This is a genomic window from Streptomyces sp. NPDC001515 (assembly GCF_053597115.1).
Window position 1 is genome coordinate 1 of the sequence record NZ_JBSFHN010000039.1, and the last position, 49283, is coordinate 49283.

At 68.5% G+C, this 49283-nt stretch carries 76 protein-coding genes and 2 pseudogenes (1 of these 78 running past the window's edge); 17 read left to right on the forward strand and 61 right to left on the reverse strand.

Features of this window, described 5'->3' with window-relative positions:
• Nucleotides 1-177 precede the first annotated feature (177 nt).
• The 5 genes from ACWCXC_RS31345 to ACWCXC_RS31365 are packed head-to-tail and all read right to left on the reverse strand — an operon-like array spanning nucleotide 178 to nucleotide 2341.
• Entirely contained in the window at nucleotides 178-498 is a 321-nt protein-coding gene (locus tag ACWCXC_RS31345; RefSeq protein WP_450891195.1) for a putative phage holin, read from the reverse strand.
• On the reverse strand, nucleotides 495-716 hold the full coding sequence (locus ACWCXC_RS31350) for a DUF7620 family protein (protein ID WP_450891196.1): 222 nt from the start codon (nucleotides 714-716) through the stop codon (nucleotides 495-497). Before ACWCXC_RS31350 ends, ACWCXC_RS31345 begins: the two co-directional genes overlap by 4 nt.
• Complete coding sequence (locus tag ACWCXC_RS31355; protein WP_450891197.1) at nucleotides 679-999, reverse strand: hypothetical protein; 321 nt, start codon at nucleotides 997-999, stop codon at nucleotides 679-681. The genes ACWCXC_RS31350 and ACWCXC_RS31355 overlap by 38 nt, the downstream gene beginning before the upstream one ends.
• Nucleotides 1000-1027: 28 nt before the next feature.
• The gene (locus tag ACWCXC_RS31360) at nucleotides 1028-1396 is read right to left on the reverse strand and encodes a hypothetical protein (protein ID WP_450891198.1); all 369 of its coding nucleotides are present in this window, start codon (nucleotides 1394-1396) and stop codon (nucleotides 1028-1030) included.
• Nucleotides 1397-1417: 21 nt separating this feature from the next.
• On the reverse strand, nucleotides 1418-2341 hold the full coding sequence (locus ACWCXC_RS31365) for an N-acetylmuramoyl-L-alanine amidase (RefSeq protein ID WP_450891199.1): 924 nt from the start codon (nucleotides 2339-2341) through the stop codon (nucleotides 1418-1420).
• Nucleotides 2342-2554: 213 nt separating this feature from the next.
• Here ACWCXC_RS31365 and ACWCXC_RS31370 point away from each other — a divergent pair, with 213 nt between their 5' ends.
• Nucleotides 2555-3166: a hypothetical protein gene (locus ACWCXC_RS31370; protein ID WP_450891200.1), complete on the forward strand. Its 612-nt coding sequence runs from the start codon at nucleotides 2555-2557 to the stop codon at nucleotides 3164-3166.
• Nucleotides 3167-3419: 253 nt separating this feature from the next.
• Here ACWCXC_RS31370 and ACWCXC_RS31375 read toward each other — a convergent pair whose 3' ends face one another.
• From ACWCXC_RS31375 to ACWCXC_RS31460, 18 genes are all read right to left on the reverse strand, one after another.
• The gene (locus ACWCXC_RS31375) at nucleotides 3420-3542 is read right to left on the reverse strand and encodes a hypothetical protein (protein ID WP_450891201.1); all 123 of its coding nucleotides are present in this window, start codon (nucleotides 3540-3542) and stop codon (nucleotides 3420-3422) included.
• 158 nt (nucleotides 3543-3700) lie between these two features.
• On the reverse strand, nucleotides 3701-5473 hold the full coding sequence (locus ACWCXC_RS31380; RefSeq protein ID WP_450891202.1) for a glycerophosphodiester phosphodiesterase: 1773 nt from the start codon (nucleotides 5471-5473) through the stop codon (nucleotides 3701-3703).
• A gap of 19 nt (nucleotides 5474-5492) precedes the next feature.
• Entirely contained in the window at nucleotides 5493-6506 is a 1014-nt protein-coding gene (locus ACWCXC_RS31385; RefSeq protein ID WP_450891203.1) for a hypothetical protein, read from the reverse strand.
• Nucleotides 6506-7678 (reverse strand): siphovirus ReqiPepy6 Gp37-like family protein, encoded by a 1173-nt coding sequence (locus ACWCXC_RS31390; protein WP_450891204.1) that lies wholly within the window; start codon nucleotides 7676-7678, stop codon nucleotides 6506-6508. The genes ACWCXC_RS31385 and ACWCXC_RS31390 overlap by 1 nt, the downstream gene beginning before the upstream one ends.
• A 12-nt stretch (nucleotides 7679-7690) precedes the next feature.
• Complete coding sequence (locus ACWCXC_RS31395) at nucleotides 7691-8632, reverse strand: phage distal tail protein (protein ID WP_450891205.1); 942 nt, start codon at nucleotides 8630-8632, stop codon at nucleotides 7691-7693.
• A 1-nt stretch (nucleotide 8633) separates the two neighbouring features.
• Entirely contained in the window at nucleotides 8634-14681 is a 6048-nt protein-coding gene (locus ACWCXC_RS31400; protein WP_450891206.1) for a peptidoglycan DD-metalloendopeptidase family protein, read from the reverse strand.
• 11 nt (nucleotides 14682-14692) lie between these two features.
• Nucleotides 14693-15079, reverse strand: a complete 387-nt coding sequence (locus ACWCXC_RS31405; RefSeq protein ID WP_450891207.1) for a hypothetical protein — start codon at nucleotides 15077-15079, stop codon at nucleotides 14693-14695.
• Between the two features lie 14 nt (nucleotides 15080-15093).
• Nucleotides 15094-15507 carry a hypothetical protein gene (locus tag ACWCXC_RS31410; protein WP_450891208.1) on the reverse strand — a complete coding sequence of 138 codons (414 nt, stop codon included), beginning with the start codon at nucleotides 15505-15507 and terminating at the stop codon, nucleotides 15094-15096.
• A gap of 102 nt (nucleotides 15508-15609) precedes the next feature.
• Nucleotides 15610-16200, reverse strand: a complete 591-nt coding sequence (locus ACWCXC_RS31415; protein ID WP_450891209.1) for a phage tail tube protein — start codon at nucleotides 16198-16200, stop codon at nucleotides 15610-15612.
• Nucleotides 16201-16210: 10 nt separating this feature from the next.
• Nucleotides 16211-16642, reverse strand: coding sequence for a hypothetical protein (locus ACWCXC_RS31420; RefSeq protein WP_450891210.1), 432 nt, complete (start codon nucleotides 16640-16642; stop codon nucleotides 16211-16213).
• On the reverse strand, nucleotides 16643-16840 hold the full coding sequence (locus tag ACWCXC_RS31425; RefSeq protein ID WP_450891211.1) for a hypothetical protein: 198 nt from the start codon (nucleotides 16838-16840) through the stop codon (nucleotides 16643-16645).
• Nucleotides 16840-17160: an HK97 gp10 family phage protein gene (locus ACWCXC_RS31430; RefSeq protein WP_450891212.1), complete on the reverse strand. Its 321-nt coding sequence runs from the start codon at nucleotides 17158-17160 to the stop codon at nucleotides 16840-16842. Before ACWCXC_RS31430 ends, ACWCXC_RS31425 begins: the two co-directional genes overlap by 1 nt.
• On the reverse strand, nucleotides 17157-17495 hold the full coding sequence (locus ACWCXC_RS31435) for a hypothetical protein (protein WP_450891213.1): 339 nt from the start codon (nucleotides 17493-17495) through the stop codon (nucleotides 17157-17159). The genes ACWCXC_RS31430 and ACWCXC_RS31435 overlap by 4 nt, the downstream gene beginning before the upstream one ends.
• Nucleotides 17495-17869 (reverse strand): hypothetical protein, encoded by a 375-nt coding sequence (locus ACWCXC_RS31440; protein WP_450891214.1) that lies wholly within the window; start codon nucleotides 17867-17869, stop codon nucleotides 17495-17497. The genes ACWCXC_RS31435 and ACWCXC_RS31440 overlap by 1 nt, the downstream gene beginning before the upstream one ends.
• Before the next feature lie 2 nt (nucleotides 17870-17871).
• Nucleotides 17872-18210, reverse strand: coding sequence for a hypothetical protein (locus ACWCXC_RS31445; protein ID WP_450891215.1), 339 nt, complete (start codon nucleotides 18208-18210; stop codon nucleotides 17872-17874).
• Nucleotides 18210-18587 (reverse strand): hypothetical protein, encoded by a 378-nt coding sequence (locus ACWCXC_RS31450; protein ID WP_450891216.1) that lies wholly within the window; start codon nucleotides 18585-18587, stop codon nucleotides 18210-18212. The genes ACWCXC_RS31445 and ACWCXC_RS31450 overlap by 1 nt, the downstream gene beginning before the upstream one ends.
• Nucleotides 18588-18642: 55 nt before the next feature.
• On the reverse strand, nucleotides 18643-19497 hold the full coding sequence (locus ACWCXC_RS31455; RefSeq protein ID WP_450891217.1) for a phage major capsid protein: 855 nt from the start codon (nucleotides 19495-19497) through the stop codon (nucleotides 18643-18645).
• Between the two features lie 18 nt (nucleotides 19498-19515).
• A complete protein-coding gene (locus ACWCXC_RS31460; protein WP_450891218.1) occupies nucleotides 19516-20295 on the reverse strand; it encodes a hypothetical protein in 780 nt (259 codons plus the stop codon).
• 152 nt (nucleotides 20296-20447) lie between these two features.
• Here ACWCXC_RS31460 and ACWCXC_RS31465 point away from each other — a divergent pair, with 152 nt between their 5' ends.
• The 5 genes and pseudogenes from ACWCXC_RS31465 to ACWCXC_RS31485 all read left to right on the forward strand — a co-directional run bounded on the left by ACWCXC_RS31465 (nucleotide 20448) and on the right by ACWCXC_RS31485 (nucleotide 25666).
• Nucleotides 20448-21320: a hypothetical protein gene (locus ACWCXC_RS31465; RefSeq protein ID WP_450891219.1), complete on the forward strand. Its 873-nt coding sequence runs from the start codon at nucleotides 20448-20450 to the stop codon at nucleotides 21318-21320.
• Entirely contained in the window at nucleotides 21313-21831 is a 519-nt protein-coding gene (locus ACWCXC_RS31470; RefSeq protein ID WP_450891220.1) for a hypothetical protein, read from the forward strand. The genes ACWCXC_RS31465 and ACWCXC_RS31470 overlap by 8 nt, the downstream gene beginning before the upstream one ends.
• 8 nt (nucleotides 21832-21839) lie before the next feature.
• Nucleotides 21840-23090, forward strand: a complete 1251-nt coding sequence (locus tag ACWCXC_RS31475; protein ID WP_450891300.1) for a PBSX family phage terminase large subunit — start codon at nucleotides 21840-21842, stop codon at nucleotides 23088-23090.
• A gap of 16 nt (nucleotides 23091-23106) precedes the next feature.
• Nucleotides 23107-24792: a hypothetical protein gene (locus ACWCXC_RS31480; RefSeq protein WP_450891221.1), complete on the forward strand. Its 1686-nt coding sequence runs from the start codon at nucleotides 23107-23109 to the stop codon at nucleotides 24790-24792.
• 44 nt (nucleotides 24793-24836) lie between these two features.
• Nucleotides 24837-25666 (forward strand): annotated as a pseudogene (locus ACWCXC_RS31485) (IS5 family transposase).
• Between the two features lie 41 nt (nucleotides 25667-25707).
• On the opposite strand, the gene ACWCXC_RS31490 reads toward ACWCXC_RS31485, so the two are convergent.
• The 14 genes from ACWCXC_RS31490 to ACWCXC_RS31555 all read right to left on the reverse strand — a co-directional run bounded on the left by ACWCXC_RS31490 (nucleotide 25708) and on the right by ACWCXC_RS31555 (nucleotide 31954).
• On the reverse strand, nucleotides 25708-26214 hold the full coding sequence (locus tag ACWCXC_RS31490; protein ID WP_450891222.1) for a hypothetical protein: 507 nt from the start codon (nucleotides 26212-26214) through the stop codon (nucleotides 25708-25710).
• 76 nt (nucleotides 26215-26290) lie between these two features.
• Nucleotides 26291-26458, reverse strand: coding sequence for a hypothetical protein (locus ACWCXC_RS31495; protein ID WP_450891223.1), 168 nt, complete (start codon nucleotides 26456-26458; stop codon nucleotides 26291-26293).
• 446 nt (nucleotides 26459-26904) lie between these two features.
• Nucleotides 26905-27603, reverse strand: coding sequence for a VWA domain-containing protein (locus ACWCXC_RS31500; RefSeq protein WP_450891224.1), 699 nt, complete (start codon nucleotides 27601-27603; stop codon nucleotides 26905-26907).
• A 72-nt stretch (nucleotides 27604-27675) separates the two neighbouring features.
• Nucleotides 27676-27870: a hypothetical protein gene (locus tag ACWCXC_RS31505; protein ID WP_450891225.1), complete on the reverse strand. Its 195-nt coding sequence runs from the start codon at nucleotides 27868-27870 to the stop codon at nucleotides 27676-27678.
• Between the two features lies 1 nt (nucleotide 27871).
• Nucleotides 27872-28348 (reverse strand): hypothetical protein, encoded by a 477-nt coding sequence (locus ACWCXC_RS31510; protein ID WP_450891226.1) that lies wholly within the window; start codon nucleotides 28346-28348, stop codon nucleotides 27872-27874.
• A 2-nt stretch (nucleotides 28349-28350) separates the two neighbouring features.
• On the reverse strand, nucleotides 28351-28716 hold the full coding sequence (locus tag ACWCXC_RS31515) for a DUF4326 domain-containing protein (protein WP_450891227.1): 366 nt from the start codon (nucleotides 28714-28716) through the stop codon (nucleotides 28351-28353).
• Nucleotides 28717-28890: 174 nt separating this feature from the next.
• Entirely contained in the window at nucleotides 28891-29169 is a 279-nt protein-coding gene (locus ACWCXC_RS31520) for a hypothetical protein (protein WP_450891228.1), read from the reverse strand.
• Nucleotides 29170-29373: 204 nt separating this feature from the next.
• Nucleotides 29374-30147, reverse strand: coding sequence for a hypothetical protein (locus tag ACWCXC_RS31525; RefSeq protein ID WP_450891229.1), 774 nt, complete (start codon nucleotides 30145-30147; stop codon nucleotides 29374-29376).
• 2 nt (nucleotides 30148-30149) lie between these two features.
• A complete protein-coding gene (locus ACWCXC_RS31530; RefSeq protein WP_450891230.1) occupies nucleotides 30150-30407 on the reverse strand; it encodes a hypothetical protein in 258 nt (85 codons plus the stop codon).
• Nucleotides 30408-30415: 8 nt separating this feature from the next.
• The gene (locus ACWCXC_RS31535; protein ID WP_450891231.1) at nucleotides 30416-30625 is read right to left on the reverse strand and encodes a hypothetical protein; all 210 of its coding nucleotides are present in this window, start codon (nucleotides 30623-30625) and stop codon (nucleotides 30416-30418) included.
• A gap of 34 nt (nucleotides 30626-30659) precedes the next feature.
• Nucleotides 30660-30941: a hypothetical protein gene (locus ACWCXC_RS31540; protein ID WP_450891232.1), complete on the reverse strand. Its 282-nt coding sequence runs from the start codon at nucleotides 30939-30941 to the stop codon at nucleotides 30660-30662.
• Between the two features lie 113 nt (nucleotides 30942-31054).
• The gene (locus ACWCXC_RS31545; protein WP_450891233.1) at nucleotides 31055-31396 is read right to left on the reverse strand and encodes a hypothetical protein; all 342 of its coding nucleotides are present in this window, start codon (nucleotides 31394-31396) and stop codon (nucleotides 31055-31057) included.
• A gap of 9 nt (nucleotides 31397-31405) precedes the next feature.
• Nucleotides 31406-31552 carry a hypothetical protein gene (locus ACWCXC_RS31550; protein WP_450891234.1) on the reverse strand — a complete coding sequence of 49 codons (147 nt, stop codon included), beginning with the start codon at nucleotides 31550-31552 and terminating at the stop codon, nucleotides 31406-31408.
• An 18-nt stretch (nucleotides 31553-31570) separates the two neighbouring features.
• Nucleotides 31571-31954: a hypothetical protein gene (locus ACWCXC_RS31555; RefSeq protein WP_450891235.1), complete on the reverse strand. Its 384-nt coding sequence runs from the start codon at nucleotides 31952-31954 to the stop codon at nucleotides 31571-31573.
• A 179-nt stretch (nucleotides 31955-32133) separates the two neighbouring features.
• Here ACWCXC_RS31555 and ACWCXC_RS31560 point away from each other — a divergent pair, with 179 nt between their 5' ends.
• From ACWCXC_RS31560 to ACWCXC_RS31580, 5 genes are all read left to right on the forward strand, one after another.
• Nucleotides 32134-32358, forward strand: a complete 225-nt coding sequence (locus tag ACWCXC_RS31560; RefSeq protein WP_450891236.1) for a hypothetical protein — start codon at nucleotides 32134-32136, stop codon at nucleotides 32356-32358.
• Nucleotides 32355-32906 (forward strand): HD domain-containing protein, encoded by a 552-nt coding sequence (locus ACWCXC_RS31565; RefSeq protein WP_450891237.1) that lies wholly within the window; start codon nucleotides 32355-32357, stop codon nucleotides 32904-32906. The genes ACWCXC_RS31560 and ACWCXC_RS31565 overlap by 4 nt, the downstream gene beginning before the upstream one ends.
• Entirely contained in the window at nucleotides 32903-33220 is a 318-nt protein-coding gene (locus ACWCXC_RS31570) for a DUF6221 family protein (protein WP_450891238.1), read from the forward strand. Before ACWCXC_RS31565 ends, ACWCXC_RS31570 begins: the two co-directional genes overlap by 4 nt.
• Complete coding sequence (locus ACWCXC_RS31575; protein WP_450891239.1) at nucleotides 33217-33606, forward strand: DUF6221 family protein; 390 nt, start codon at nucleotides 33217-33219, stop codon at nucleotides 33604-33606. Before ACWCXC_RS31570 ends, ACWCXC_RS31575 begins: the two co-directional genes overlap by 4 nt.
• 439 nt (nucleotides 33607-34045) lie before the next feature.
• Nucleotides 34046-34309 (forward strand): hypothetical protein, encoded by a 264-nt coding sequence (locus tag ACWCXC_RS31580; protein WP_450891240.1) that lies wholly within the window; start codon nucleotides 34046-34048, stop codon nucleotides 34307-34309.
• Nucleotides 34310-34658: 349 nt separating this feature from the next.
• Here ACWCXC_RS31580 and ACWCXC_RS31585 read toward each other — a convergent pair whose 3' ends face one another.
• The 17 genes from ACWCXC_RS31585 to ACWCXC_RS31665 all read right to left on the reverse strand — a co-directional run bounded on the left by ACWCXC_RS31585 (nucleotide 34659) and on the right by ACWCXC_RS31665 (nucleotide 43750).
• A complete protein-coding gene (locus ACWCXC_RS31585) occupies nucleotides 34659-35147 on the reverse strand; it encodes a hypothetical protein (RefSeq protein ID WP_450891241.1) in 489 nt (162 codons plus the stop codon).
• Nucleotides 35148-35157: 10 nt separating this feature from the next.
• Complete coding sequence (locus tag ACWCXC_RS31590) at nucleotides 35158-35349, reverse strand: hypothetical protein (protein WP_450891242.1); 192 nt, start codon at nucleotides 35347-35349, stop codon at nucleotides 35158-35160.
• 8 nt (nucleotides 35350-35357) lie between these two features.
• Nucleotides 35358-35789, reverse strand: coding sequence for a hypothetical protein (locus ACWCXC_RS31595; RefSeq protein WP_450891243.1), 432 nt, complete (start codon nucleotides 35787-35789; stop codon nucleotides 35358-35360).
• 190 nt (nucleotides 35790-35979) lie between these two features.
• Nucleotides 35980-37986 carry a plasmid transfer protein TraB gene (gene traB / locus ACWCXC_RS31600; RefSeq protein ID WP_450891244.1) on the reverse strand — a complete coding sequence of 669 codons (2007 nt, stop codon included), beginning with the start codon at nucleotides 37984-37986 and terminating at the stop codon, nucleotides 35980-35982.
• 21 nt (nucleotides 37987-38007) lie between these two features.
• Nucleotides 38008-38247 (reverse strand): hypothetical protein, encoded by a 240-nt coding sequence (locus tag ACWCXC_RS31605; protein WP_450891245.1) that lies wholly within the window; start codon nucleotides 38245-38247, stop codon nucleotides 38008-38010.
• A gap of 29 nt (nucleotides 38248-38276) precedes the next feature.
• The gene (gene traA, locus ACWCXC_RS31610) at nucleotides 38277-38795 is read right to left on the reverse strand and encodes a plasmid transfer protein TraA (protein WP_450891246.1); all 519 of its coding nucleotides are present in this window, start codon (nucleotides 38793-38795) and stop codon (nucleotides 38277-38279) included.
• 40 nt (nucleotides 38796-38835) lie between these two features.
• Nucleotides 38836-40182 (reverse strand): hypothetical protein, encoded by a 1347-nt coding sequence (locus ACWCXC_RS31615; RefSeq protein WP_450891247.1) that lies wholly within the window; start codon nucleotides 40180-40182, stop codon nucleotides 38836-38838.
• Nucleotides 40183-40315: 133 nt separating this feature from the next.
• Nucleotides 40316-40696: a RapZ C-terminal domain-containing protein gene (locus tag ACWCXC_RS31620; protein WP_450891248.1), complete on the reverse strand. Its 381-nt coding sequence runs from the start codon at nucleotides 40694-40696 to the stop codon at nucleotides 40316-40318.
• 49 nt (nucleotides 40697-40745) lie between these two features.
• Nucleotides 40746-40967, reverse strand: coding sequence for a hypothetical protein (locus tag ACWCXC_RS31625; protein ID WP_450891249.1), 222 nt, complete (start codon nucleotides 40965-40967; stop codon nucleotides 40746-40748).
• Nucleotides 40968-41033: 66 nt separating this feature from the next.
• Nucleotides 41034-41198, reverse strand: a complete 165-nt coding sequence (locus tag ACWCXC_RS31630) for a hypothetical protein (RefSeq protein ID WP_450891250.1) — start codon at nucleotides 41196-41198, stop codon at nucleotides 41034-41036.
• 17 nt (nucleotides 41199-41215) lie between these two features.
• Nucleotides 41216-41626 (reverse strand): NUDIX domain-containing protein, encoded by a 411-nt coding sequence (locus tag ACWCXC_RS31635; RefSeq protein ID WP_450891251.1) that lies wholly within the window; start codon nucleotides 41624-41626, stop codon nucleotides 41216-41218.
• A 92-nt stretch (nucleotides 41627-41718) separates the two neighbouring features.
• Nucleotides 41719-42018: a hypothetical protein gene (locus ACWCXC_RS31640; protein WP_450891252.1), complete on the reverse strand. Its 300-nt coding sequence runs from the start codon at nucleotides 42016-42018 to the stop codon at nucleotides 41719-41721.
• Nucleotides 42019-42114: 96 nt separating this feature from the next.
• On the reverse strand, nucleotides 42115-42255 hold the full coding sequence (locus ACWCXC_RS31645) for a hypothetical protein (protein WP_450891253.1): 141 nt from the start codon (nucleotides 42253-42255) through the stop codon (nucleotides 42115-42117).
• Nucleotides 42252-42437, reverse strand: a complete 186-nt coding sequence (locus ACWCXC_RS31650) for a hypothetical protein (protein WP_450891254.1) — start codon at nucleotides 42435-42437, stop codon at nucleotides 42252-42254. The genes ACWCXC_RS31645 and ACWCXC_RS31650 overlap by 4 nt, the downstream gene beginning before the upstream one ends.
• The gene (locus ACWCXC_RS31655) at nucleotides 42434-42595 is read right to left on the reverse strand and encodes a hypothetical protein (protein ID WP_450891255.1); all 162 of its coding nucleotides are present in this window, start codon (nucleotides 42593-42595) and stop codon (nucleotides 42434-42436) included. Before ACWCXC_RS31655 ends, ACWCXC_RS31650 begins: the two co-directional genes overlap by 4 nt.
• Nucleotides 42592-42828: a helix-turn-helix domain-containing protein gene (locus ACWCXC_RS31660; RefSeq protein WP_450891256.1), complete on the reverse strand. Its 237-nt coding sequence runs from the start codon at nucleotides 42826-42828 to the stop codon at nucleotides 42592-42594. Before ACWCXC_RS31660 ends, ACWCXC_RS31655 begins: the two co-directional genes overlap by 4 nt.
• A gap of 166 nt (nucleotides 42829-42994) precedes the next feature.
• Entirely contained in the window at nucleotides 42995-43750 is a 756-nt protein-coding gene (locus tag ACWCXC_RS31665) for a GntR family transcriptional regulator (protein ID WP_450891257.1), read from the reverse strand.
• Between the two features lie 121 nt (nucleotides 43751-43871).
• Here ACWCXC_RS31665 and ACWCXC_RS31670 point away from each other — a divergent pair.
• From ACWCXC_RS31670 to ACWCXC_RS31680, 3 genes and pseudogenes are all read left to right on the forward strand, one after another.
• Nucleotides 43872-44171 (forward strand): annotated as a pseudogene (locus tag ACWCXC_RS31670) (GIY-YIG nuclease family protein); the annotation flags it as partial.
• Complete coding sequence (locus ACWCXC_RS31675; RefSeq protein ID WP_450891303.1) at nucleotides 44172-44654, forward strand: hypothetical protein; 483 nt, start codon at nucleotides 44172-44174, stop codon at nucleotides 44652-44654.
• Between the two features lie 32 nt (nucleotides 44655-44686).
• The gene (locus ACWCXC_RS31680; RefSeq protein WP_450891258.1) at nucleotides 44687-45052 is read left to right on the forward strand and encodes a DUF6907 domain-containing protein; all 366 of its coding nucleotides are present in this window, start codon (nucleotides 44687-44689) and stop codon (nucleotides 45050-45052) included.
• Nucleotides 45053-45176: 124 nt separating this feature from the next.
• Here ACWCXC_RS31680 and ACWCXC_RS31685 read toward each other — a convergent pair whose 3' ends face one another.
• Nucleotides 45177-45479, reverse strand: coding sequence for a hypothetical protein (locus tag ACWCXC_RS31685; protein ID WP_450891259.1), 303 nt, complete (start codon nucleotides 45477-45479; stop codon nucleotides 45177-45179).
• A 143-nt stretch (nucleotides 45480-45622) separates the two neighbouring features.
• On the opposite strand from ACWCXC_RS31685, the gene ACWCXC_RS31690 reads away from it, so the two are divergent.
• From ACWCXC_RS31690 to ACWCXC_RS31700, 3 genes are all read left to right on the forward strand, one after another.
• Nucleotides 45623-45802, forward strand: a complete 180-nt coding sequence (locus ACWCXC_RS31690; protein ID WP_450891260.1) for a hypothetical protein — start codon at nucleotides 45623-45625, stop codon at nucleotides 45800-45802.
• A 145-nt stretch (nucleotides 45803-45947) separates the two neighbouring features.
• Nucleotides 45948-46133 carry a hypothetical protein gene (locus ACWCXC_RS31695; RefSeq protein ID WP_450891261.1) on the forward strand — a complete coding sequence of 62 codons (186 nt, stop codon included), beginning with the start codon at nucleotides 45948-45950 and terminating at the stop codon, nucleotides 46131-46133.
• Nucleotides 46123-46863 (forward strand): hypothetical protein, encoded by a 741-nt coding sequence (locus ACWCXC_RS31700; protein ID WP_450891262.1) that lies wholly within the window; start codon nucleotides 46123-46125, stop codon nucleotides 46861-46863. The genes ACWCXC_RS31695 and ACWCXC_RS31700 overlap by 11 nt, the downstream gene beginning before the upstream one ends.
• A 406-nt stretch (nucleotides 46864-47269) precedes the next feature.
• On the opposite strand, the gene ACWCXC_RS31705 is transcribed toward ACWCXC_RS31700, so the two are convergent.
• From ACWCXC_RS31705 to ACWCXC_RS31730, 6 genes are all read right to left on the reverse strand, one after another.
• Nucleotides 47270-47431, reverse strand: a complete 162-nt coding sequence (locus ACWCXC_RS31705; RefSeq protein ID WP_450891263.1) for a hypothetical protein — start codon at nucleotides 47429-47431, stop codon at nucleotides 47270-47272.
• Nucleotides 47432-47453: 22 nt separating this feature from the next.
• A complete protein-coding gene (locus ACWCXC_RS31710) occupies nucleotides 47454-47768 on the reverse strand; it encodes a hypothetical protein (RefSeq protein WP_450891264.1) in 315 nt (104 codons plus the stop codon).
• Nucleotides 47769-47855: 87 nt separating this feature from the next.
• Nucleotides 47856-48284, reverse strand: coding sequence for a hypothetical protein (locus ACWCXC_RS31715; RefSeq protein ID WP_450891265.1), 429 nt, complete (start codon nucleotides 48282-48284; stop codon nucleotides 47856-47858).
• Nucleotides 48281-48490: a hypothetical protein gene (locus tag ACWCXC_RS31720; RefSeq protein WP_450891266.1), complete on the reverse strand. Its 210-nt coding sequence runs from the start codon at nucleotides 48488-48490 to the stop codon at nucleotides 48281-48283. The genes ACWCXC_RS31715 and ACWCXC_RS31720 overlap by 4 nt, the downstream gene beginning before the upstream one ends.
• Complete coding sequence (locus ACWCXC_RS31725) at nucleotides 48487-48711, reverse strand: hypothetical protein (RefSeq protein ID WP_450891267.1); 225 nt, start codon at nucleotides 48709-48711, stop codon at nucleotides 48487-48489. Before ACWCXC_RS31725 ends, ACWCXC_RS31720 begins: the two co-directional genes overlap by 4 nt.
• 6 nt (nucleotides 48712-48717) lie before the next feature.
• Nucleotides 48718-49283: the 3' portion of a hypothetical protein gene (locus ACWCXC_RS31730; RefSeq protein ID WP_450891268.1), read on the reverse strand. It continues 85 nt past the right edge of the window; only the last 566 of its 651 coding nucleotides appear in the window; its start codon lies beyond the right edge, outside the window; the stop codon is at nucleotides 48718-48720.

Sequence of the window (49283 nt, forward strand, 5' to 3'; positions counted from 1 at the left end):
ATGTCCATGTCCATTGGCTCATGATCGTCTACCCGGTGCTGCCGACACAATCCGGCCGAGAAGTAAGGAAGCACACGGGTTCATCCTCCGCACTCCCGTCTCGTCTCAGCCAATCAAGACGACGTCTTAAGGCCCATGGGTGGTGGCGGCCGCTCCGTGGGGGTTGTGGTCCGTTGGTCACCGGCCTGCCGCCGTGTGTCGCTGGGCCCGGATCACCATACGGGTACGTTGGGCCATGAGGACCGTGATGGCGACGAGCACGGCTGTACGGATGCCTCGCAGGGCTGCGGCAGCACAGCCGTCGGGCCAGATGGTGATCAGCACGGTGTAGAGGCAGAGAAGGCCGACCGCGCCGGCGAAGCCCATCAGGTTCCAGCCGGTGGCAGATTTCCACCACGGGGCCTTGGCGTGGTAGACGGTTGCGAAGATGGCGCAGGCCAGGCACGCGAGCGCCGACATAGTCACGTTGATCAACTGGTCCGTGCCCAACTCGTTCATGGTCGCACTCCTCGGCGTTCCGCGAACGCCGCCTCAATGCGCTCGCGAAGATGGTTCTCTATCCGTGCCCGCCGAATGGGGGCAACTGCAGCGTCCACACTGGACTGCCTGGCCTCAGTCGCTTCGCGGTCCGTGCGGGTGCGTTCAAGGGCTGCCTCGGAGGCGCGCAGGTCGGGCCGCTCAGGGCCTGCCAGATGGCGTTTGATCCATGCGATCACCCGGGCTCACCTCCTCCCTTGCCGTGCGTGGGGGCGCGGGAAGGGCGGCAAGGATGTGCCCTCCGAGGCGGGCCATCTCAAGCAGCTCGCCTGTCTGGTCGTGCTCGACTTTGCGGAGCGCCTCGGACTCAAGGAACGCGGCCCGCCAGTTGTCGCGGTCGGTCAGAGCGTCCTCGTGGGTTTTCCGGGGGATGAGGCGCCCGGTCAGGATGAACAGGATGACGAGGGTGAGGAGCGCGACGGCCCCGGCGTCGGTTGGGGCGACGCCGAATATTTCGTTCACCGGAGCCTCCGCTACGTGGTTGGCCGGCTCAGACGGTCCTGATGGGGCTGGACTGCTCGATGGGCGTGGACGGTAGGGGCGCTTGGACGGCGGGGCGTTCGATGACGACGAGGGCCGCGGAGACGAGTGCCATCCACCCGGCCTGCTGTGTGGCCGTCATGTCGAGGCCGAAGCCGACGAACAGGGCGAGGCCGGCAGACGCCAGCTGGAGCAGGGCGGCATACACGGCGCCGGTCTTCAGGACGACCGCGGACGCGACGGCGACGGCGCAAGCGAGGAACGTGTTGATGAGGGTCTGCTGCGTCTCGCTGACCTCGACGCCGTAGCCGGCGAGGAGCTTCAGGAGTACGGCGATGGCGCCGAGGATGGTGACGGGCTCTCTGCCGAAGATCTTCATGGTGGTCCGTTTCTCGTGTGGTCAGTTGGTGACGGTGAAGCCGTGGGCTTTGCCCAGTGCGGTGAGGCTGGCCTTGCCGGGGATTCCGTCGGCATCGGTGCCGCGGTAGGCGCCGCCCGCCTTGGAGCGCTGCCATGCGGCGTAGGCGGTGACGGTGGTCGTGCCGTAGTGCCCGTCGCTGAACTTCTTGGAGAGCAGGCCGGCGTTGACGAGCGCGGCCTCGACGACCTTGACCCCGGCGTAGGTGACCGGTGTGCCGGCCGCCTTTGGGTTGGCCCTGGCTGCGGCGACGAGCTGGGACAGGTCGACGACGGGCTGCTTCGGCGGCGTCGTGGCGGGCTTCTCCGGGGTCTTCACGCCGAGGCGCTTCTCGATGCGTGCCTGCATGGCGGGCCAGTCGATGCCGCGGGGGTCGACTTTGCCGGGCTGCCAGTCGAGGTGGCGGATGACGGACTTCGCGGACCAGCCGTGGGCACGGCAGAGGGCGGCGGCCACCTTCTCGATGGCGAGCAGCTGGGCCTCCGTCCAGGGGTCGCTGCCGTTGCCGAGGTTCTCGCACTCGAACCCGTAGAAGTGCCGGTTGCCGTCGACCGTGGCCTCGTTGTCCGTGGGCACGGACCGTTCAGCGATGACTGCGGCCAGGACGTCAGGGTCGCCGAGTCCGGCGTGGTTCGCGCGCCCGTAGCCGACGAGGTGTACCCGACCGTCCTTGGCGATCATGCCGTGACAGAGCGGTCCGGGGAGTCCGGAGTAGCCGTCGCGCACGATCTTGACGGTGTTAGCGGTGCCCTTGGTGACGGTGTGGTGGATCATCACGCCGTTGACGGGCCCCCAGGGGCCCTTGTGGTCGCGGTTGTGGGTGCGCCAGGAGTCGACCTCGACGATGTCGACTCCTTCGCTGCGGAGTGCGTCGAGGAAGGTTCCTGCGGTTAGCGGTGTGGCCATTGTGTCTCCTGCGGGATGGCGGGAGGAGCCCGCATCGACCGTTGACCTTTGAATCATAGGCTCCAAGTTCGATTATGCCTACGATTCCAAGGTTGAGGGTTACTCTGTCCTCGGGTCGTTGCTTCACCGCGTCACGGCCCCCGGTGGCGGGCTCCTTCTGGCAAGGGGCGAGCCCGCCGCCACCCTTGCCAACACCCTTGCCAAGGAGCGCGCATGCATGACCCGCTCACCGTCGCCTTCGAGATCCGCCGACCATGGCCCAAGGGCGAACCTTGGAGAACCGAACAAGCAGCCCGCAACGGAACACGCTGGCAGATCAACGGCGCCTTCTGGGGGCTCGCCGGGCACGGTCTCTACTTCCCGCCGCTGGTCACCGTGTGGCATCGAGACCCATCCGGCTACGACTCCACGACCTGGTCGATCTACCCGGGCCGCTCGTGGCGCTTCCACGTCTACCACTGGCGGCTGCAGGTCCATCCGCTCCAGAGGTGGCGACGCCGTCTCCTTACTCGCTGCACCTGGTGCGGTGGCCGTTCCGTCAAGGGCGACTGGGTCAACGTCTCCCATTCGTGGGACGGGCCGCGTCCCGCTGATGGCAGGGCGAAAAGGGGCTCTTCCACCGGGACTGTTCGTCGGTCGAGCGCGCATTCCACCTGTGTCTGTGAATCGCCCGTGCTGGACGGCAACAGCTACGGGCAGTGCGCAGCGTGCGACCGGTTCCGACCGTTTGGAGTCACGGAAGCCAACCTCGCGCGCGCTCGCGACCTTCAGCAGGTACCACTGGGTGGGCGCAAGGCCAGTTCTGAGGAGGCCCCCGATGCCTGAGCCGGCCGACCCCATGGCGCAGCTTGCGGTGACAGCAGCCCCGGTGCACGAGCTGTGCGAGACCTCGGGGACGGTGTGAGGGTTCGCTGGTCGCGGGTCGAGGCAGCCCGTCGGCCCGTGGCCGCCGCACGGCTGGCCGGGCTCTCCTGGTGCAAGGCCGCGGTCACCCTGACACGGGCCAGCGCGTCGGCGGCAAGTGCCGCAGTGTCAGCGGTGAAGGCCCGCGCCACCGAACAGCTGGCGCGGGCCTCCGCTATCCGCGCCCGACGTCGACGCTGAGCGCCTGCCCGTAGGCGGCCCGGTACTGGTCCGGGGTCCACGCCCGCCCGGCCGCCAGGAACACGGGCTCTACCCGGGCCCCGCCTGTCGCTGCCATGTCCGCGACGAGCACCCACCCGATCACCGCACCGCCCGGTGGTGCACCGGCCGTGTCGGTGCCGGGCGGGGCAGACACCTCAACCACCCAGCCCGGCGCTGCGGTTGCAAGCGCCGACACGGCGCCGGGCGCACCTGCGCCCGATACCAGCGCCGGCATCAGAGCTGGGTGACGGCGAGGTTCCGCCAGTAGGGGCGGGTCGCCACATCGGTCACGGAGCCGTTCGACAGGCCGAAGTAGCCCCCGCGGTAGGACGTATCGGCAATCGGTCCCGTCGTCCACCCGGTGCTGTCCGTGCGCCTCACCTCCACCGTGGTCGCGGTGACATCGATTTGGAAACTCATGGCCGTGTCGGCGACGGGCGCCGTGGTCGCAATCGTCGACCCGATCTGGGTACCAGTGGTCGAGCCGGCGGTGTGCTTGTTCAGCTGCAACTGCCCGTTGGCGCGCATCACCAGGTGGTAGCCGCCGGTGGCGTTGGCGGTCCCGAACCGGTAGGCGTCATCCGACTGCTTCCCGAAGTACACCCCGCCGTGCAGCGTGCTCGCGGGCAGCGTCTTGAACTTCATGTCGAACGAGATCCGGTAGCCGCCGGCCCCGCCCTGGATCGGCGAGTACGTACCGAGACCGTAGGACTGGTTGGGAACGGCGGCAACACTGACCCAGCCGACATCGGGCGAGGGTGCGAACACCAGGGCGTAGGTGTTGTCGTAGTCGATCGTGGGCGTCCCTCCCGATTCCTTGACCTGGAGGTCCCAGCGGGATGCAGTGCGCTGGGGTGTGGCAGTGGACACGTAGCGAGGGTCGGACGCCATGATGCCGACGACGCCGAGGCCGGTGAGGCGGGCGACCTGGGAGCGGCGGTAGACGGGCCAGGCGAAAGTGGGCTTGCCCCGGGCGACGACCTGCTGCACTCGGAGGTCGGTGAACGTGGTCTGGACGCCCCAGTAGTCGACGAGGCTGTCCTTGCCGTCCATGGTGGCGTCAGTGGTGCCGGAGTCGAGGTACACCCAGGTGCGGTAGTTGCGGCTCTTCGCCCACGGCAGGCTGGCCGTGCCGATGTGCGCCTTCCAGACGACGGACCGGGGGGCGTGCGGGTAGTGGGTGTCGAGCAGTTGCTGCAGAGGGACGACGGCGTCGTTGCCCTTGGCCTCCAAGAAGATGACGATCTTGCCCAGGAATTCATCCAAAACCTGGCGGAGCGGGACCATCGGCTGCGGTGCCCAGCCCGGTCCGAGCATGTCCCGGTTGGTGATGGCCTGCTGCCCGATCTCCTCGGTCGTGAACGTGTTGACGTTCCCGGTACGGTTTGTGGTGCGGTCCATGGTGGTGTCGTGGATGCACCACAGCTCGCCGCTGGCGTCGACGTTGACGCTGACCTCCAAGGGGAATCCCATGGCTGCCGACGCCCGGTAGCCGACCATGGTGTGCTCGGGCCGGACCATGCCCCCGCCGCGGTGCGCAAAGAACCTGGGGGCCAGGGATGTCGCTGTGGCGAAGTACGCGTCGACGGTGGTGATCGCGCTCGGCAGGTACAGGGCAGCAGCGCTCGTTGCGGCAGCGGCAGTGGCAGCGGCCTGGGCAGTAGCCGCCTTCGTCGTCGCGTCGTCGGCCGCCGCAGCAGCCACACCAGCCACTCGGGACGCCACCGTCTGCGCAATGTCTGCGGCAATCAGGGAGTAGCGGCGCCCGTACCCGAGGTCGATGAAGCAGGAGGTGACATCCTCCGGCCCGTAGAAAGACACGGCGCCGTCCGCCGCTGCCACAACACTGGTGGTGGGTGCGCCGCTGGTGTCGGTGAGGTCTTCGAGCTGGGTGCCGCCGGTGAGGGCATCCCAGACGGTGGCAACAATGCCGGGGCGGAGCAGGAGCTGGTTTCCGACCCGTTCCATGGCGTAGTCGCTGGTGGAGCCCCCGAAGAGGTGTCTCATGGTTGTTCCTTCCGGGTGGCTACGCGAGCCAGTAGGAGCCGTTGATGGTGAGGACGTCGTCGGTTCGGATGTTGATCGGGGAGTTCGTCAGGACGTCCTTGCTGTCCGGGAGGGCGGTGGAGGCGTTTCCGGAGGACGTGGGGTAGCGGAAGCGGGCGATGCGGAGGGTGGAGTCGCTGGGGTGTGTCGTCGCGACGCCCTGCATGCCGCCGTCGCCGTTAGAGCTGTTGAAGTTCCAGGTGAAGATCGACCGGTGTACGGAGGTGCAGGGCAGGCCAGGGGGGAGACTGACCGAGATCGGGTCGCTGTAAGCGGGCGGGTTTCCGGTAGGGATGAGCTGGATCGTCAGGTCGACCCGTCGGCCGACGGCCTGGTAGCGGCCGATGTTCTGCGAGTTGGATCCCCAGTTGATGGTGGTGGCCCCGGCCGACCACACTGGGGTGTACGTGGCGTCCTGGACGCCGGCCGTTGCCAGCCACTGCCATCCGGCCCCGTCGCCCACATATAGGCTGCCGCCCTCGACGAGGAGTTGGCCGCGCACGCTGGGGCGCCGTGCCCCGGGGATGCTGGCGACGGAGCCGCGGTCGGTGAACCAGCGCCGGTCTGCGACGTTGGCGGCGGTGACGACGGAGGACCCGGCGGCGACAGTGCACTGGGCGAGCGGGATTTCGTACACGCCGGCCTCGTCGGCGGCCAGGGTGGGGGCGCTGGTTCCGCCCGTCACGTACTGCACGGTGACCGTTTTGGCGCTCATGCTGGCCCGGAGGACGACCATGTCGATGCGGGCCGCCGAGCCTGCGTTTGCCACGACAGGGACGTTTCTGGCGGCGTCGTTCTTGTAGTAGAAGCCGTTCACGAACGCCTCCCCCACGGAGAGGGACACGTTGCCGGACCCGTCCCCGGTGACTTTCAGGGAGGCGGACGCGGGGTCGTCGGCGTGGACACCGTCGATGCCCCAGCGCCGCGCCATGCGGGACCACTGGGACTGGGTGGCGATGGGGCTGCCGTCGAACGGCGCCGAGAACTCAGCCATCAGGCGGCCTTCCTTGTCTTGAGGCGCCCGACGTCCTTCTTGACCTGGGCGATGTACTGGTAGATGCGTGCGACGGCACCGTCCCCGTTGTCCGACCCGACCGCCGCTTTGACGGTGGTGCCCTCGGAGGCGGTGCAGGTGAGGGTCACCTCGCGGACCACATCGGTGGTCCAGGTGGACCGGACCTGTGCGGCCACGGTGTCGCCAACCGCGTAGTCGCGCCCATAGCGGAGCAGCGGAATATCGATCGGGGAGATCGACAAGGAGCCCTTCCCTGCCCCCGACGTGAGGGCCTCCTCGGCGGCCTGGTCCATCTGTGCGGCCAGGTCGACGGACGCGGTGTCGACTGATGTTTGGTCGACGAACTGCTCGATGACCAGGTTCGGGTACAGGGGGTCGGTGCGGTCGTAGGTTTTGCAGACCCGGGGGGTTGACTGGCCGCCGGCGACGACGATGGCGCGGGTGCAGGTCGGGGGTGTGGTGGTGTAGTTCGCGTCGGTGAGGTTGCCCAGGCCAAAGCTGAAGCGGGCGGTGCCGGAGCGGTCGGTGGGCTGGAACACCTGGAACTGCAGCCCGGCCCCGACCTGGACCACGCGAACCCCGAGCCCGGCTGCGTCGGCGATGTCGGTGAGAACGGTGAGGAGGCTGTCGAACTGGTTGATCTGCCGGGTGATGACGGGGCCGCGGGCACCGTCCGTTGCCAGGGTCAGGAGTGGGTTCTTCCGGGAGGTGAGGGCGCCGGGCCCGGCGTTCAGGGTGACGAGGGCGCGCATGGCGGTCTCCGCCTTCGTCGCGCTGATCTTGTACACGGTGTCGGCTTGCGACCCGATCGCGGCGGCAGGGTTCGGCCAGCACGTGTACTGGGCGAGGAGCGCGGTGTCGCTGACCCCGGACACGGTGAGGCGGCCGGCTCCGGCGTCGCTTTCGCTGCGAGCCCAGTCGACGGTGCGGATCGGCCCGGAGTCGACGAGGTCACCGGCTGCGGTCCGGATGATGAGCCCGTTGCCCTCGACGAGCAATGCCGCCTTGGCCGAGTCGGCGGAGATCTCCATGGTGTAGGCGCCGATGGCGTTGTAGCGGGGCACGCACATCAGGCTGGTGTAGTCGTCGACCTGTCCGATGCGTTGCAGTGCGGCGTCGCGGACGTAGACGCGGAGGGTGGTGTCGTTCATGGGGTCCTCCTCTCAGGCGGCGAGGTAGCGGGGCTGGTAGGTCATGCGGACCCGGGTGGCGGATGTGGATCCGGCGACGGTCAGTGTCAGCTCGTTGGTGTCGGGTTCTAGCGGCCACAGGGTTGAGGCGTCGGACAGGTTGGGCCACAGGTTGGTGACGCCGTTCAGGAGCGCGGTCTGGCGTCGTTCCCGGGTGTCGATGACGATCTCGTCCGTGCCGGTGATGGTGCGGGTCAGGGCGAGGGTGTGGCCGGTCGTGACGTTCGTCAGGGTGATGGAGGTGGCGGGGCCGGTGATTGTCCAGACGGGGTGGGCGTCGTCGTCTCCGTCGTTGTCGACGGTGACGGACCCGAGGACCTGGGAGTCGCCGACGGCGAGGGGCAGGAAGGGGTAGAAGTCGCCGCCGAGTGCGGCAGCCCAGCTGGTGGTGACTTCCGCCCCGAGCCAGTACGGGGACGGTGCGGCAAACACGAGGGCGGCGATGCACCAGCGGGCCCCGGCCGCGTCGAGGGACTCGTCGCCTTCCAGGCCGTCGCTGTACAGGACGCCGATGCTGCGCGCTGCCCCGTCGGGCTGGGTGAGGGTGAGCGTCCCAGTGCCGCGTTTCGGGTTGAGGGAGCGGATGAGTGCGCGGCGGCGGGCCAGGTAGGCGGCGCGTGAGTCCTGTGCCCAGAAAGCAATCGGAATGGTGATCATTTTCCCTTGGGCTCGGACCTGCCGCACTTCGTAGCCGTCGATGCCGGGTGACTCGTCCTGTGCCATGGCGTACCCGGGCATGTCCAACCCCTTGGCGCCAGGCTGGACCACCCAGCCCCGTTCCCAGTCCGTGAGTGTCGTGACCCGGCCGCTGGGATCGGTGAACGACACCGTAGGCATCTGGATGAGGCGCTGGGGCCACTCCCATGGCGGCTGCGGCTCGCCGGGGATGGTGGCGGGTGCGACAAGGATGGGCATGTCAGGCTCCGCTCATCACGGGTCGGTGGAGCATTTCCTCGGCGTCCAGGGCGTCGAGGATGCTGCGGCGGGACGCGGTTTCGCGGACGAGGGCGTTGTAGTTGAGGACCCGGTCGCCGCTGGTGTTGTTGACGGTTCGCGTTTCGGTGCGGGCCATGGTGGCGGCCGTGGTGGAACGGACGACACGGGCCATGGACGCCGCGGCTTCGGCTGCCTGCGGGATGGTGTTGCGGATGCCTTGGGCGTAGCCCATGCCGGTGAACCGGCCGAGGGCGTCGAGGACCTGGGACGGCGACTTGATTTTCAGTTCGACCTTGATGGCCTTCTGGACCTTCTTGGCCAGGTCCGTCATCGCCTTCACGATCGACGTCTCCTGCGCCTTTAGTCCGGCCAGGTACCCCTTCCCCGACATGGCGCCGGCGTCATACATGGCGTCCGCGGCGGCCTGCCCGTAGGAGGTGGACGCCTTCCCGATCGCCGCCTGTGTGGCGTTGATGTCCTTGAGCTGGGCATCGGTTGCGGCCACCAGCGCTGCCGCATACGGTGCGCCCTGGTCGGGGCCGGCGGCGATGATCTGGCCGATGAGGTCCTTGGACAGGCCGCGCTTGGACAGGGCGGCGATGTTCTTGGAGAACGCCTGGAGTTGCCCGAGGCGGACCTTGAGCCCGTCGGTGATGCCGGTTGCGCCGAACGGCTGTCCGCTGTTGGGGAGGCTGGTGAGGGCGGCGAAGGTGTTCCCGCTCTTTGTGGTGTCGGCGGCGAACGCGGTCGCTTCGGCGATCTTGGCCCGGATTTTGTCGCGGTCGGTGGCCAGCTTCTGGAGTGCCTTGTTCTGTGCGGTGACTGCTTTGATGAGCTTGTCGTCGAGGGTGGTCTTGACGTTCTTGAACGCGTTCTTCAACGCGGCGGCGACCTTCGTCATCGCGGCGTCGATCGATGAGGCTGTGCCGGTGAGTTGCTTGAGGAAGTCCCCGCCGACGGCGGCCCGGAGCGGCCCGGTGTCGATGGTCTTCCCGCCGACACGGACCACGCCTCCGGTTGCGTACCCGGCGCTGCGGGGCAGCCCGGTGTAGATCTGGGCGCCTCCGCCGACGATGCCGCCCTGGGCGTACCCGCCGATGCGGCTGTACGCGGCGGACAGGGATCCGTACCTGGCAAGGGCGTACCGCATGGAGGCGTAGATGTTCGCCATCGGGTCGATGCTGACGCCGTACAGCTTGGGGCCGGTCTTCTTGTACTTCCCGGCGTAGGCGTTGAACGTGGGCTCGATGACCTGCATCAACCCCACCGACGGCGTGCCGTTGATCCAGTTGATGTCGGTGCGGTTTACCGCGCGCGGGTTGCCACCGGACTCCTGATTCATCCGCCGCAGCGTGGTGTTGACGAGGGCCAGGGACTGCCCGACCTGACCGAGTGCCTGCGTGACCACGCCTCGGTATCGCTCAACACCCGTACCGGAGTCGCCCCCGGTGCCGCCTTCGAGGTAGCGCATCGGGTCGACGGCCTTGCCGTCGATGCGGGCTTCGAGGTGGAGGTGGGGGCCAGTGACGTTGCCGGTCGCACCGACGGAGCCGATGCGGGCGCCGCGCTTGATGCTGTGCCCGGCCTTGGCGACCATCGCGGACATGTGGGCGTAGAGGGAGGACAGACCGCCGCCGTGCGCGATGGTGACGTGCTTGCCGTAGGGGCCGCCGGAGGTGACGGAGGCAACCTCGCCGTTGTCGACGGCGTGCACCGGTGTGCCGGTCTTGGCGGGGAAGTCGAGGCCGGTGTGCCGGCCGGACGACCACATCAGCCCGGCCTTGCCGAACGGGGTGCCGTAGGCGACGTTGACGGGCTTCATCCACTGCCCGGTGCCCTCCGGGGGGATGTCCTTGCCTCGGATGTAGTCGATGGCTTTGTCGATGAACCCGATGGGGGCTTGGCCGATCATGCCGCCGTAGGTGTTCTTGTCGCTGCCGAGCACCTTCGTGATGCCGGTCTTGATCGGCTTGAACGCGGACTCGGCAAGGTCAGCTAGGCCGCCGCGGACGACGTCGGCCCCCTTGGAGAGTGCGGAGCCGACGGCGTCGGAGATTCCACCGAGGATGCCGCCCTCGGCAAAGCCACGGAACTGGCGCAGGGAGCGTCCCTGCATGGCGGCCCGGTTGACGGCGTGGAGGCGGGCCCGCTCATACGGGTCCTTCATCGCTTCCGACACGTAGACGCCTTCGCCGCGGCGCATCGGGACGAGTTGGTCGTCGCCTTGGCGCCAGGTGCTGTACCCGGGCAGCACACCGCCTCGGGCAAAGCCCTTGGGCAGGGACATGGTCTTGAGGTCGGGGACGCCGGGGATCTTCCCTGCGGTCTTGTTCCACACCTTGACGATGCCGTTGTTGTAGACCGTCTCGATCCAGAACTTGATGGGTGCCTTCACCAGGGCTTTCAGCCCGTCCCAGACCTTGCCGATGCCCTTCTTCAGTCCCTCGAAGGCGCCCTTGAGGCCGTCCGCGAAGACGTCGAAGCCCTTCTTGACGATGCCCCAGGCTGCGCTGGCGGTCTTCTTGACGTTGCTCCACAGGGCGTCCCACTTGTCGCGGACTCCGTCGGTGATCCACTGGAAGATGCGGAGGGCTTTGTCCTTCAGGTCGGTGAACCACCGGATGGCCCCGCGCACAATGTCCGGGATGATCGAGTGGCCGAGGAGGACGTCGAACAGCCACTTGAACCCGTTGACGATCTTCGTGATGACCTTGGCGATGATCGCGGCAAGCTGGCCGATCCAGCCCAGCACCTTCACCACGATCGGGATGATGAACGCCAGTGCGGCCCCGAGCCCCTTCACCAACAGCCCGGCCACAAGCCCGATCACAGCCAGCAGAGGGCGCAGTGCCAAAGTCAGCAGCCCCAACAGCGGCGTCAGCAACTGGGCGAGCGCCCCAACCAACTGGCCGACGATCGGGAAGAGAGGCTGCAGGGCGGGCAGCAACTCCATGAAGATGTCCGCGACAAGCTTCAGGATCGGTGCGAGCGCCTGGATCGCGATGACGAGCACCTGCCCGAAAACCTGCGCCAACAGTGTGATGATCGGCGTCAGCGGGGTCAGGATCGCCACGACGAGCTGGCTGAAGATTTCGGCGATCAGCACGATCACCGGGATGAGCGGCTGCAGTGCCGGGATCAGGGCCTGGAGCACTGACACGACGACCGTGCCGAGCGACTGCGCCAGCAGGGCGACGATCCCGATGATCGGGGTCAGGGCAGGCATGAGGGCAGTGAGTGTCTCCCCGATCAGGTCGGCGAGGAGTGTGACCACCGGCATCAGCCCGGTGATGATTGCGGCCAGCGGTCCGGCGAGCGCACCGACGACCTGGACGATGACGTCGACGACGGTGCTGATGACGGGACCGAGGGCGTCGACGATGGCCCCGATGACCTGCCCGATGGGTGCGAGTACGGGCAGGAGGGCGGTGACGATGTCGAGGATGCCCTGCCCGAGCACGTTGATGATGGGCAGCAGGGCTGTGACGACCGGCATCAGTGCCTGGCCCAGGCTCACGGCCAGCTGAGCCAGGACCGGGCCGAGGGCGTTCGCCAGGACGGTGATCGTGGGGGCGAGCGCTGCGAGGAGCGGCAGGACTGCCTGAATGACAGCGCCGAGCGTGCCCGCGATGAGGGAGGCGATGGACTGCAGCGCCGTGAAGATCGTTGTGAGTGCCGTCTGCACCTCGGGCATGGCCGTGATGCGTTGAAGTTCGGCGAGGGCGGCGCCGAACACGGAGAAGAAGTTCCCTCCCGCGTCGGCGGCGGCGCCCATGATGTTCTTCAGAACGCCGAAGAGGTCCGCGAGGACGTGTCCGAACTGGACGGCGACGTCGAGCGCGGTGTCGATGGCGTCGGTGAGCTTCCCGGACTCCAGCCCCTTGGCGAGCTTGTCCATCACCCGGTCCATCGCGGACCCGGCGCCGGCCGTCATCCGGTCCCACGCCGGGCCGGCGGCAATGGTGAGCTGAGACAGGCCGGTGACGATCTGCCCAGGGATCTTGCTCAGGTTCCCGAGGCCGTTGCGAATGACGTCGAAGGTGCCCTTGAGCTGCCCGGTCTTCTGAAGATTGCCGACGGCGATGAGGGCGTTGTGCCCCATGGTGCCGAGCTCGCCGGCGGTCCCGACCAGTCCAGCCCTCACTGTGGGCAGGATCTGGGATCCGACGTTCTCCAGGCGAGTGCCGAGCCCGGCGAACAGGGCGTCCTGTACGTCGAGGCGCATCGCCCGCCATGCCGGGGCCATGGTCTGCAGGACAGCGACGAAGCCGCGGGCGTTCGGGGACAGCTTCGACAGCGCCTGGTCGAGCTTCGATGTCTGTGCGGCGGCGGCCGTCTGCGCCTCGGCCACGGCCCGGGTGGCGTCCGCAACGGCCCGGTGCGCGTCGGTAAGGACGCGCTGCTGCTGGGCGACCTGTTCGTTCGCGGCCCGGATCCGTTCCTGTGCCTGAACGACAGCGTCCGAACCGGCAACCCCAGCCTTGTTCGCGGCTGCTGTGTCAACCTGGAGGCGTTTCTGTTGCCGGGACTGCTCCTCGGCCGAGGCCTTGGCTCGCTGCAACGCCAGGTCGGCCTGCTGGATTTGGAGCTGGGTGGCGGCGGGGTCGGAGCGGACCGCGGCCAGGTCGGTTTCCGCCTGCTTCACATCGAGTGCGGCCTGCTTCTGGTCCAGGGAGCCCTGCCGTAGCCGGGCGTTCATGTCTTCCAGATCGCGGGCGGCTTGCCGTCGTGCGACAGACAGCTCGGCCTGGGCCTGGCGGGCGTCGCGCTGGGCCTGAGACAGGGCCCGCTCTGCGTCCGTGACGCCGCGCTGCGCATTCGCCAGCGAGCGCTGTGCCGTCTCGACCTGCCGAGTGGCGGTGGCCGCGGCCTTCGCTGCGCCGGAGGTGTCGGCGAACGCGGCCTTGATCGCGTCACCAACACCGGAGACGCCGAGCTTGAGCGCGCCGAAGGTGGCACCCAGCGTGAGAACGGCCGGTGCGGCTACGGCGGCCAGCGGCCCCAGTTGCGCCAGGGCGGACCCGAATGAGGCGATCGTCGGGAGCGAGGTGAGGATTGCCCCGCCGATGAGGAGGATCTGCTTCTGCAGCCTTCCCAGACCGCCGCTGCTGGTGCCACCTGAACTACCGAGGCCGGTGAGGGCTGTGGTGAGGCCGCCGAGCCCGAGGAGCCGGGTGCGGACGTTGACGGTTCGGTCGCGGGTCAGGAATCCGAGGGCGGTGTTCGCGCCAGCGGTGTCTGCGCGGGCGGTGACGCCGATGGTGCGGCGCCGGGTCAGGTTCGCAATGTCAGCGGCGGCAACGCGGGTGTCGACGTCGACACCGAGCCGAACCCGCTGCCGCTGAGTAAGGCCGCGCAACTCGTTCGCGGCAACGCGGGTGTCGAGGGTCGCCCGGATCTGCACGAACCGGTCCGCGGTCAGCTTGTCGAGGGCCTTCTCGACCCGCTTGTACGCGGCGTCCTGGATCTTCGCAATGATGTCGACGGTGGTTTTCCCGAACCCGGCGAGCTTGGCCTTGGCGGCGGTGTCGTCAACTTCGGCCTTCACCTTGACGGTGCGGGTGGCTGTCAGCTTCCCCAGGGCGGCCTTGGCCGCGGTCTCATCAAGGCTGGCGGCGATCGTCACGGTGCGGCGCCCAGTGAGCCGGCCAAGTGCGGTGCGGGCCGCGGTGTCGTCAAGAGATGCGGTGACCTTGACCGTCCGGTCGCGGGTCAGTCTGGTTAGGGCGGCGGTGGCCCCCTTGTCGCTCAAGGTGGCGTCGATGTTGACGGTGCGGGTGCGGGTCAGCTTGTCGAGCTGAGCAGTGACCAGGGCGGTCTTCAGGTCCACGCCGACACGCACGATCGGGGTGGCCGCTGCGAGCTTCCGCTGGATGCCGTCGAGGATTTCCTCACCGGCGACCCGGCCGGCGAGCTTTGCGGGCTGCCGCACGGCGGAGGGCAGCTCGATGCGGAGCCGGTCGCCGAACGACGACGTGTCCGGGATGAGTGACACCCGGGTGGATCCGACGACGGTCGGCTTGGCCATGCTGCCCTCCCCTACTGCATTTCGAGTTCGCGGATCTTGGTGGCCCAGTGGTCGATGTCCGCTGAGTCGTTGCGTTTCCCGGGCGAGTACTGGTCGAGGAGCGCCTCGCTGTACTGCACCGCTGCCGCTTCCTGTTCGGCCTGCCGTTCGTCGGCCTCCAGTTGCGGAGGGTCGATGCTCGACATGTCCGGCGGGTCGCCCTTGAGGTGCGCGGCCCACAGGACTCGGATCATGAGGAGAAGGGCGTTGTACTGGGCGGCCTGGATGTAGGTGTTCTGGGTCCAGCGCCGCCCGTCCACGTCCCCTCCGGTGGCTGCCCGGGTGGCCGAGTCCTCCGGCAGGGCGTCGACCAGGTCCCGGAGTTCGGCCCAGTTCATGGAGCCTTCGCCCCAGGACATGGCCCACAACTCGTCTAGGCGGCGGCCGGGGTAGTACCGCTGGATGTCGGCGCGGACGGCTCCGGGGTGCTCTCGGAGGAGGTTGAGGAGCCGGAGCCTTCCCCCTGGGTGGTGCCCGCCTCCCCGTCCATCTCGTCGATGATGTCCTTGAGTTCACCGACGGTGAGGTGGGCGACCTTGACGAGGCGGTCGAACGCCTCCTTCGGGGTGGCGATCTCGCGGAGGACGTTGAGGTTGGTGTTGCCGCCCTTCTCCTCGACCTCCTCGATGACCTCCAGCGGCCAGTTGTCCTGGACGGGAAACGTGCAGGTCTCCTCGTAGCCGTGCTCGTTTTCGAAGACGACGTCGACGAACTGCGTCTTCGCGGCGGAGGCGCGCTGGGCGCGCATCTGCTGGAGGCGGATGACCTTGCGGTTCGGCTTGGACATGTTCGGGTTCCTTCGCTGGGCGGGGACGGGGCGGGGGCATGCAGGTGGTCCGTCGTGCCGCCCCCGCCCAGGAGATGAGCGCGACGGACCACCAGTCAGGGGTTACGGGGTGGGGACGGTGACGTCGGTGATGAAGTGCTGCACCGACTGGGCGCCGCCGGGGGCGGCGAGGGCGGTGAACGTCAGCTCGTAGTTGCTGCTGTCGTCGGCGGAGTGCTTGAGCGCGCCGCGGTCGGAAACACCCGCGCGGGCGATCATGATGCGGTGTCGCTTCCCGCCGTAGATGACGTCCAGGCCCAGCGCGATCTCCACCGTGTCCTGGGTGCTGCCGCTACCGAACGACACGAACTGCTTCAGCGGGGCCGGCGTGGTCACCGCCGCAGTCGACGTCATGTTCGCCATCTGCACCTGGTAGTACAGGGCCAGCAGCTGTGCGGTCGTCTCCCGGAACGTCAGCTTGAACGTCTGGGTGCGCTTCTTCGCGAGGTCGACGACGGGGGCGTCCTCACCCCACGCGTCGAGTTGGGTGCGTTCCTCGGCCAGGGCCTCTTCGAGCCCGTCCGGGGTGATGAACCCCATGTCGGTGAAGTCGGAGCCCCACACGACCTCGGGGCCGAGCGGGAACGTCGAGCCGACGGGGGCGGCGTAAGCCTTGCCCGCTGTGCCGACGATGATGTTTGCAGAGTCGCCCACGACGGGCCTCCTAGCTGGTCGGGAGGGGTGGGCGAACGCTCATCCCCAGGATCATGCCGACGCGGGCGACGCCCGTGTTGGGCTCTTCGGGTCGGTCTTGCGGGCCGGTCTCCTGCGAGATGGCGCTCACGGTGGCGTCCTCTGTGGACCGGCCGGGCAGGAGCTCCCACTCGGCGCAGACCCGAAGCGCGAGGCGCATGGCCGCGCCCTCGTCGGCGGCGTAGCAGTCGACGGACAGCCGCGGCCGGTCGGTGGTGGCCGGGTCGGACCAGCCACGCATGGTGCTGGTGCCGCCGATCCTCAGGACCCTGACTGCCAGAAGCGCCGTGATGAGGGCGCTGCCTTCGGGGAGCTTCGACGTCACGAGGACACCGGGCATGGCGGCGGCCAGCAGGTCGATGGCGACTTGCTTGGAGTCGGGAAGGATCAGCGGAGCCGTCATCTACTTGCCGGCCTTCGACTGCTCAGCCGGGGTTGCGGGTGCGGTAGTTGCCTTGGATGCCTGCTTCGTCTCGGTGACGGCCACGGCGAATCCGGTCCACCGGTGGGCTTCGTCCGCGCGGACGTCGATGACGTCGCCCGGCTGCTTGCCGTCACGCCAGAACGTGAGCCGCATCTTGATCAGGTCCGTGTCGGCCATCAGTGGTCGCCTCCTGCGGCGTCGAGTGCGTTGCCTAGTACGTGGTGAGGCAGGTGGATGCGGCGGCCGTTACGGTCGGTCTGCCGGGTGCCGAGCTCCACGTAGATCGCGTAGTGCACTGGGGCGTCAACGTGCACCGCCCCGTCCTCGTCCGGCTCCTTGACGCGGTGGATCGTGGACTTGTACAGGCCGGTGTCGACCGGGGCTTCGGCCTTGGCAACTTCCACGACCCGGTCCATGCGACCGGCCAGGTCGGCCTGGACCTCGGGGTCGTGAATCAGGGCGTCGATTGCATCTTTGTAGATCTCCACGGTGGTCATCCGGCGACCTCCAGAAGGCGCACCGTTTGCCCCGACAGGGGTCCGGCGGCCTGCGTGTCCTTCGGAACGCCGTCGACTTCCCAGGTGCGGCCGTCCCACTCGACGCGCTGCCACTCCGTCACCCGGGGGGCGCGGCGCGGCATGAACAGTTGGGCGGCGGTGACCGTCTGGTCCCGTGCCTCACGGGACTCAGACGCGGCCGTGTAGTCGACGGTGCACCCGTAGACGGGGGTGCGGGTGGCGTGCGCCCAGTCTCTGACCTGTGTGTTGTAGTCCCCGGCAATCAGTGGAGCGTCGACGAGCGTGACTGTCTGGCGTCCGATGTGGCCCGGCATCAGCCCACCACCAGCGGGTCGAACCGGAAAAGCCCGCAGGTGACGAGGATGTCCAGAGCGGCGGGGGCCAGGCGGGGCGTCGTCCCCGCTCCCTGGCCGACAGTGCGGCGGGTGAACGACCGCTGCCCGGTCGACATGGACTGGAGGTCGGCGGTGGCGTCCGTCTCGTCGTCCCGGTCGATCATCCAATGCGCCTGGCACACCGTCGCCTCGCGCAAAGCCTCAACGACGTCCGGGTCGGCGAGGTCGTAGTACGCGCCGAAAAGGGCCTTGTCGACGCGGCGAGACGCCTGGGTCAGGAGCCGGACAGCGGTGTCCGGTACCGGCTCAGGTGCCAGCCACGCCTCAAGGTCGGTGACGGTCGCGTAGGCCACTACTACTCCTGACCGCTGGTGCCGTCGCCCTGGGCGTCGCGGACTTCCTCGACGACCTGGGCGTAGTCCTGGCAGTCGGCCTTGGTGGCGTCCTTGGCCTGCTCCGGGTCCATACCGAGGGCGACGGCGTAGGCCTGCCACGTCTCGGCCTTGGCGTTCACGCCGGGCCGCTTCGGAGCCCCGTCGGCCGAGGGCTTGGCCGGGTTCTTCGGCTCGACCTCCGGCGCACCGGCGACCGGCACGAGATGGCCGCGGTCGATCTGCTTGCGGATCTCGTCGGAGAACGGCTCGTCAAGGTGGAGCCGCAGCCCGCCGGCGCCCTGGTACGCGCGGGTCGCCATCAGTACGCCTTCGGGAGCTTGAACACGGTGATGGCGCCGGTCGTGCCGGACGCGAAGTCGACGTACAGCTTCGTGCCCTTCTGCTGGAACCGGGCGGAGGTGAACGGGCCGATGAACTCCTTGCCCGACGTGGCGGCGACCGTGGTCGCGGAGTCCCCCTGGCCAGCCATCCACGACTGGGTGCCCGTGCCGGCCTTCACGGTGACGACCTTGTCGGCGCCCGCCGTGTTCGTAACCCGTATCAGGGTGCGCTCGGGGTCGGCGTCGTTGATCACGACACCGTTCGTGACGAGGGTGGAGTCGATGGTCGTCCCCGCCAGATCGGTGAGGTGGCCGTTGGGGACGAACGGGGTGTAGTTGACGGCTGTGCGTGCCATGGGAGGGCTCCCGGGGTCAGAAGAGGCGACGAGGATCACGCGGGGTCGGCACGGGCTAGGCCGGGTTGATGAAGGCCACGGCGATGCCGGTCGGGCGCAGGAGCTTGGCGCCGTACACGTGGAGTCCACGGATGGCGTCGGCGATCGTCGACTGGAGGCGGAGCGCCTCGGTCTCCAGGATCTGCTCGGCGTAGGTGATCGCTCCGGGATAGCCGGCCTGCATGACCTGTACGTTGCCGGTCGGGTTCGGCGTGTTGTTGCTCTTGAGAATGTCGAAACCGGCGGCGCGGCCCGTCATGCCATTCCGCAGGCCCTGCTCGCTGCCGGAGGCGTCGACGCGAACGAAGCGGTCGTCGCGGAGGAGGGCGCCCTCGAACTCGGGGCTGCCGACGAAGTAGCGGCCCTCGGTCGGGACATTGGCCCGGTCGAGCCGGGTGCGCAGCGGTACGAGCACCTTGTCGTAGGCGTCGGTTGCGGTGCTGATGCTGATCGGGGCGCCGGTGGAGCCGACGGTGTTGGCGGCGGCGACGCCGGTGTAGAGGCTGGCGACGTAGGCGTCGGCCTTGTCGCGGAGCCCGTAGGCGGCGTTCTGGGCCATGTCCGACATGGGGTTGAGGAGGGACTGCGCCTTGTCCACGTCGTCGATCTTGAACGCGAACGCCTTGGCCTGGTCGATGATCAGGTCGGTGCCCGCAGTCTCGATGTCCTCGTAGTTGATCGTGTCGCCGGCGTCGTAGTCGAAGATCGTCGGGTCGCCGATCGTGGTGATGTGCACCGACTGGCCGCGGGTTGTGATCTCGCCCTCGTAGTTGCGGTTCACGAGCTGCGGCTGCGCGTAGACGAGGGCGTTGCGGAGGCCGACGAGGAGCTGGGCGGACCAGATCTCCGGCTTGAAGTTGTTGATCGACAACGGAGGCTCCTAGGGAGGCTAGCCGCCGAGGTAGGCGTTGAGCCTGCCCTCCTGCACGGCCTTGGTGATCTCTTCGGGGGTCATGCGAGCCACGTCCGCCTTGCCGAGCTGCCGCTTTCCGCTGCCGGCCCCGTCCATCGACGCTCCACCTGCCGGGGTGGGCTCCGGCTTCGGCTCGGGCGCCTTGGCCGCGAGCTTCGCGTTGGCCTCCACCGCGGCCTTCACCGCGTTGCCGACCGCTTGGTCGAACCCGGTGTCGGCCGGGTCGAGCTTGGCGATGGCGTTGGCGAAGGATCGTGAGTCGAGGAGTGCGTCGGGGTCGCCGCCGTGCTTCCCGGCCGTCTTGTAGACGGCGAGCTCTACCTGCGTCTGGCGGGCGCGATCGTCGGACGCCTTGGTCCGGGTCTGCTCCTCGGCCAGTTGCTGGGCGAGCTCTTCGGGGGTGGGTGGCTTGGCCTCGTCGGTTTCCAGCCCGAACGCCTTGGCGACCCGCTTCATGAGGTCGTCCTGGTCGTCCTTGGCCTTCTGCTCCAGTGCTTCGCGCTTGGCCTTTTCGGCGGCGACGTCGCCTCGGAGGTTTTCGACGAGCTTCTCGAACCTGGCGGGGTCGAAGTCGCCTTCGAACTTGGGCGCCTTGGCCTTGGGTTCGCTGGTCGGCTCGGTGACCGGTTCGGTGGTGGCGGGTGCGGCCGGCTTTGGCGGAGTCGGTGCGGCCGGGGGTGCGGGCGGGGTGGCCGGCTGGGTGCCGGTGTCCGTGGTCGTTCCCTCGGGTGCTGCGGGCTGGGCGGGGGTTGTCATCTCGGTGCCTCCTTGGGCGGCCTGCACGCGGTGGCGGCGCCTTGTCCGCTGGCGTGTTAGCCCAGATGTTAACCCTGAACCCACCACCATGCTGCACAATCAAAGGTCATAACGCAAGATACCCTTAGATTCAAAGGCCGGGAGGGGTTGGGGTGGCAGCCGTCAGCAACCAGATCGTCGCAGCGGCACGCCAGCAGCCCGCTACCATCCGCCGCATCGAGCAACGCGCCGCAAACGCCGCCGGGCAACCCCTCGCCATGGCACTCTCCGCAGCGCAGCGCGACGCCACCCGGCAATGGGCGCGCGCCACCGACCGAGGTGCACCGTCAACGACCGCTCTCGAACGCCTCGTTGCCTCGATCAAAGAGGCGCTCGTCGAGGCGTTCCGTGGCGCAGGGGCAGAAGCGCGGGACATCATCCGGCAGGCCGCCTACAACGCCGCGTACATCAGTGCGCAGCAGGCATCCGCACTGGCCGCCGCAATGCGGGCCCAGCCCACACCCCACGTCCAGCCCACCATCGGCCCCGACGCTGCCGCAGCAGCCGACGCCGTCCCCGCAGCAGTGGAGGCAGAACGCGTCCACGCCCTGGCCCTGCTGACGGCGGCGAGCCTCACTGCCCTCGGGCTAGCCGGGGTCACAGGTGTGTTCAATCGGGCCCGGCGCGCCGTAACTAGCATCACCCGGCACACCGCAGTTGCCGTCACGGCCGCCGCCGCCCACTCCGTTGCCGCAGTCGCAGCCGCGATCGGGCCGACGATCCGACAGCTCTGGGTGGCCGAGCCCGGCGCCTGCGCGGCATGTGCCGCATACGCCGGCCGAAGCACCCGCCCCGGCCACAAGTTCCCGGGCGGGCTCACCCTCGACCCGAAACGGGCCCTGTTCCCGGCGCCGCTCGACGGGCCGCCGCGGCACCCGCACTGCCGGTGCTGGCTACTCCCCTACTCCCCCGACTGGCCAGTTGACGGCACACCGCTGCCCGTCCTGCTGCGCCAGTACGCCCACGCAGGAGGCCGGAATGTCTGAAGGACCCATGGGTGAGGACAAGTGGGACACCATGCGTGCCCTCCATGCCGAGGGGCTGGGCCGCAACGCCATCGCCCGCGAGATGGGGATCGCGCCCGCCGTCGTCTCCCGCACCGCCGCCCGCCTCGGCCTCACCTTCGACCGGGCCCTGATGCAGGCGGCCACCGCGGCACGGCTCGCCGACCTGGCGGAGCGCCGGTCCCTCCTCGCCGAAGACCTGATCAGCGATGCGGAACGACTGCGCGCCCGGGTGTGGGAGCCCCGCCTGTACTGGGACTGGGGCGGCAAGGACCACGACTACGACGAACGAACCCATGACGAGCCGACGCCTGGCGACCAGCGGGCCCTGATGGGTGCTGCCGGAATGGCGATCGACCGGTCGCTGAAGTTGGCCCCGCCTGAGGTGAGCAGCGGCGTGGATGCGGCGAAGTCGATGCTCGGCAGTATCGGTGAGGCGCTCGCGCAGTTCGTGGCGGCCGAGGACCAGCAGCCGGATGACGGCGGGGCGTAGCCGTGTCCGTGCTGGAGGCGCTGCCCATGTCCCGGAAGCAGATCCGGTCCGTTGTCGAGTCGACGGGCAAGATCTCCTGCTGGGAGGGTGCGATCCGGTCGGGGAAGACGATCGCGTCGCTGTTGAAGTGGTTGATGTTCGTGGCGCAGGCGCCGTCAACGGGCGAACTTGTGATCATCGGGAAGACGTCGCAGACGATCCACCGCAACCTGTTCCTCCCCATGCAGGACACGGCCCTGTTCGGGGAGATCGCCGCCCACGTCCACTACACCCCGGGTGCCCCAACGGCGACGATCCTCGGCCGAACCGTGCACGTCATCGGCGCGAACGACGCCAAGTCCGAGCCGAAGATCCGAGGCATGACCCTGTGCGGCGCCTACGTCGACGAAGTCACCCTGGTCCCGCAGGTCTTCTTCGAACAGTTGCTGGGCCGCATGTCCGTGCGCGGCGCCCAGCTGTTTTGTACGACGAACCCGGACAACCCGGCGCACTGGTTCATGCGGGACTGGCTGTCCCAGGTCGGGGTCAAGCCGATCCGCCGGTTCTCGTTCACGATCGATGACAACCCGTTCCTGGACCCCGAGTACGTCCGGGACATCACGGCCATGCACGAGGGCTTGTTCTACCGGCGGTTCATCCTCGGCGAGTGGGTTGCTGCAGAAGGTGCCATCTACGACGCCTGGGACCGGGACCGGCACATCGTCACCGCACTCCCGAAGGCCGGCATCCACCGGTGGATCAGTCTCGGTGTCGACTACGGGACGAAGAACCCGTTCCACGCCGTGCTCCTCGGCCTGGGCGCGGACCGGAAGCTGTACGCGGCGGCGGACTGGCGGTACGACTCCCGGCAGCACAAACGGCAGCTCACCGATGCCGAGTACTCGCAGCGGATGCGGGCCTGGCTGGCGGACGTCCCGGGGATCGGCCCTGTTCGCCCCCAGTTCGTGACTGTGGACCCGTCCGCCGCGAGCTTCTCCACTCAGCTACGCCGTGACCAACTGGTCCCGACCGCTGCGAAGAACGATGTCATGGACGGGATCCGCACCGTCTCGTCCCTGCTGGCCGCGAACAAGCTTTTGGTGCACGCCTCCTGCAAGGACCTCATCACCGAGATCGGCGGCTACTCCTGGGACGACCAGGCCGCCCTGCGCGGCGAGGAGCGCCCCATCAAGGTCGCCGACCACGGTGTCGACGCCCTCCGCTACGCCATCTTCACGACCCGTGCCCTGTGGCAGCGCCAGCTTGCCCTCGCCGCCTGATCTGAGAGGACTCCTCATGCCGCTGCCTCTGCCCGGGAAGACCCCGTGGCCGCCGCCCGCCTTGGAGATTCCGCACGCCGATATGGACATGTGGCGGGCCTGGTACTCCGGAAACACTGATCATCTGGCTGCGGTGTATGGCGGGCCGGCGAACTATCGCGGCAACGCTGTGGCCCGCGAGTTCTTCGAAGCCGACCAGCGGCAGGCAGCCGGCGGGGGCGAGCTCCGGATGTTCTGGGGGCAGGAGCCCACCCCCGGCCAGCAGGCGGCGAAGTTGCACATCCCGATCGGTGCGGACATTGCTGAGATGTCCGCAAACCTGCTGTGGTCGGATGTGCCCCAGGTGACTGTGGACGCCGACTCGACGACCGCCGCCTCATCCACGCAGGCACAGATCGGTCGGTACCTCGACGACCGCGGCCACGCCAAACTACGGGAGGGCGCGGAGCTGGCGGCCGGATTGTCCAACGTGTACCTGCGGGTGGTGTGGGACACGAACTTGCGCCCGAGGCCGTGGCCGGACGTGATCGCCCCGGACGCGGTTGTCCCGGAGTGGCGGTGGGGTGCCCTGTCTGCGGCAACTGTGTGGCGGGAGCTTGACCCGGTGAAGGAGGCGTCGGAGGTGTGGCGGCTGCTGGAGCACCACACACCTGGGGCGATCGAGTACGGGCTCTACCGAGGCGACACGGCCACGCTCGGCCAGCGCATGGACCTGGCCGACCATCCGGACTCGGAGTACCTCGCGAAGCGCACGGACGACCAGGGCCGGCAGTCGACAGGCATCCCTCGGCTGTTGATCACTCATATGCCGAACTTGCTGCCGAACCGGGTGTGGGACGGGCTGCCCAACACGGCGCCGTTGGGCCGCTCCGACTTCGCCGGGATCGAGCCGATGATGGACGCCCTGGACGAATCGTGGACGTCGTGGATGCGGGACCTGCGCCTGGGGAAGGCCCGGGTCGTGGTGCCGCAGTCGATGCTCGACACGGCAGGGCCCGGCCAGGGGGCGACCTTCGACCTGGACAAGGAGCTGGTCGTCGCCCTGTCCGGGCTGTTGGGCGCGGAGACGATGAAGGACTCGATCACCGAGGTCCAGTTCAAGATCCGGGTCGAAGAGCACGAGCGCACAACGAAGGCGCTGCGCCTGCAGATCCTGTCATCGGCCGGGTATTCGGCTCAGGGCTTCGGTGAGGCAGGCACGATCGCGGCGACGGCCACGGAGGTTGTGGCCCGCAAGGAAGAGAGCTTGACTACCCGGGGTACGAAGATCCTGTACCAGCGGCCGGCGCTTCTTGAGTTCCTGACGACGATGATGATGGTCGACGTGGTGCACTGCGGGGCGAAGGATGTCGACCCGGATGCCGAGCTGACGGCGTCGTGGCCGCAGGCGGTGCAGCCGGACCAGGAGGCCACAGCTCGCGCCCTGTCGTTGCTGGACGGGGCGGGGGCAATCTCCACGTTCATGAAGGTCAAAATGCGTGAGCCGTCGTGGGACGACGCCGAGGTGATGGCGGAGGTGCAGCGGATCCACGACGACCAGGCACACGCGGTCCCGGCTGGCGACCCGTTCAGCACTCGCGGCGACGGGCCTGCGGATCCGACTGACGAGGCCCAGGCATCGGAGGACAATCCCGAGGCCGGCGCAGATGAGGGCCAGGATGAGGAGTTGGCGGGCGGGGGATCGGATCGGCTGGCTGCCTAGGCAGTGTCTTCAAATGATCTTGTCTGGTGGATCATGGAGTCGTGATACGTCGCCATGAACTGTCCGATCGTGAGTGGGAGTTCGTCCGGCCGCTGCTGCCCAAGTCGTTGCGGGGGCGGAAACGGCTGGACGACCGCAGGATCCTGAACGGGATCGTATGGAAGTTCCGCACCGGGACGGCGTGGCGAGATGTGCCCGAGCGCTACGGACCGTGGGCCACGCTGCATACACGTTTCCGCAGGTGGGCGGCGGACGGAACGTTTGCCCGGATGCTGCGGTCCGCGCAGGCGAAGGCGGACGCTGCTGGCGACATCGAGTGGCTGGTGTCGGTTGACTCCACGGTCGTCCGGGCTCACCAGCATGCGGCCGGGGCTCGAAAAGGGGGCTCCGGGAGCCGGCGCTCGGACGGTCCCGAGGCGGCCTAACAAGCAAGATCCACCTGGCCTGCGAGGGCCGGGGGCGTCCGCTCGCCTTCGTCGTGACGGGCGGCAACACCAATGACTGCACTCAGTTCACCACGGTTATGGAGGCGATCCGGGTACCCCGTGTCGGACCCGGGCGGCCCCGCATCCGGCCCGGTCACGTCCTGGGCGACAAGGGCTACAGCTCGAAAGCTATCCGCACCTGGCTCCGTCGTCGCGGCATCCCGCACACGATTCCCGAGCGGTCCGACCAGGTCCGTAACCGGGCTCGGCGCGGTCGCTTCGGAGGCCGCCCGCCGGCCTTCGACCGAGAGATCTACAAGCGCCGCAACGTCGTGGAGCGGTGCTTCAACCGCTTGAAGCAGTGGCGTGGCATCGCCACCCGATACGACAAGACCGTCCAGTCCTACGAAGCAGCCGTCACCCTGGCCTCACTTCTCATGTGGGCGTGATCCTCGCGCCCGTCGCCTGTGGCCGCCGAGGAGATGACCGATCAGCGCGTATCGAAACCCAGACGATTCGGTACATCGCCCATTGTGCAGAGCGCCGTGACCTGCTCCTCCAAACAACTCAGGGCGTCCGTGAGGGAGAGTTGATCGATTCGCTCAAGATAGAGAGTGTGGACATCGGTGCCGAACTCCCCCAGTGGTCGTTCAAGGTCGACATCGACCGTGGCTTCAACGATGCACCCAGTCGAGGTGATGGTCACACCTGTCGAGAACCGCAGTTCACTGACATCCGAATCACCCTCCGCGAAGAAGCCGAAGCGGTGGTAGGTCCTCAGTTCAGGTCCCGCAGCGTGTTTTTCGATCAAGATGGCAGGCACCAGCCCAGACTCATCCCCGAAGTCGTAGGCGATGTAGAGCTGAGTGGTGAAATCGTCCAGCTGCTTGTGCAGCCGATGCATCGTGGTCAGCAAGAGAGCCGTGCTTGCGGCATCGTCCGCGCCGGTGACGTTCAACATCAGTGGATCATCGCCCATGCGCAGCAGCGCTGGCACGTGGGTTTTGCCACCAGGCCGCCCCGTCCTCCACACCGTTCAACCTCGACCCCACGGTCCGTTTTGACGACACGGCCTAGCGGCGGCGGGTGCCCTTGCGGGCGGGGAGCCTCCGGTACCGGGTGATCTTCCCGCCCTTGGTGGCGTGGGCTTTCTGGTGGGCGTAGCGGCGGAGTCGCGGGTTCGCGAAGAAGTACCGCCACTGCGCCCGGCTCCGAAAGCCGGTGTGTCCGCGTCCTGACATAACCGCCTCCCTCCTTCCCAGCAGGGGTGCGTCCCCTACAGTCAGCGGACACTGATTTGAAGGAGGCGGCATGGCCGGGGGTTGTCGGGATTGTGAGACGTGCACGAAGTCGGGGCTGGGCCGCGTGGTGCAGAACTGGGCTGTCGGCTTCATGCACCTGATGACGGTGGGGATCAGCTGGGTGATCAAGCGGGGTGTGATGCGGCACTGTCCGCAGTGCCGCCACCTAATGTCCCGGCACGCCCGCCGGCGCGATGGGTCGTTCATCGACTGAGTAGCGAAGCCCACCCTGTGGGGTTGGGCCAGGGGTCAGTCTTCGTCGTTGTCTCTGTCCCAGTAGTCACGGTCGGCTTGCGCGGCTTCGCGGGTGGTCTCCTCCCATGGTGGGAGCGGGGTCGTGGAAGGGTCGCCGTCGACTGGTGGCGGCCCCGACCTGATCAGGGCGGTCACCTGAGGACTCCCGCCGCTCGTGCGGACACCAGCCACTCCGGGAACTCAGCCATCAGGCCGTCGTACAGGGAGCTGTCCGGCACCCCGACTGGCCGAACCCCTGCAGGGAAGAACCCGGCGTTGTCCACGATCCGCTTCTGCGGCACTGCCAGGTCGTCGAGCTTCCGCAGGAACGTGAACGAGTCATCACCGAACCCGATGAACTGCCAGAACAGCGGCAGGCGTGCGGCCTTGCACAGTGTCTGCTCGGCGGCCCGCCGCGAGTCTGGCGACCCGTCCGTCTGGAAGATCACGAACGCGGGGTCAGTGGACCCGCTGTCGAGGTAGTGGTCGATGACCTCGTCCATGGCTGCGGCATAGTTCGTGGTGCCCATGTGCCCGAGGCCGGCGTGCAGTGCACTTATGCGGCCTTCGTACTTGTCGAGACTGATGGCGACGGGCTTGTACGCGTCGGTGTCGAAGAAGATGACGGGTACCACACCGTCGTCGTCGAGGTTCGCGGACAACCCCAGGGCTTGCTCGGCGAGGCGCTGGACGCTGCCGTCCCGGTAGTAGCGGCTCATGCTCCCGGATCGGTCGAGGACGAGGTACACCGCCGCCCGCTGACCGCCCAGTCCGTTCTTCGTCAGGCTGATTGCCGCTGTCTTGGTCAGGTTGACGAGACCTGCGGGGACCTTGTCCATGCTGATGGCCATGCCTAATTCTCCTGATCGATAGTGGCAGGGTGGCGGAGTCGTGTCTCGGCCGCCTCGATGACTTCCAAATGGTCACTCCTCCTTCGGTGCTCGGGTAACCCCGAGGCGTTCGGCCTGTTCGTGGGTGAGGAAGTAGCTGTGGCCCTTCGCGGTGACGCTAAACCCGTCTCGGTGGAGGGTGGCGACCGTGTAGTCGCGGGTGCGGTTGATCGGAAGGGTGGCGTTGGTGAAGCGGACGGTCTCTCCGACCTGGTACTCGGTGTCCACGTCAGTTCTCCTTCGGTGCGATGTACGTGCGACCCCGGTCGTAGTTCGGCACCGGGTCGGAGGTCGGGAGCAACACCCGCTCGTGCGGGTCGAGTTCCTGCCCGTCACGGGAGTACGTCGGGGCGTCCGTCTCGTGCTTGGCCCGCCACTCGTCGAACTCAGCCTCGGTGGCGACGTCGCCGGGAAAGACCTCCCCGCCGTACCAGTCCGCCTCGATCCCGGCCTGCTTCAGCTCGGCCTCGGACATCTCGTTGACGATGTGCTCGGTCGCGGCGTGCACGTCGTACACCTCGGCCTGCGGGATGTGGGAGAACGCGTCCTGCAGTTCGTTCAGGCAGGCGACCATGCGTTCCTGCCACTCGGTCGGCATGGACTGCATGAGGGTGCGCGGAATGACCTGGTAGTTGCAGTACGACAGGCTGAACCAGGTGTGGATCGGGCCGTCGGTCACGTCGGACGGGCGGGGGTTCTCGGACATGGTCAGGACTCCTTCGGGTTGGCGAGTTCGAGCAGGACGGCGGCGTGGCAGTGGTCCGGCTGGCCAGGCTCGGAGAGCGGGCAGTAGCAGGCGAGGTTCTTGCCGCGCAGCTCGTGGAGCCCGTCCAGGAGCCGCTTACGGGTCGCGGCGGCCTCCGGGCCCATCCACCAGTCGTCCGAGCCGCGCACCCAGGACTGGAACGCCATGTGGCATGCCTCGCGGGCCTGCTGCGGCGTCTCGGCGCCGAGCCACTCGCGGGCCCCGGCAAGGGTGAAGGGGTTCCCGAACCGGGACGGCCTGGTGACGATCACCGTGTTCTCAGGCTTGCGCCACCCCTTGGTGCGGCGGCGCTGGATACGGTTCGGCACGTCAGGTCTCCTTGCGGGTTCGGGCTGCGCGTCGGGCGCGCATGCGGGTTTTGATCTGGTCCTGGGTGGGCGGGGTCCACTTGTGCCAGCCGGCGCCGGTCTTCCACCGCTGCATGTGCTCGCGGAGGTTGAGGCCGCAGTGACGGCAGCCATTCGGGGACGGGGCGCGGACGGTCACGAGGCGACCGCGTCGGCGTGCCCACCAAAGCATTTGCCGGTGCAGTGGTCGCAGACGCCGATCATGCGGTGGTCTCGGGCGTCGCAGTCGGCGCCGCACGGGTTGCCGCCAGTTCGCTCAGCATAGAGAGAAACCTGGTCCGGCCCGTAGAGCCCTTCGCCGCCTTTGACGTAGTACCCGTTGTCTGTGGCGAAGACGCGGACGCTGGTGATCTCCCGGACTTGGCCAGCAAGGGTGCCAACGTGAACGGTGAGCTTGTCGCCAGCTTTGTACATGGTCAATTCTCCTTGTCGTTGTTACGGATGATGGCTCGGGCGATGCGCCTCGCCGCCATGTGGGCGAGGCGTGGGCGTTGGTGGGCTGCTCCCAGGCGTGCACACCCTGGGAGGCGACGTAGCTGCGGCCGTGGTGGTGGCGGGCTTCCCCGCACCACCGGCACCCGTCCGGGGACGGGGCCTGGCGGTGGCGAATGCGGGTGGTCACGAGTCCGCCTTGGGAGCCAGCGGACCGAAGTGCCGCTCGACGTCGCGACGGAGCATCGGCCTCATGTCCCCTGCGCGCGGCATCAGGACCGTGTCTCCGTCGTAGGTCTCGTCGGTCACTTCCCAGATGTCGCCGTCGCGGTCGACCCATACGTGCCAGCCGGTCGGCCGACCGGTGTTGGTGGCCTCGCGCAGCTCGATCACGATGTTCTCGGGAATGCGAGTGACGCCGAGGTCTGTGGCGCGGTCCATCGGGTGCTCGTCCGGGCAGGTGCAGTCCGGGGAGTCGGGGACACGGCACGGGGCGGGGTGGTCCACACGCATCGCCTCCAAGTTGGCCAACGCCTGAGCGAGGTCGGCGGCCTCATCTGCAGGGGCACCGTCCAGCCTGAGTGCGTCGAGCAGCAGGTTGGTGTCGACGGTGTGGTTGCCCTTGTCGCGGGCTTCCTCGACCAGCCGCTCCGTGGCAGCCAAGCGGGACTCGGCCGCATCCCGCTGGCGCCGCAGGGCACGCATCACGCCGTCGTCCTCCACCAGCTCGGCGCGCAGCCGGTCGACCTCGGCCAGCAGTACGGCCTCGTCCGTGTCAGGCTCCTCGGCCCACCACCGCATCACCGTGCACCGCTGGCACATCTCCTGGGTCGGGTACTGAGACGGCCCCCACTCGTGCAGCGGGCGCTCGTCCTCGGTCTCGAAACGGCTGGCCTCGCAGTGTGTGCGGCGCATGCGAATCATGCGCTCGCGGTCCTGGGTCATCGGGGTGTCGGTCATGGTCACGCCTCCGTGGCGGGCAGGAAGGGGGCGGTGCGGACGCAGCGCTGCGTCCAGCCCCAGCGGGCGCCCTTCTCCGTGCGGCGGGCCATCAGTCGCCACTCGCCGGAGCGGTACTCGTCCCAGCGGAACTCGCGGTTGCCGGTGGAGTAGCGGGTCTCGTCCTCAAGGGCCGCCTCCTGGGCGTCCAGCAGGACGGCGCTGACAGCCTTCGGGTACTCGCCGATCATCACAACGTAGGCGGTGGGCTGGTCGGTCACGGTGCTCCTCACTGAATTTCGTCGGCGTTGACGGTTTCGAAGTGCCGCCAGAGGCCGTCTTCCCAGTACTCGACGCGGGCGTTCTCGGCGGGGCTGTCACCGCCTAGCGCGGCACGAATGAAGGCGTAGGCCTTGGCCTCGCTGGTGTGGTCAGATTCGGCGCGAAGGTCGGGGCCGGTAATGATGACGCGCCACGGCTTGCGGGGACGGGTCGGCATGGTGCTCCTCGGGTGTGGCGGGGTGGTGGCGGGTCTACCAGGTGAGAAGTGCGCCGGCCGGGTCGTTGAAGTCCCTGTTGAGGGTGCCGGTCGTGGTGTCGGTGATCGGCGCCTTCAGCGCGGTCACGAACTCCGTCACCTTGGTGGCGGCCTCCTCGGCGGGGCCGATCCAGCTGTGGTTGATGCAGTGCTGGGGCTGGCCCCGGTCCCACGGCTCGATCACCAGCACGTGTCCCTCGACGAGGATCTGTCCGGTAGGGAGGTGGGTGGTGACGACGAAGCCGCCGTCGGCGGGCGTGTAGGCGGGGACGCTCATGGCGGACTCCTCGGGGTCGGGGCGGTGTGTGTCGGGGGCGGGGTGGTGGGCCGCAGCCCCGGAAAGGGGGGCGGGGCTGCGGCCCGGTCACGGGGGTTAGGCGCGAGAAGTGTTCAGAAGAACTCGCGGCGGCAGAACGCGTGCCCGCCAGAGGTGACGTAGCGATGCTCGTCGTCGCGGTAGAAGCGCGCCCGGAGCGGGGCCCCTTCGCGATCGGTAGTCGCTCTCATCGTCTGGACCATTTCGTCAATGGTGACGTCACACCCGTGCTCGTCGCGGATGGTCACATTGACGCTCTGGAGGAAGTGCTCCCAGTCCGGGAGCGTGGTGATGCCCTGTGAGTTGTGGGCCCGGAAGAGGAACCGCCATCCGGCGGCCGTCTGTCCGATGTGGAGCCCCTCTCCATCAGCATGGCCGCCGGAGAACGGCCCGAAGGCGTAGTAGTTGGTGGACATGGGGTTCTCCTAGTCGTTGCGTGCGGTGCGCTTCCAGTTCTGGCGTTCGCTGCGCTTGGCCTGGCGTCGGGCCGTCTTCCGCTGCCGGCCGGGCGGCTGGCCGCAGCAGGCGCAGTCGCGGCCTCCGGGGCCGTCGGGGCAGGTGCGGCCGATCATGCGTGCGCGGGAGTTGGTCTAGGCGACCTCCGCGTAGTCGGCCTGGGCGAGGTGGCTGGTGGCCTTGTAGCTGGTGAGCGCGGTGTACAGGGCGGGGTCGGTCGGGGCGTAGACGTGGACGTGGATCCAGCGGCCGGTGGTGCGGTGCTGCGCCCAGACCTTGACGGCGTCGATGCCGAGGTGGGCGGCCCGGTACGCCTTCGCGGCGTGCCGGCCGTACCAGGAGCGCTGCCCGTCCTTCAACTCGTCGGCGCCGAGCCGGTCGAGAAGGTCCCCGGTGCGGATCAACGTGCCCTGCTCAACGGCGGCAGCAATGAGGCCGGAGCGACACCGGTAGGCGAGGGCCCGGGTGGTGGTGCGGGCGGCGCGGTGAGTGCGGGCGATGTGGCGGGCGGCGTTCATGAATCCCCCTCGGGCGGTTCATCCCCTTGTTCGGGGTGTAGCTACACCGTAGCATCGAGGTGTAGCTACACCGCAAGCCCTGGGCGCGGGAATCTGTAGCTACACCCGACGCCGGCTATCGACCACGCAGGAGAGGACGCAAGATGACGCAGGTAGCTACACCCGGATACCGTCAGCGCATGTCGCCGAACATGCCCAAGACCCCCGCCCGCCAGATCCGCATCGGCGATACCTGGTACGACTTCGACGCCGCCGCCAAGGCCATGGGCACCGAGCGGGCCGCCGTGATCCGGGAACTCATCGACTGGTACATCCGGGAGCCCGGAGCCAAGCTCCCGACTCGTCCAGAGCGGGACGTCATCGAGTCGGCCCGCAGGGTCCGTCAGGAAGGTGATGCTCGATGAGGCACTGCCGGAACGTCACGGAAGCCGAGGCCCTAGCCGCCGAGGCGCACGCCGGCCAGGTCGACAAGATCGGCGGGCCGTACATCGAGCATGTCCGAGCGGTCGCCGCCGGGCTCGCCCCGTTCGGCGACGAGCTGGTGATGGCCGGGCTGCTGCACGACGTCATCGAGGACACCGACTGGACCGCTGACCGGCTTCGTGAGGAAGGCGTCCCGGACTATGTGGTCGCGCTCGTGGAAGCAGTCACGCACGAGCGGTACGTGCCCTACGAGGAGAAAATCGCCCGTATCACCGGGCAGGGGCTCGATGCGGTACTCCTGAAGATCGCGGACAACGCCCACAACAGCCGACCCGACCGGGCGGCACGGCTGCCCGAGGAGAAGCGGGTACGGCTGGCCGCGAAGTACCGGACGGCGCGCGACATCCTGTGGCCTTGTGCCAGCAGCCGCGACATCGAAGCAATCGTCACGATCGTCAACCCGGCACTCCTCGACGAACTCCGCGAACGGCAGGCCGCTGCAACGCTCGACCTGGGGAGCACAGCATGACCGCCGACCTCGCCGCCTTCCTCAAGGCCCGGTTCGCCGAGGAGTTGGAGAAGGCCCGCTACGCCAGCGGTGTGGTCCTAAAAGACCCGGCCCGTTTCGGTGTCGCACCCGAGGACGCTGCCGCGCACGCCCGGTTCACAGTGGCCACCGCCGAAGTCCACCTGGCACTGTTGGAGGACACGGTCGTACCGAACCTCGGCGCCGAGGGTGCGGCCGGCCAGACCGCCGAGTACCAGCTGCGGCTGCTCGCCGCCCCGTACATCGAACACCGCGACTACCCGCACGACACCAACCAGCCCGGGAGCCCCACATGACCGTCGACCTGGTGCAGTTCCTCCACGACCGCCTCGACGACGACGAGCAGACAGCGCGGCGCGCAATCAGTGGGCAAGTCGACTGGGAAGAAGGCTGGGGAGCAGAGCGGTCAGAGGGGCACCGGCATACGACCATCGTCCCGCACGTCGGCATGATCCACGAGGCAGTACAGGCCCAGCACATCGCCCGCCACGACCCGGCCCGCGTCCTGGCCGAGGTCGAGGCGAAGAGGCAGATCGTTCGAGCCCACGCGAAGTGGTGCGAAGGCCGATGCGAGGCCAAGTACCCCGAAGGCAGCTTCGACGCCGCGCACTACTGGTCACTCAAGGCTCTGGCCGCCGTGTACGCCGATCACCCGGAGTACCGCCCGGAGTGGCGTCCCTGACGATTCCCGCCCCTCCCCTGCCGCTGACCGGGCACAATGCCGTTATGGGCGTGAGCTACATGGTTCGGGGCCGGACCGAGACGGAGTGCCAGCAGGCGCTGGACTCGCTGTGCCAGCTCCTACACGCCGTGCCGACGACCCGGCCGGTGAACCCGGGCGGGCGGGGTTGGGTAGCGCGGGCCGTGCCCGAAACAGCGAAGGCCCCAGACCTCCAGGTCCGGGGCCTTGTCGCGCAGTGAGGCATAGCTAACGCCTCAAACCGGGCGAGGTTGCGACGGTTCACACCATTAGGTGGTCGGCCGGGATATGGCCCCTCAAAGGCTTGCGGGTGTCGTTGATTCAGGTGGAGCACATTCGTGCTTCACGGTTGCGTCACCCCTCGCTCTTCTCACTTCCCGGCGATCGGGGCGAGGGGTGACGCCTCACAGAGGAGTCAGCGGTGGAAATCTCCCCTGCGGGCCAGGGACTGCACGCCCCCGGCCGCGACCAGGCCGTACCTGGCCGCAGCTCTCATTCCGCAACGGACGCGATGTTGGTTGCGGTCGGCGGCGTAGCGTTCGCCTGCCTGACGCGGGCTCACGTGGATCACCATGAGGCAGTTCGCAGTTCGCTCGCACTGGTGGCCGGCCTGAAGGCGGTCGTCACGGTGCCGACCTGGCTTGCGGTCGGCTGGAGCAAGGTGCGTCGGTTTCTGCACTCTTAGCTCCTAGTCTCACGGTTGCCCCGGGCTGCCAGCCCTTCGTTGGCGGTCCGGGGCTGCGGGTTTCGCGGCCCCGGTTGGCGGTCCGGGGCTTTCGCGTGTGCACGCTAATTCAACGGCGGGCGGGATATTGCGTAATTGGATTTGTGATCTCGCCACTCGTATGGGGGAACACTTTGGGCAGTAGTAGTCACCGATGACACGCCCGTAACAGTACCAGTGGCATATGCCAAGAACCTACGACGGCCCTGGCTGCACCACCCTGACCTCCGAGGATGCCCCCCAGAGGCGACCCGTGCGCTACGTGAGACCCGATCGAACAGCCGTATGCAACCACTCGCACGGCATCACATCAACGCCCACCGCTGTTGCGGTTGTTAGCAATAACTCCGCGGGTGGTGCTGGTGATGTTGCGGGAGTCCTGGGTGACGGTGCCGTAGTAGTGGTTGTGCGTCGGTGCGGGCGCGGCTTCGTCTGTGGCTTTGATGCGGGCGACGAGCCGGCCGACGGCCAGGGCCAGGGCGACGGGGCTGCCGCACATGATTCCCAGCGTCAGCGGGTCGACCTGGCCAACAATCCAGAGGGCGCCGCCAACGGGCAGGGATGTGACGGCGATGGCTTTCATGACGCCGCTGGCGTCGACTGCCCACTGAGACATGGGCGGCTGGCCGGGCTGGGGCACGGGCGGTGCAGTGCCAACGACGGGAAGCGGGGTGTCGTCGCGGAATGCGGTGGGCCGCTCCATCTGGATCTCGTTGATGGCGGCCATCAACTTGTCGGCGTTGCGGCGGATGTCGGGGTCGGGCTGCCCGAGTCGGGCGGGCTGCTCGGGCAGCTGCATGGTGGGGCTCCTAGGTGTCGAGTGCCCAGCGGGCACCGAGTTGGCGGACTGTGACGTTCGGTCCGGTGATGCGGCCGTTGTGGGCTCGGACGCTGCCGGGGGCGAGGGCGTCGAGCTTGTTGAGGAGTTCGGCGATCTGCTCGCCTATGGCGACGGCGTCTCGCTCTTTGCGGCGGAGTTCGTCTGGGGTTCCGGTGAACACGGGTCTCCTCAGGTGATGCGGAAGGTGTCGGGGCGGCGGGTCTCCGTGAGGCGCCCTTCGTCGATGAGATCGGTGACGTGGGCGGCGATCCAGGTCCGGGACCGACCGATGCGCGGGGCAGCTTCCGCCAGGTCCGCGGTGGTGATGCGGTCGCGGCCGGCTGCGGCGACTTCGGCGAGGAGGCCGTTGATGACGGCGGCGGCGCGTTCGGGGGTGGAGTGGCCGGGCCGGTTTTCGGCGAGGTCGTCTCGGAGGAAGTCGAGGAGCCGGCTCTGCTGTTGGGCGGTGATGTTGCTGGTGGAGGCGAAGGCCCAGGCTGGCGGGTAGCGGATTTCGAGGCGGGCGACGGGGGGTTCGGGGTCGTTGTCGATGGTGGTCCAGGTGCGGAGGGCCGCGGCGAGGACCTTGGCCGCCGACGCGCCCGTTTCGGGCGGTTTCACTGGTTTGTCTCCTGTGTCAGGGGTTGGGTGTCAGCGGAGGGCGGTCACGCGCGCGCACGCGCATGACCTATAGAGATCGGCCCTCCGAGGGGGTTCTGACACCGGTTCTGACACCTCCGAGGTGTCAGAACCGGTGTCAGACGGTGTCACCGCAGGTCAGAGGGGGTGTCAGCGCTGACACCCCGAGGTGTCAGACCTCCGCCAGCTCCGGGTACAGCAGCCGATACACGCCCGGCTCGTCGGTTTCTGACAGGTGAATCCCGGCATCTGACAGGTCCCCCAGAGCCCCTGACACCCACGCCCGGGACCGTCCGATGCGCTGCCCCTTCCCGAACGGGCCGAAGTCCTTCGGGCCGATGAACTCCCGCTCGGCGGCCCGGAACTCGGCCAGCATCACCATCAGGGCCTCCATCCCGGCCTCCGGGGTGTTCTCCTGCACTGCGGCCGGGGCCTGCCCGAACGACCACGTCTCGGCCGGCGGTGCGATCTCCCGCTCGGCGTCCACGTCGGGCACGAACCCGTCGTCGTCGGGGTCGACGGCGACCATGGCGTCGATCTCGCGGTCGACCTGCTTCTCGATCAGCGCCTTCTCGGCCGCCTCGTTGTCGTCCTTGGACATGACAATGGTCTCCTGTCGCGGGCTGTCAGCGCTGGTCAGGGCGGTGTCAGCGTCGTATCGGGTGCGGTTGGCGTAGGCGTCACCGGCCGCTGCGGCGGTGACCGGGTCGATGGGGGTGCGGGGGACGACGGCGAGTGTGCCGCGGATCTGGTCGTCGTCGATGAGGTAGGTGCGCAGCGGGGTGGCGTAGCGGTCTTCGTCGACGCCGGGGGCGACGAGGTAGGCGTAGCCGGGCTTGCGGTTCTCCCATGCCTCCGGGCGGGCGCCGGCGTCGCGGACGTCGTCGGGGAGGGCCATGTCGGCGGTGGTGGAGCCCTTGACGCCGAAGCAGAGGACGCCGCCGAGCTGCTCGCGAACGTCGGTCGGCATGCTGGTGGCGGAGGGCCGCTGGAGACTGATGATGACGGAGATGCCCGCGGATCGGGCCTCCATGACGAGGCCTTCCATCTCGGTGCCGTTGCGGAAGAACTTCGCAGCTTCCTCGATCCACACGATCATGTACGGCATGCCGAGCTGGTCGAACGCGGCCGGGGTCCAGTTCTTGTAGCCGTGTCGGCCGAGCGTGTCGGCGCGGGCGGTGATGACCTGCGACAAGGCATCGATCATCTGGTTGCCGCCGGCCTCGGTCATCTCGACCCAGTCCAGGTGCGGCAGGAACGGGGCGAACGTCTGCTGCCCCTTGGACGGGTCGACAGCCCACACGATGGCGTCGGTCTTGGTCAGCACTTCGACCATGGCCACGCTGATGCCGGTGGACTTCGCCGAGCCGTTCATGCCCGCGGCCAGGAAGTGCGTCCCGTTCCTCTTCGTGTCCTCGTCGAACGGGAACCACAGGACGGTCTGCTGTCCGTCCTCGTAGATGCCGATGTGGATGGGGTCGGTGATGCTGCCGCCCGGGTTGGACGGTCCGGGCCAGATCGTGGACTGCTTCAGTTCGTCCTTGGGGACGACGATCAGCGTGGCCTGTGCCGCGTCGTCGGGGTCGGGCACGATGCGAATGCTGGTCGGGGACACGCCGAGCTCGCCAGCGATGTGCTTGATGCGGTTACCGAGGTCGTCGGACGTGACCTGGCCGGCGGCCAACTGCAGCGGGGCGGTGACCTTGTTCGGCTCGACGACCGGCTTGGACCGCAGGGCGACCTTGGCGTTCCCAATGGCCTTGACGAGGACACCGGTCTCTGCGGCACCGTTGTCGGCCGTCTTCGGGTCGACGTTGACGCGCAGCGCCTTGCGAACGTTCCACGAGGCGGCGGCCACGGATCCGCCCATGGCCAGCCAGGACAGCTGGGTGGCGCCGAGGGGGTCGGTGAACGTGGCAACGGTCAGGTATGCGGTGCCGGCTGCGGTGGACAGGGTGGCGTGGATGCGGCGCGGCGTTTTCGTTCCTTCGGCGCCGAGCCAGGTGGCGGCGGTGAGGGCCGCGCTCGCCACGGTCATGCCGATCGCGGCGAGCGGGCTGTCACTCCATGCGGTGTGGGCGAGGAAGGTGGCCGGGATTTCTCCGGCGACTGCCAGCCACGGCCGGGTGTGCGGATGTTTCACGGCCTTCCACAGGTCGGCCTTCGGGCTGTCAGCCACGGTGTTCTCCAGATTGAAGGGTCAGTGGGTGTCGGAGTTGCGGACGATTCCGTCGAACGCGTGCTTCGCGGTGACCTGCTGGACAACGTCGGTGAGGTCGAAGTCGACCGTGAGGCGGATCGGGGTGGTGCGTTCGATCTGCTTGCGGTCGCTGTAGTTGCCGGGTTCGAGGGCCAGGCTCTGGGCTTCGAGCTGCTTCGTGGCCGCGTCAAGGATGTTGAGCGCCTCGGAGATCGTGGAAGCGATCAAGGTCTGCCTCATGGGTGTGCTCCTTCCGTGTGAGGGGGGTGTCAGTTCCACCCGAAGGGGCGGCGGGGCTGGGGCTGGGTACGCCCCTTGCCGATCTTCCGGAGCTCGGACTCGTACTCGCGCTCGAACGTGCCGTACAGGGCGGCGAAGTACTTCTGCTTGGCCTTCTCCGCTGCGGCAGCCTTCTTCAGCCACCGGGTCACACGGCGGGCGCGGCCCCGGGATCCTCCGAGCGAACCGCTGGCGTCGGGGATCGTCCGAAGGACGGCCCCGAGGTGATCGGCGTCCATGGCAAGTTCGGTGGCCCCGTTCCTGGACTTCTTCCGGTAGTGCTCGCAGAAGGCCCGGATGTCCTCGTTGCTCATGAAGTCGGAGCCGGGAACTTTGCCGCCGCCCTGCCCGCCGGGGCCCGCCTGCTGTCCGACGGTGCCGCCCTGCTGGGTGACCTTCGTGAAGCCGACGCTGAGGGACGGGTTGAAGCTGCCACCGGTGCGGCTGTTGCTCACGTTCGGCTGGCCGGGTGCGGTGCTGGTGATGGGGCTGCTGGGAGGGGTGGTCACTGGGGTCTCCTTGGTGTGTGACGGGTGCCCGGGGCGGTGTTCAGTTGCCGTTGGCGGCGGCGTTTCGGGCGGTGATGGATGCCTGCTTGCGGGCGGCTGCGACGTACTTCGGGGTGTCGCCGGGGCGGCGCCGTCCAGGGCGCGCCGGCGGGTTGTAGACGCGGGCCGGCTTGGAGGCCGGGACTTGCGATGCACGCTGCGCGTTCGTGGTCTTGCCGAGGGTGTTCACGGGGCTACTGGTGCGCGCCGATTCAACGCGCTTCGCAGCCACGTTCCGGGCGCGGATCGTCTCGGCGGACTCGCCGGGATCAGTGCCTTCGATGTCGAGGTGCGCGCGCCGCCACACAGCCTCCGTGACCGTGGTCTCGCCGAGCGCCGCAGCGAGCCGCAGAGCGTGCTTCCACACATCGGGGAACTCGGCCGCCCGCGTCTCGGCGAGCCGCCTCGCGGTCTCCGCCGCAGCCGTATCGGCGGCCTCCTTCTCAGCGGCCAGCTGCTGTTCCTCGGCAGCCTTCCGTGCGGCCTCGGCACGCTCCTGCTCCCGCAGCGCCCGACGCTCCCGCCAGCTCGGCTTGCCATCACGCTTCCGGATCCGGCCGTGCTCGTGGAGGTCCCACATGCCAGGCCCGGCGACGGAGGCAAGGGCGGTACCGAACGCGGTTGCGGCGTCGAACGCGCCAAGCCCGTGGACGGCGTTGATGGTGGCGGCGGTGAGAGCCCCTACCCAGGCGACGAGCCGGTAGTGCCAGTGCGGGCGGGCGGCGGTGACCGCGGCGGCGGCACCGACGAGGGCCACGAGGGCGATCACCTCGATGAACACGGGTGCGACGAGCAGGTACTCGGCGCCCGGCTTGTAGAAGGCGGTCATCTGTACGGGCAGGGCGACCGCGGCGCAGAGGGCATAGAAGCCCTTCGCGACCCGCCGCCACCGGGTGCTCGACTTTTCGATGTCGCCGGCCTTGGCGACTTCGGCCTGCTGCTGCTCTTGGTCTTGGCGGGCGGCGCGCTGGCGAGCCCGGTCGGCTTCGTCGCGGCGCCGCTGGTGCTCGGCGATCCGCGCCTGGGATGCGGCCCGCTCCTCGGCGGCCTTGCGTTCGGCACGGTCGTTGGCGAGGCGGGCCTTGCGTGCGTCCTCCTCGGCCTTCACGCGGATGGCTTCGGCTTCGGCCTGGGCCTTGATGCGGCGCTCCTCGGCTTCGGCGTGCACGCGGGTACGGATGGCGTCGGCTTCGGCCTGGGCGACGAGGTCGGCTACGGGAGCGGTCTCCGGCGTGGGTGCGGGTTCGGCGACCGGCTGCTCGGCGGGCGTCCCGAGGAGCGCCTGCCAGTCCGTGATCACGGGCAGGGGGCGGGGGTGACCGTTCACCTGGGGCGAGCTGGTCGTCACGGCGGTTCGGTGTCCTTTCAGGCGTGGCGGGTGGGTGCCGGCTTCAGGGGCGACGGGCCATGAGCAACGCGGTGGCGGCGATGAGAGGGGACAGAAACGCAAGGGTGATGAGGAGTGCCATGACGGATTTCCTTCAGCGGTTGATGACGGGCCGGTGCAGGTCGCGGTGGTGGACGGTGACGGTGTGGCCGTCGGCGGTGAGCCGGTCGGCGAGTGCCTGGGCGAAGGTGGGTGCGCGGTGCCTGCCGCCGGCGCATCCGTCGGCAACGGTGATGGGGCCGGTGCTGGGTCCGGCGGCGAACGCGCTGATTGCGGCGGCGGTCGCCGCGATCAGCGGGCCGATGCCCGGGGTGCTGAGGACTGCCGCCCGGACCGGGGCGTCGTGGGCGGTCATGTGCCGCAGTTCCAGGGAGACGTGCGGGTCACGGAAGTGGTGGCGCAGATCGATGGTCATGTGAGCGGCAGGCGGCTTGTTGTGGAGGTAGCCGAACGAGGTGATCTGAACCTGCGCCATAAGGGCGATGTCCTTCCGGTGTTGTGGTGGGTGGTTGGGTAGGTCGGGGTCAGTAGACGGGGCCGTCGAACTGCTCGACGTACAGGCGGATGCCAGGGTGCTTGGCCTGGGTGCGGAGGGCGTCCTGGACGATGCCGTTCAGGGAGCCGGGCCCTCCGTTGCTGCCGAAGGAGAGGAGTTCTCCGGTGGCGGCGTTGTAGATGCGGTAGTTCAGGTCGACGTCGCTGACCGGCTGGCGGTCGACGAGCGGCTTGCCCTGCCACGTGTCCATGGGTGTTCCTCTCGGTGGTGCGGTGGTCCGGTCTGTCGGCTCGGCCGGCCCCCACGGGACGGGTGGTCAGCGGTTGTGCTGGTCTTCGCAGTTCTCGGCCCACGACTGGTGGGTCCAGCAGGTGGTGCGGTCGTCGGCGTGCATGCCGTTGTCCTCGCGCTGGTTGTCGCGCTCAATGGCGTCGTAGAGCTTCTGAGGAAGGTCCGGTCCGAACCTCGTGTGCTTCGGCATGGCAGTCCTTTCAGGGGTCAGTGCTGGGTGGCGGCGATGATGTCGGCGTGGTCGAACGCGAGGGGCGGGAGGTTCGTGAGCGGCCACCACTGGGCGTTGGTGGCGTCGTCGCCGGCCTTGATGGGGGTGCCGGGGATGACGGTGAGGTGGTAGGCGACGGTGACGTACCGGCCGCGCGGGTCCCGGCCGGGCTGGTCGAACACGCCGATCTGGGCAAGCTCGTCCGGGGCCGCGTACACGGCAGCCTCTTCGGCGAGCTCGCGGACGGCGGCGGCCAGGCTGGTCTCGCCGGTGTCGACGTGACCGCCGGGGAGGGCCCACATGCCCTTGTGCGGGGCCCAGCCGCGCTGGATGAGGAGGACGTGGTCGTCGGTCGTGGTGACGACGACATCGGCGGTGTACCGGATCGTCTCGGGGGTCTCGTCCACGGTGTGCCCTTCTACATAGGTGGTTGGGGAGTGCCCTGCGCCCGATTCGTTCGGGCGGCCTCGCGCCGTGTTCCAGAGCTGCCAGGCCAGGTTCAGGCCGCTGCCGGGGTGGAGAGTCCCCGGATCTCGTCCATGAGGCGGGGTGCGCCGGGGTTGGTGTGGTCGAGGTCGATGGCGGCAAGGATGACGTCGGTCATCCGGTCGGTGTTGCCGGCGGACCAAGCGCCGCGGAACTCGTTGAGGAGGGCGATGGCCAGCTGGTCGGTGGCGGCTTCCTCGACCTGGGCGACGGTGATGGACGCCCGCCGCTTGGCGGCCAAGTCGGACACGGTCGCACTGTCGGCGTCGGACAGGGCGGCCAGCGAGGACGTGGACATCAGGTACGGAGACATGGGGGTGCCTATCTATGAAGTGGAGTGGGGTGGAGAGCCGCGGTCGCGGGTGGCCTTGGGGGATGTGGGCTCCCCGCGACCGCGGCGGTCTGTGGTTTAGCGGGTCGTCGCCCTCTGGGCGGACTCGCGCTTGGTGCGGGCGGCGGCAGCGAGCCTGGCCGCCTTCTTGATCCGGCGTATGGCTTGCCTGGTGGCGTGGTCGGCGATGCAGAGGTCGGCGGCACCGAACACGGTCACCACTCCCAGTCGGGCTGCTCGGTGAGCGCGGCGGCGGCCTCGAATGCTTCGCGGGCGCACCGCTGGTACATGGGCAGCGAGCCGGCCGACGGGTGGCCGGGGGTGGAGGCGATTTCGGCGGCGCGGGCGGCGAGCCCTTCGGCCCGGCCTTCCTCGTCGAACGCGAGGGCGGGGGCGATCACCGGACGCTCCCGGCGGTGGCGAGACCACGGGCGCGGCGCAGGGCCTCGTCCGGGTCCGGGTCGGAGTCGCCGGGGGCGGTGCGAACGCAGGAGGCGGCGAGGTGCGCGGCGACGTCGGCGGCACTCATCGGCGAGGACGGGGCAATCGGCGGAGTCATGCCGCCACCTCCGGGGTGATAGCCGAGCTGGACAGGTACTCAACGACGGCGGACTCGGGAACGCGCAGACCGCGAGGGCGGATCTTGCCGCCCCCCATGCAGTGCGCGGCGAGCCGGCCAGACGCGATCAGGTTGTAGACGGTGGAGCGGGAGACGCGGAGGCGTATGGCGACCTCGGCGGCGTTGAGGAATTCGGTGGCCACGATCTCCGCGGCCGGGGCTTCGTGGCTCATGAGGGCTCCCGGGTGATGGCAGGACAAGGAACCGCTTCCAACTTCCACGGGGAGGTTGTCTGCGTGCTCCAAGAGTGCGCCAACTTCCACGTGGAAGTCAATGCCGACATTGCCGGGAGACATAAAAAGCCCCCATCCACACGGATGGGGGCCACAGAAGAGCAGGTCAGGAAGGTACGACGTACTCCAGGACGTAGTTGGAGGCATCCAGGACCATGGCGTTCAGCTCGACGACTCGGCCGTATTCATCCATGGCCGACCGAGTGATCTCAATGACCGGCGTGCCAGGCAGCATCTGCAGCCGCTCCTTCTCCGAGGTCCATGGCATGCGGCAGATAACCTCCTCGACGGACCGCGTCGGCGCGTGGCCTTGGTCCTTAAGCCGAGCCCAGACGCCCCCGGGGCCCGTGTCCTCCTCCTCAATCCGCGTACCATCCGCCAGGTCAGCGGGGATGTGCGAGGTCGAAAGAAGTACCGGCTTCCCGCCCACGGCGTAGTACCGGCTGCGCCTCACCACCTCGCTGCCGGCTTCAATGCCGAGCCGCCCGGCCGTGGACTCATCGACAGCTACGCGCTCGACTCGCAGGCCCAGCACGTCAGGCTGCTTGTCGACAGTGTCGACGCTCCACATGGACCGCCCCTCGCCCCATACCTCGGCAGACAGGCGCTTGCTGGCCTCGCGGCGGATGCGTTCATAGGTGCGCACCCGAGTTGGGGCCCCTTGGCGTCCGACGGTGAGCCCTTCGGCCCGAAGCAGCTTCAGCGCCTGATAGGCCGTATCCCTGCTGACGCCATGGAGCGCCATAAGCTCTTTCTCGCCGGGCACTTTGGCACCGGGAGGCAGGTCGCCGCTCTCGATGCGCGCGCGCAGTTCTTCGGCGATCGTTTCGTAGCCGCCGGCGTCGCGCTTCTTGGCCGTCAAGACACCCTCCGGTGCGAATCACTTGACTTCCACGTGGAAGTCATAGACCGTCTATTCCAGTAGTTCCACGAGCACCCAGGGCCACTGAGCTGCGGCAATACCGCCAGTGGGCTATGCCTGCATGCCCTGCGCACCACTGTACGCACAACGTCCACGTGGAACGCTGCGGGCGGCAGGCAGAAAAGGAGGACGAGTGAGCGAAGAGCGCGTATACGTCATAGGACCCCAGGGCGGGCGGACCGTAAAGATTGGGAGGTCAACTGACATTCCGAAGCGGCAGGCCGACATCCAACGCATGTCCCCCCTGCCGCTCGCCCTTCTGTGGTCCCACCCGGGTGATCACACGCTTGAAACGAGTCTCCATCGGCATTTCTCGGGGCTTCGCGTCCACGGCGAGTGGTTCACCTTCCAGGCTGACCCCGTGACCATGGTGGCCTGGGCGGTGGAGGTAAGGCCTTGGGACCTGCCGAAGGTCAGCCTGAAGCGGCCCCGTCCGCCCCGTCGGCGAGAGCTCCGCCCCAATTCCTACGTCGCGCACCCGAGCGGTACCGAAGCGCTCGCTAAGTGGCGCAGTGACGTCGAAACATCCCTGGCCGGCCTGTGCGCAGAGATCCGCGCGATCCAAGACCCCCTGAAGAGGTTCGCCGCAGTGCGCGACCTGGAGGAGCTTCTTGGAGTGGTCCTACGCGGCGAAACGCAGCGGGCGGTGATCGCCATGAAGGAGAGCGGCCTTGTCTGGCGCGAGATTGGCGAACTGCTCGGAGTCAGCGGGCAGCGAGCTCATCAGATCTCACTCGGCGGTCGCCCCTTGTACGGCCGCAAGAAGGAATCGGCCGGTCAGCAGAAAGGCCGGACGGTCATCACCCGTCCGGCCAGTGCAACCAGCGAGTCATCACCTCGCTGATCAGCGAACCCACAACGTCGAAAGGTCCTGCCATGACTGTACTGCACGACGCGCCCATCGTCCCCGCATCATCCCCGACCACGTCTCATCCGACGGTGTGTCCGTCGTGGTGCAAGGATCGTCATCGCCCGTTGGCTCATCACTTCGGCCCGACGTCGACGGCGCATTGGTCCCCGCAGGTGCATCTGTTGAATCTGCGGCCTCTGGATGGCTCGGCCGGCGTGATGTTGCGTGCCGAGGTGTACCGCGGGGATGAGGGGTCGGCCGTGGGCGAGCCAGTGTTGTACGTCCAGGGTGAGTCGGACATCGACTTGTCGGCGGACGAGGCGGATCTGTTCATCGCCCAGGCGCAGGCGTTCGTGGACACGCTGCGGGTGCTGCGCCGGAAGATGGGCTGATCGGCCCCTGTGGGTCTCACGGCCGGGCGGCCTCTGCTGCCCGGCCCCTTCTTCTGCCGGAGCGGGAAGGCCCGCACCATCGGCTCCCCGCACATGATGGCGGGGCGTCTTCAGTGCCGGGGCCTCAAGCCGTCTGCCGGTATTGGATCTTCAGCTGGTCGTAGACGTCCGAGTCGACGGAGACGGCGAATGATGGGGCCCAGACGTCCTCGACTCCGGGCGAGATACCTTCGTGCGCCTTCTCGCCCACCTGCACCTGCGTGCTCCACCGCTTCCACCGGGGCGCTTCGACGAGTACCCAAAGTTCGCCTCCGCGCTGTTCCATGCGCTTTAGCTTGGCCTTCACGGATCCACTGTTCGCCGGAAGCCGCAGTTCGACGGTCGGAAGAGGTTCTGGCACGTCGAAAAATCTGGTGATCTCGCTCATGCCTTCGTTACGGCGTGGCGGGCCGGATAGTTGCGCGCCCTGGGCCGCATTCACCCGGATGCCCACTCTCACGCTTGAGCCTCCGGCGTATCGGCCTGTCAGGCTCGTCGTGTCCTCGCGCTGGCCGCCCCGTTGTCCCTGGCATGGACTTCTCCCCCACGCCCACCGACTCGTACCCGGCCGACCCCCGCCTGCCGCTGCTCACCCTGCCGGAGGCCCGGGACGCGGTCCGCCTGCTGATGCATCTGGCGGACGACACCGAGGCGGGGCGGGAGGCGAGGGAACTGGCGCTGGAGGTTGGGGCGCGACTGCCGGCGGGGTAACTGTCCGCTTGCCGCACCCGTGTTCGCCTCTTCGGTTACGGGTACTCATGAGGTTGGCCCCGCACGGGTGACTTGTTCTGGGGTCGCCCGCATGATTGTCAGTGGGTCCTGCTTGACTGTGGCCATCGAACCCGGGGAGCGAGTTATGCCGACTGTGATCCATCGGACGCGCAGTGAGCTTGAGGCCCAGCGTGAGCAGTTGCTGGCCAGCGTGAACATGACCTACGAACAGCTCGCGGAACGCGCCGCAATGTACAGCCTGAGCATGGATGAGCTGGACGTTTGGCACACCATCGAAGGTCTCGACTACCTTCTCGATGGTGACTGCTGACGAGGCTAAGGCCCTTGATGCGCTGGCGGCAGGTTTCGCCGACCAGATGACTGCCCTGACGCGGGGTGTCCTCGGTGAGGACACCCCGCGTTTCCATGCGATCAACATGGGTTCCAAGGTTCAGGTCTCACCGATAGCGGAGAGCAAGGTCGTTCAGCGCATCCCGATCCGCATCGATGGCGAGGAGCGTCTGAGTCTGGGCGTTCGATACTTTTGCTGCTGGGATGGCGCAAGTACGTTCATGGCGACGGATCTTGCCGACGTGCACGTGTTTTACGCGGGCATCACCGATCCCTTGGTGCGGTTCGAGTACGTGCGGAGCAGCAACGAGCCGCCTGGTGCGCACCTGCACGTGCACGCCCACCGGGACGAGATGGCGTACTTGCTGCGCCTGGCGGACAAGGGCCGGCCCAAGCAGGGGCTCAAGCGAAATCGGCTGCCGCGACTTGCCGAGATGCACCTCCCGGTTGGAGGTCACAGGATGCGGCCGTCCCTGGAGGACGTGCTTCTTTTCCTGAAGCGAGAGTTCGCGATCGACACGGCTCCTGGATGGGAGGCTGTGATCGACGAGCATCTACAGAAGTGGCGGCTCATGCAGCTGAAGGCCGCAGTGAGGGACGCTCCCGACTCTGCCGCCCGGGTGCTGCGCGCGCTGGGGTACACGGTGGTCGAGCCGTCGGTCCCTGGAGCCCGGCAAGCACCGGAAGAGATCAAGCTTTTCTGGCCGTAGAAGCCGACCGGCCCCCACTCAACCAAGTGGGGGCCGTTTCGCGTCCAGGGCATGCGCTCACGGTTTCCCGCGAAGCATGGCGCCGATGACGGCCGGCAGGGCGCGTAGTACGGCTACGACGTCGCTGCGACTTGCCCGGAGGAGGGCGACGATGCCAATCAGTGTGACGCACAGCAGGGCGAGGAAGGGCTAGCGGCACTGTGGTGGCGAGCAGGGCAAGGGTTTCCACGGGGTCTCCTGAGTGAGGGTGGGTTGGGGCATAGCAACGCCCCGTCCAGATGTGGCGTGGACGGGGCGTTTTTGGGTTGTGGTGGTGCGGTTATGGCTTGCGTGGGTCGCAGTGGCAGCTGCACGTCTTGGGGTGTGCGGGGGTGGCCGCCCGGGTGGGGTCCGGGCGGCCGGTGGGTCAGGCGGGGTACTGCTCGCGGTACAGCTCGGCGCATTCGCGGTGGACGCCGGTCATGCGCTGGCCCGCTTTGCCGTAGCAGGCGGCGCCTCGGACGCTGCCGCAGCGGGAGCAGGCGACCATGTACTCGGGCCGGTGGACGGTCGGTTCGCGGTGGGTCATGTGGGCTCCTTCGGGGTGTGGGTCAGGCGGTGGGCGGTTCGGGTTCGACGGCGCGGGTGTGATCGGCGAGCCGGTGCTCCCAGGAGGGCTGTGCCGCCTTGCGTTTGGCCAGCCAGGTGAGGGCCTGGGCGGGGTCGGTGGTGGTCGGGCTGTCTTCCCAGGTGCCGCCGTAGGGGCGCGACTGCACGTAGTACTCGGTGACCTTGGTGGGGGTGGTGGGAGTGGCGGGGTGGGGGGTGGGCAGTGCGGCCCGGATGCGGGTGGTGGCGGCGTGGATGGTGGGGTCGGTGGTGGTGGCGTCGATGAGGTCGAGGTCGGTGTGGACGCTGGTCGGCACTGAAGCCGGGGGTGGGGTGGGCTTGGCCTTTCACGCGTTGATGGCACGGGCGGCGAGCTGGTCTCGGCTCATGGCCATGGGGCCTCCTCAGGTGGTGGGCTGCTGCGCGACGAGGGCTCGGGTGGTGGGGCAGGGCCAGGTGCCGCATCCGGCGGCGCAGGAGCGGCCGGGGGTGTCGGGGTAGGCGTCGTGGTGGAGTTCCCGCACGCGGGCGTTGGCGGCTTCGGCGGTGACGGTGCGGTCGACGAGGCGTGCGGCGTGGTCGGCCCAGTGGTCGCGGGCGCGGCGTAGGCGGTCCCGGGCGGCCTCGGCCTGCTCGGCGCGGGACTCTGCAGCCCATGCGGCCTGGACGGCGCCCTTGTAGGCGCGTTTGTTGCTCTCGCAGACGGCCTCCAGCGTGGTGATGCGGGCGGCCATGTCGGTGATTCCGTCGGCTAGCAGCGCCCCTTCGGCGGGGAGGAGGACGCCGCGCCTTGCCCGGTCGGCGAGGTGGAGGAGCTGGTCGCGGTCGGTCATCGGGTCGGCTCCTTGCTCTTGGCGGTGCAGGTGGGGCAGCGGTCGTGGCCGCGCGGGCGGGTCCAGCCCTGCCGCCGGCCGTCGGCCCGGACCTGCGCGGCGGTGCGGGAGACGAACCGGGCGGGGACGGCGGCGCTGTCGGAGCAGTCGTCTTGGCCGGTGGGTCCGTCGCAGGCGATTTCGTAGCCGATGAGGTGGGCGGTCACGGCTGCGGCTCCTCGGTCGCGGCCCGGTAGTCGCACAGGCCGCGATCACGCCAGCGGCATACGGTCAGGGTGGCGCGCACGGTGACGCCGTCCGCGTCCTGCCAGGAGTCGTATCCGATCGTCAGCGCGGCTCCTCGGCCGCACTTCGGGCACCGGGTCCGTTCGGCGCGGCGGCGCTTCGCGGCCCTCTGGGGTCCGCTGTCACGGCGAGTCTGTCCCATGGCGTCTCACTGCTCCTCGGTCGCGGCGGTGGCGGCGTGCGGGCAGTCGGCGTAGTGCCCGGCCGGGGCGAACTCGGGGCCCGCGTCGGCGCAGGTGCACCGCTCGGTCTCGGTGGGCTGTGCCTCGTCGGCCAGGCGGCGGAGCTCGGCGGCCCGGTCGCGGATGGCGTCCCACGGCGCCCCGGTGCCCAGCCCCAGCGCCTCGGACAGGGCCAGGCGGTGCGCCTCGGCGGCCTCCAGGCGGCGGAGTGCCCCGGGCAGGGCGTCGCGGCCGAACGTCGCCCGCCACTGCTCCACCTCGGCCCGCAGCTCGGCCACCTCGGCAACCCAGTCAGTGGGCGCGGCAGGGGCAGACGCGGGGGCGGCGACCCGGTGCGGGGCGGCAGCAAGGGCGGCAGCCGTGCTGACGTAGCCGTGGTGGTGGCCCTCGCGCGGCTCGCCGCAGTAGCCGCAGAGACCGATTGTGTCCTCCTCGGGCGTCGGGTCCGTGGTCGGGGTGCCGAGCACCTGCCGGGCCACGGTGGCAGCGGCGTCGGCCAGGGCGTGCACGTCGCTCTCCTCGTCCAGGTCGG

Excerpts from the sequence above, each read along its gene's own strand:
- ACWCXC_RS31345 (WP_450891195.1), bottom strand. The coding sequence starts at position 498 with ATGAACGAGTTGGGCACGGACCAGTTGATCAACGTGACTATGTCGGCG.
- ACWCXC_RS31360 (WP_450891198.1), bottom strand. The coding sequence starts at position 1,396 with ATGAAGATCTTCGGCAGAGAGCCCGTCACCATCCTCGGCGCCATCGCC.
- ACWCXC_RS31365 (WP_450891199.1), bottom strand. The coding sequence starts at position 2,341 with ATGGCCACACCGCTAACCGCAGGAACCTTCCTCGACGCACTCCGCAGC.
- ACWCXC_RS31370 (WP_450891200.1), top strand. The coding sequence starts at position 2,555 with ATGCATGACCCGCTCACCGTCGCCTTCGAGATCCGCCGACCATGGCCC.
- ACWCXC_RS31375 (WP_450891201.1), bottom strand. The coding sequence starts at position 3,542 with ATGGCAGCGACAGGCGGGGCCCGGGTAGAGCCCGTGTTCCTGGCGGCC.
- ACWCXC_RS31380 (WP_450891202.1), bottom strand. The coding sequence starts at position 5,473 with ATGAGACACCTCTTCGGGGGCTCCACCAGCGACTACGCCATGGAACGG.
- ACWCXC_RS31385 (WP_450891203.1), bottom strand. The coding sequence starts at position 6,506 with ATGGCTGAGTTCTCGGCGCCGTTCGACGGCAGCCCCATCGCCACCCAG.
- ACWCXC_RS31390 (WP_450891204.1), bottom strand. The coding sequence starts at position 7,678 with ATGAACGACACCACCCTCCGCGTCTACGTCCGCGACGCCGCACTGCAA.
- ACWCXC_RS31395 (WP_450891205.1), bottom strand. The coding sequence starts at position 8,632 with ATGCCCATCCTTGTCGCACCCGCCACCATCCCCGGCGAGCCGCAGCCG.
- ACWCXC_RS31400 (WP_450891206.1), bottom strand. The coding sequence starts at position 14,681 with ATGGCCAAGCCGACCGTCGTCGGATCCACCCGGGTGTCACTCATCCCG.
- ACWCXC_RS31405 (WP_450891207.1), bottom strand. The coding sequence starts at position 15,079 with ATGTCCTGGGGCGAAGGCTCCATGAACTGGGCCGAACTCCGGGACCTG.
- ACWCXC_RS31410 (WP_450891208.1), bottom strand. The coding sequence starts at position 15,507 with ATGTCCAAGCCGAACCGCAAGGTCATCCGCCTCCAGCAGATGCGCGCC.
- ACWCXC_RS31420 (WP_450891210.1), bottom strand. The coding sequence starts at position 16,642 with ATGACGGCTCCGCTGATCCTTCCCGACTCCAAGCAAGTCGCCATCGAC.
- ACWCXC_RS31425 (WP_450891211.1), bottom strand. The coding sequence starts at position 16,840 with ATGGCCGACACGGACCTGATCAAGATGCGGCTCACGTTCTGGCGTGAC.
- ACWCXC_RS31430 (WP_450891212.1), bottom strand. The coding sequence starts at position 17,160 with ATGACCACCGTGGAGATCTACAAAGATGCAATCGACGCCCTGATTCAC.
- ACWCXC_RS31435 (WP_450891213.1), bottom strand. The coding sequence starts at position 17,495 with ATGCCGGGCCACATCGGACGCCAGACAGTCACGCTCGTCGACGCTCCA.
- ACWCXC_RS31445 (WP_450891215.1), bottom strand. The coding sequence starts at position 18,210 with ATGGCGACCCGCGCGTACCAGGGCGCCGGCGGGCTGCGGCTCCACCTT.
- ACWCXC_RS31450 (WP_450891216.1), bottom strand. The coding sequence starts at position 18,587 with ATGGCACGCACAGCCGTCAACTACACCCCGTTCGTCCCCAACGGCCAC.
- ACWCXC_RS31460 (WP_450891218.1), bottom strand. The coding sequence starts at position 20,295 with ATGACAACCCCCGCCCAGCCCGCAGCACCCGAGGGAACGACCACGGAC.
- ACWCXC_RS31470 (WP_450891220.1), top strand. The coding sequence starts at position 21,313 with ATGTCTGAAGGACCCATGGGTGAGGACAAGTGGGACACCATGCGTGCC.
- ACWCXC_RS31480 (WP_450891221.1), top strand. The coding sequence starts at position 23,107 with ATGCCGCTGCCTCTGCCCGGGAAGACCCCGTGGCCGCCGCCCGCCTTG.
- ACWCXC_RS31495 (WP_450891223.1), bottom strand. The coding sequence starts at position 26,458 with ATGTCAGGACGCGGACACACCGGCTTTCGGAGCCGGGCGCAGTGGCGG.
- ACWCXC_RS31500 (WP_450891224.1), bottom strand. The coding sequence starts at position 27,603 with ATGGCCATCAGCATGGACAAGGTCCCCGCAGGTCTCGTCAACCTGACC.
- ACWCXC_RS31510 (WP_450891226.1), bottom strand. The coding sequence starts at position 28,348 with ATGTCCGAGAACCCCCGCCCGTCCGACGTGACCGACGGCCCGATCCAC.
- ACWCXC_RS31520 (WP_450891228.1), bottom strand. The coding sequence starts at position 29,169 with ATGTACAAAGCTGGCGACAAGCTCACCGTTCACGTTGGCACCCTTGCT.
- ACWCXC_RS31525 (WP_450891229.1), bottom strand. The coding sequence starts at position 30,147 with ATGACCGACACCCCGATGACCCAGGACCGCGAGCGCATGATTCGCATG.
- ACWCXC_RS31535 (WP_450891231.1), bottom strand. The coding sequence starts at position 30,625 with ATGCCGACCCGTCCCCGCAAGCCGTGGCGCGTCATCATTACCGGCCCC.
- ACWCXC_RS31540 (WP_450891232.1), bottom strand. The coding sequence starts at position 30,941 with ATGAGCGTCCCCGCCTACACGCCCGCCGACGGCGGCTTCGTCGTCACC.
- ACWCXC_RS31545 (WP_450891233.1), bottom strand. The coding sequence starts at position 31,396 with ATGTCCACCAACTACTACGCCTTCGGGCCGTTCTCCGGCGGCCATGCT.
- ACWCXC_RS31550 (WP_450891234.1), bottom strand. The coding sequence starts at position 31,552 with ATGATCGGCCGCACCTGCCCCGACGGCCCCGGAGGCCGCGACTGCGCC.
- ACWCXC_RS31555 (WP_450891235.1), bottom strand. The coding sequence starts at position 31,954 with ATGAACGCCGCCCGCCACATCGCCCGCACTCACCGCGCCGCCCGCACC.
- ACWCXC_RS31560 (WP_450891236.1), top strand. The coding sequence starts at position 32,134 with ATGTCGCCGAACATGCCCAAGACCCCCGCCCGCCAGATCCGCATCGGC.
- ACWCXC_RS31565 (WP_450891237.1), top strand. The coding sequence starts at position 32,355 with ATGAGGCACTGCCGGAACGTCACGGAAGCCGAGGCCCTAGCCGCCGAG.
- ACWCXC_RS31570 (WP_450891238.1), top strand. The coding sequence starts at position 32,903 with ATGACCGCCGACCTCGCCGCCTTCCTCAAGGCCCGGTTCGCCGAGGAG.
- ACWCXC_RS31575 (WP_450891239.1), top strand. The coding sequence starts at position 33,217 with ATGACCGTCGACCTGGTGCAGTTCCTCCACGACCGCCTCGACGACGAC.
- ACWCXC_RS31585 (WP_450891241.1), bottom strand. The coding sequence starts at position 35,147 with ATGCAGCTGCCCGAGCAGCCCGCCCGACTCGGGCAGCCCGACCCCGAC.
- ACWCXC_RS31605 (WP_450891245.1), bottom strand. The coding sequence starts at position 38,247 with ATGAGGCAGACCTTGATCGCTTCCACGATCTCCGAGGCGCTCAACATC.
- ACWCXC_RS31620 (WP_450891248.1), bottom strand. The coding sequence starts at position 40,696 with ATGGCGCAGGTTCAGATCACCTCGTTCGGCTACCTCCACAACAAGCCG.
- ACWCXC_RS31625 (WP_450891249.1), bottom strand. The coding sequence starts at position 40,967 with ATGGACACGTGGCAGGGCAAGCCGCTCGTCGACCGCCAGCCGGTCAGC.
- ACWCXC_RS31630 (WP_450891250.1), bottom strand. The coding sequence starts at position 41,198 with ATGCCGAAGCACACGAGGTTCGGACCGGACCTTCCTCAGAAGCTCTAC.
- ACWCXC_RS31640 (WP_450891252.1), bottom strand. The coding sequence starts at position 42,018 with ATGTCTCCGTACCTGATGTCCACGTCCTCGCTGGCCGCCCTGTCCGAC.
- ACWCXC_RS31655 (WP_450891255.1), bottom strand. The coding sequence starts at position 42,595 with ATGACTCCGCCGATTGCCCCGTCCTCGCCGATGAGTGCCGCCGACGTC.
- ACWCXC_RS31660 (WP_450891256.1), bottom strand. The coding sequence starts at position 42,828 with ATGAGCCACGAAGCCCCGGCCGCGGAGATCGTGGCCACCGAATTCCTC.
- ACWCXC_RS31680 (WP_450891258.1), top strand. The coding sequence starts at position 44,687 with ATGACTGTACTGCACGACGCGCCCATCGTCCCCGCATCATCCCCGACC.
- ACWCXC_RS31685 (WP_450891259.1), bottom strand. The coding sequence starts at position 45,479 with ATGAGCGAGATCACCAGATTTTTCGACGTGCCAGAACCTCTTCCGACC.
- ACWCXC_RS31690 (WP_450891260.1), top strand. The coding sequence starts at position 45,623 with ATGGACTTCTCCCCCACGCCCACCGACTCGTACCCGGCCGACCCCCGC.
- ACWCXC_RS31695 (WP_450891261.1), top strand. The coding sequence starts at position 45,948 with ATGCCGACTGTGATCCATCGGACGCGCAGTGAGCTTGAGGCCCAGCGT.
- ACWCXC_RS31705 (WP_450891263.1), bottom strand. The coding sequence starts at position 47,431 with ATGACCCACCGCGAACCGACCGTCCACCGGCCCGAGTACATGGTCGCC.
- ACWCXC_RS31715 (WP_450891265.1), bottom strand. The coding sequence starts at position 48,284 with ATGACCGACCGCGACCAGCTCCTCCACCTCGCCGACCGGGCAAGGCGC.
- ACWCXC_RS31725 (WP_450891267.1), bottom strand. The coding sequence starts at position 48,711 with ATGGGACAGACTCGCCGTGACAGCGGACCCCAGAGGGCCGCGAAGCGC.